44 protein-coding genes and 1 pseudogene (2 of these 45 only partly in view) are annotated in these 57671 nt (G+C 64.1%); 17 read left to right on the forward strand and 28 right to left on the reverse strand.

Annotated elements, in window-relative coordinates; all coding sequences use genetic code 11:
* A protein-coding gene (gene dnaE, locus NCR38_RS04320) for a DNA polymerase III subunit alpha (RefSeq protein WP_061119951.1) crosses the window boundary here: on the forward strand, positions 1-2518 show its 3' portion. 1016 nt of this gene lie to the left of the window's left edge; only the last 2518 of its 3534 coding nucleotides appear in the window; its start codon lies off the left edge, out of view; it ends in the stop codon at positions 2516-2518.
* Complete coding sequence (locus tag NCR38_RS04325; RefSeq protein WP_250476491.1) at positions 2518-3582, forward strand: glycosyltransferase family 4 protein; 1065 nt, start codon at positions 2518-2520, stop codon at positions 3580-3582. Before dnaE ends, NCR38_RS04325 begins: the two co-directional genes overlap by 1 nt.
* A gap of 5 nt (positions 3583-3587) precedes the next feature.
* Here the strand turns inward: NCR38_RS04325 and NCR38_RS04330 are convergent, their stop codons facing one another.
* Together NCR38_RS04330 and NCR38_RS04335 are read right to left on the reverse strand one after the other, a co-directional pair.
* Positions 3588-4349 carry a glycosyltransferase family 2 protein gene (locus NCR38_RS04330; protein ID WP_250476492.1) on the reverse strand — a complete coding sequence of 254 codons (762 nt, stop codon included), beginning with the start codon at positions 4347-4349 and terminating at the stop codon, positions 3588-3590.
* Positions 4346-5374, reverse strand: a complete 1029-nt coding sequence (locus tag NCR38_RS04335; RefSeq protein WP_250476493.1) for a glycosyltransferase — start codon at positions 5372-5374, stop codon at positions 4346-4348. Before NCR38_RS04335 ends, NCR38_RS04330 begins: the two co-directional genes overlap by 4 nt.
* Positions 5375-5532: 158 nt before the next feature.
* On the opposite strand from NCR38_RS04335, the gene NCR38_RS04340 reads away from it, so the two are divergent.
* Both NCR38_RS04340 and msbA read left to right on the forward strand, forming a co-directional pair.
* Positions 5533-6810 (forward strand): O-antigen ligase, encoded by a 1278-nt coding sequence (locus NCR38_RS04340; RefSeq protein ID WP_250476494.1) that lies wholly within the window; start codon positions 5533-5535, stop codon positions 6808-6810.
* Between the two features lie 153 nt (positions 6811-6963).
* The gene (msbA, locus tag NCR38_RS04345) at positions 6964-8682 is read left to right on the forward strand and encodes a lipid A export permease/ATP-binding protein MsbA (RefSeq protein ID WP_409219258.1); all 1719 of its coding nucleotides are present in this window, start codon (positions 6964-6966) and stop codon (positions 8680-8682) included.
* 72 nt (positions 8683-8754) lie between these two features.
* Here msbA and rng read toward each other — a convergent pair whose 3' ends face one another.
* From rng to upp, 9 genes are all read right to left on the reverse strand, one after another.
* Complete coding sequence (gene rng / locus NCR38_RS04350) at positions 8755-10224, reverse strand: ribonuclease G (RefSeq protein WP_061119938.1); 1470 nt, start codon at positions 10222-10224, stop codon at positions 8755-8757.
* A gap of 7 nt (positions 10225-10231) precedes the next feature.
* A complete protein-coding gene (locus NCR38_RS04355; protein ID WP_061119950.1) occupies positions 10232-10846 on the reverse strand; it encodes a nucleoside triphosphate pyrophosphatase in 615 nt (204 codons plus the stop codon).
* Between the two features lie 55 nt (positions 10847-10901).
* Positions 10902-11372 carry a 23S rRNA (pseudouridine(1915)-N(3))-methyltransferase RlmH gene (gene rlmH, locus NCR38_RS04360; RefSeq protein ID WP_061119937.1) on the reverse strand — a complete coding sequence of 157 codons (471 nt, stop codon included), beginning with the start codon at positions 11370-11372 and terminating at the stop codon, positions 10902-10904.
* Between the two features lie 14 nt (positions 11373-11386).
* Positions 11387-11839 (reverse strand): ribosome silencing factor, encoded by a 453-nt coding sequence (rsfS, locus tag NCR38_RS04365; RefSeq protein ID WP_061119936.1) that lies wholly within the window; start codon positions 11837-11839, stop codon positions 11387-11389.
* Positions 11840-11841: 2 nt separating this feature from the next.
* Positions 11842-12552 carry a nicotinate-nucleotide adenylyltransferase gene (locus NCR38_RS04370; protein WP_250476496.1) on the reverse strand — a complete coding sequence of 237 codons (711 nt, stop codon included), beginning with the start codon at positions 12550-12552 and terminating at the stop codon, positions 11842-11844.
* On the reverse strand, positions 12543-13502 hold the full coding sequence (gene hemF / locus NCR38_RS04375) for an oxygen-dependent coproporphyrinogen oxidase (RefSeq protein WP_250476497.1): 960 nt from the start codon (positions 13500-13502) through the stop codon (positions 12543-12545). The genes NCR38_RS04370 and hemF overlap by 10 nt, the downstream gene beginning before the upstream one ends.
* A gap of 137 nt (positions 13503-13639) precedes the next feature.
* The gene (gene purD / locus NCR38_RS04380) at positions 13640-14941 is read right to left on the reverse strand and encodes a phosphoribosylamine--glycine ligase (RefSeq protein ID WP_250476498.1); all 1302 of its coding nucleotides are present in this window, start codon (positions 14939-14941) and stop codon (positions 13640-13642) included.
* A gap of 257 nt (positions 14942-15198) precedes the next feature.
* Entirely contained in the window at positions 15199-15927 is a 729-nt protein-coding gene (locus NCR38_RS04385; protein WP_250476499.1) for a YebC/PmpR family DNA-binding transcriptional regulator, read from the reverse strand.
* Positions 15928-16267: 340 nt separating this feature from the next.
* Positions 16268-16921, reverse strand: a complete 654-nt coding sequence (upp, locus tag NCR38_RS04390) for a uracil phosphoribosyltransferase (RefSeq protein ID WP_250476500.1) — start codon at positions 16919-16921, stop codon at positions 16268-16270.
* 238 nt (positions 16922-17159) lie between these two features.
* Here upp and NCR38_RS04395 point away from each other — a divergent pair, with 238 nt between their 5' ends.
* From NCR38_RS04395 to kdpE, 4 genes are read left to right on the forward strand one after another with little or no spacing between them, the layout of a single operon-like run.
* Positions 17160-17939, forward strand: coding sequence for an SDR family oxidoreductase (locus NCR38_RS04395; protein WP_061119949.1), 780 nt, complete (start codon positions 17160-17162; stop codon positions 17937-17939).
* A gap of 15 nt (positions 17940-17954) precedes the next feature.
* On the forward strand, positions 17955-18341 hold the full coding sequence (locus NCR38_RS04400) for a methylglyoxal synthase (RefSeq protein WP_061119929.1): 387 nt from the start codon (positions 17955-17957) through the stop codon (positions 18339-18341).
* Positions 18342-18362: 21 nt separating this feature from the next.
* On the forward strand, positions 18363-19337 hold the full coding sequence (locus NCR38_RS04405) for a quinone oxidoreductase (RefSeq protein WP_061119928.1): 975 nt from the start codon (positions 18363-18365) through the stop codon (positions 19335-19337).
* Between the two features lie 45 nt (positions 19338-19382).
* Complete coding sequence (gene kdpE, locus NCR38_RS04410) at positions 19383-20081, forward strand: two-component system response regulator KdpE (RefSeq protein ID WP_061119927.1); 699 nt, start codon at positions 19383-19385, stop codon at positions 20079-20081.
* On the opposite strand, the gene NCR38_RS04415 is transcribed toward kdpE, so the two are convergent.
* The 7 genes and pseudogenes from NCR38_RS04415 to NCR38_RS04445 form a co-directional block, all read right to left on the reverse strand.
* On the reverse strand, positions 20057-20749 hold the full coding sequence (locus tag NCR38_RS04415) for an SDR family oxidoreductase (protein WP_061119926.1): 693 nt from the start codon (positions 20747-20749) through the stop codon (positions 20057-20059). The genes kdpE and NCR38_RS04415 overlap by 25 nt on opposite strands.
* Positions 20750-20911: 162 nt before the next feature.
* Positions 20912-24247, reverse strand: a complete 3336-nt coding sequence (locus NCR38_RS04420) for an efflux RND transporter permease subunit (RefSeq protein WP_061119925.1) — start codon at positions 24245-24247, stop codon at positions 20912-20914.
* A 3-nt stretch (positions 24248-24250) separates the two neighbouring features.
* Positions 24251-27373, reverse strand: a pseudogene (locus NCR38_RS04425) (MdtB/MuxB family multidrug efflux RND transporter permease subunit); the annotation flags it as partial.
* A 24-nt stretch (positions 27374-27397) separates the two neighbouring features.
* A complete protein-coding gene (locus NCR38_RS04430) occupies positions 27398-28744 on the reverse strand; it encodes an MdtA/MuxA family multidrug efflux RND transporter periplasmic adaptor subunit (protein WP_061119923.1) in 1347 nt (448 codons plus the stop codon).
* Between the two features lie 332 nt (positions 28745-29076).
* Positions 29077-29910: an IclR family transcriptional regulator gene (locus tag NCR38_RS04435; protein WP_061119922.1), complete on the reverse strand. Its 834-nt coding sequence runs from the start codon at positions 29908-29910 to the stop codon at positions 29077-29079.
* Between the two features lie 537 nt (positions 29911-30447).
* The gene (locus NCR38_RS04440; RefSeq protein ID WP_061119921.1) at positions 30448-30756 is read right to left on the reverse strand and encodes a hypothetical protein; all 309 of its coding nucleotides are present in this window, start codon (positions 30754-30756) and stop codon (positions 30448-30450) included.
* A 192-nt stretch (positions 30757-30948) separates the two neighbouring features.
* Positions 30949-31530, reverse strand: a complete 582-nt coding sequence (locus NCR38_RS04445) for a DJ-1/PfpI family protein (RefSeq protein ID WP_061119920.1) — start codon at positions 31528-31530, stop codon at positions 30949-30951.
* A gap of 191 nt (positions 31531-31721) precedes the next feature.
* Here NCR38_RS04445 and NCR38_RS04450 point away from each other — a divergent pair, with 191 nt between their 5' ends.
* Both NCR38_RS04450 and NCR38_RS04455 read left to right on the forward strand, forming a co-directional pair.
* Positions 31722-32192, forward strand: coding sequence for a hypothetical protein (locus NCR38_RS04450; RefSeq protein WP_061119919.1), 471 nt, complete (start codon positions 31722-31724; stop codon positions 32190-32192).
* 136 nt (positions 32193-32328) lie between these two features.
* On the forward strand, positions 32329-34998 hold the full coding sequence (locus NCR38_RS04455; RefSeq protein ID WP_061119918.1) for a mechanosensitive ion channel family protein: 2670 nt from the start codon (positions 32329-32331) through the stop codon (positions 34996-34998).
* Positions 34999-35005: 7 nt separating this feature from the next.
* Here NCR38_RS04455 and NCR38_RS04460 read toward each other — a convergent pair whose 3' ends face one another.
* Positions 35006-35605, reverse strand: a complete 600-nt coding sequence (locus NCR38_RS04460; protein WP_061119917.1) for a cysteine dioxygenase family protein — start codon at positions 35603-35605, stop codon at positions 35006-35008.
* Positions 35606-35738: 133 nt separating this feature from the next.
* On the opposite strand from NCR38_RS04460, the gene NCR38_RS04465 reads away from it, so the two are divergent.
* A complete protein-coding gene (locus NCR38_RS04465; protein WP_086961356.1) occupies positions 35739-36206 on the forward strand; it encodes an Lrp/AsnC family transcriptional regulator in 468 nt (155 codons plus the stop codon).
* Positions 36207-36583: 377 nt separating this feature from the next.
* On the forward strand, positions 36584-36802 hold the full coding sequence (locus tag NCR38_RS04470; RefSeq protein WP_061119916.1) for a hypothetical protein: 219 nt from the start codon (positions 36584-36586) through the stop codon (positions 36800-36802).
* A gap of 18 nt (positions 36803-36820) precedes the next feature.
* Here NCR38_RS04470 and NCR38_RS04475 read toward each other — a convergent pair whose 3' ends face one another.
* Positions 36821-39370, reverse strand: a complete 2550-nt coding sequence (locus NCR38_RS04475; RefSeq protein ID WP_061119915.1) for an FUSC family membrane protein — start codon at positions 39368-39370, stop codon at positions 36821-36823.
* A gap of 195 nt (positions 39371-39565) precedes the next feature.
* Between NCR38_RS04475 and recC the strand changes: the two genes are divergently transcribed.
* From recC to arfB, 4 genes are read left to right on the forward strand one after another with little or no spacing between them, the layout of a single operon-like run.
* Positions 39566-42964 carry an exodeoxyribonuclease V subunit gamma gene (gene recC / locus NCR38_RS04480; protein WP_061119914.1) on the forward strand — a complete coding sequence of 1133 codons (3399 nt, stop codon included), beginning with the start codon at positions 39566-39568 and terminating at the stop codon, positions 42962-42964.
* Complete coding sequence (recB, locus tag NCR38_RS04485; RefSeq protein ID WP_250476501.1) at positions 42961-46665, forward strand: exodeoxyribonuclease V subunit beta; 3705 nt, start codon at positions 42961-42963, stop codon at positions 46663-46665. Before recC ends, recB begins: the two co-directional genes overlap by 4 nt.
* The gene (locus tag NCR38_RS04490) at positions 46662-48671 is read left to right on the forward strand and encodes an AAA family ATPase (RefSeq protein ID WP_061119912.1); all 2010 of its coding nucleotides are present in this window, start codon (positions 46662-46664) and stop codon (positions 48669-48671) included. Before recB ends, NCR38_RS04490 begins: the two co-directional genes overlap by 4 nt.
* Before the next feature lie 25 nt (positions 48672-48696).
* Positions 48697-49110, forward strand: a complete 414-nt coding sequence (gene arfB, locus NCR38_RS04495) for an alternative ribosome rescue aminoacyl-tRNA hydrolase ArfB (RefSeq protein WP_409219257.1) — start codon at positions 48697-48699, stop codon at positions 49108-49110.
* Positions 49111-49380: 270 nt separating this feature from the next.
* On the opposite strand, the gene NCR38_RS04500 is transcribed toward arfB, so the two are convergent.
* The 6 genes from NCR38_RS04500 to NCR38_RS04525 all read right to left on the reverse strand — a co-directional run bounded on the left by NCR38_RS04500 (position 49381) and on the right by NCR38_RS04525 (position 55348).
* Positions 49381-50805: a hypothetical protein gene (locus NCR38_RS04500; RefSeq protein ID WP_061119911.1), complete on the reverse strand. Its 1425-nt coding sequence runs from the start codon at positions 50803-50805 to the stop codon at positions 49381-49383.
* Entirely contained in the window at positions 50802-51059 is a 258-nt protein-coding gene (locus tag NCR38_RS04505; RefSeq protein ID WP_086961353.1) for a PAAR domain-containing protein, read from the reverse strand. The genes NCR38_RS04500 and NCR38_RS04505 overlap by 4 nt, the downstream gene beginning before the upstream one ends.
* Positions 51060-51135: 76 nt before the next feature.
* A complete protein-coding gene (locus tag NCR38_RS04510) occupies positions 51136-51783 on the reverse strand; it encodes a hypothetical protein (protein WP_250476502.1) in 648 nt (215 codons plus the stop codon).
* Between the two features lie 65 nt (positions 51784-51848).
* A complete protein-coding gene (locus NCR38_RS04515) occupies positions 51849-52532 on the reverse strand; it encodes a hypothetical protein (protein ID WP_250476503.1) in 684 nt (227 codons plus the stop codon).
* 186 nt (positions 52533-52718) lie between these two features.
* The gene (locus NCR38_RS04520; RefSeq protein WP_250476504.1) at positions 52719-53702 is read right to left on the reverse strand and encodes a hypothetical protein; all 984 of its coding nucleotides are present in this window, start codon (positions 53700-53702) and stop codon (positions 52719-52721) included.
* Complete coding sequence (locus NCR38_RS04525) at positions 53699-55348, reverse strand: type VI secretion system tip protein TssI/VgrG (RefSeq protein WP_250476515.1); 1650 nt, start codon at positions 55346-55348, stop codon at positions 53699-53701. Before NCR38_RS04525 ends, NCR38_RS04520 begins: the two co-directional genes overlap by 4 nt.
* On the opposite strand from NCR38_RS04525, the gene NCR38_RS34315 reads away from it, so the two are divergent.
* Positions 55241-55504, forward strand: coding sequence for a hypothetical protein (locus tag NCR38_RS34315; RefSeq protein WP_143756379.1), 264 nt, complete (start codon positions 55241-55243; stop codon positions 55502-55504). The two genes, NCR38_RS04525 and NCR38_RS34315, sit on opposite strands and share 108 nt — an antisense overlap.
* 621 nt (positions 55505-56125) lie before the next feature.
* Here NCR38_RS34315 and NCR38_RS04535 read toward each other — a convergent pair.
* Positions 56126-57058, reverse strand: coding sequence for a DMT family transporter (locus tag NCR38_RS04535; RefSeq protein WP_061119903.1), 933 nt, complete (start codon positions 57056-57058; stop codon positions 56126-56128).
* A 115-nt stretch (positions 57059-57173) separates the two neighbouring features.
* Positions 57174-57671: the 3' end of an L-lactate permease gene (locus tag NCR38_RS04540; protein ID WP_250476505.1), read on the reverse strand. It continues 1113 nt past the right edge of the window; the window shows 498 of its 1611 coding nt (coding positions 1114-1611); the start codon falls outside the window, past its right edge; it ends in the stop codon at positions 57174-57176.

A 57671-nucleotide genomic window follows, 5' to 3' on the forward strand; every position in this document is an offset into this window, starting at 1 on the left:
CATCAAGATGGGCTTTCCGGGCTACTTCCTGATCGTCGCCGACTTCATCATGTGGGCGAAGAACAATGGCGTGCCGGTCGGCCCGGGGCGCGGTTCGGGCGCGGGCTCGCTGGTCGCGTATGCGCTCGGCATCACGGACCTCGATCCGCTGCGCTACAACCTGCTGTTCGAGCGCTTCCTGAATCCGGAACGCGTGTCGATGCCCGACTTCGATATCGACTTCTGTCAGGAAGGGCGCGACCGCGTCATCCAGTATGTGAAGGGAAAGTACGGCGCAGATGCGGTCTCGCAGATCGCGACCTTCGGGACGATGGCCGCGAAGGCCGCGGTACGCGACATCGGCCGCGTGCTCGATCTCGGCTACATGTTCACGGACGGCATCGCGAAGCTTATTCCGTTCAAGCCGGGCAAGCACGTGACCATCGCGGATGCGCTGAAGGAAGAGCCGACGCTGCAGGAACGCTTCGACAGCGAAGACGAAGTGCATCAGCTGCTCGAACTCGCGCAGCGCGTGGAAGGGCTCACGCGTAACGTCGGCATGCACGCTGGCGGCGTGCTGATCGCGCCGGGCAAGCTCACGGATTTCTGTCCGCTCTATACGCAAGGCGAGGACGGCGGCGTCGTCAGCCAGTACGACAAGGACGACGTGGAAGCCGTCGGCCTCGTGAAGTTCGACTTTCTGGGCCTGACCACGCTCACCATTCTCGACTGGGCCGAGCGCTATATTCGCCGGCTCGATCCGTCGAAAAAGGACTGGAATCTCTCGCAGGTGCCGCTCGACGATCCGGCGTCGTTCTCGATCCTCAAGAAAGCAAACACCGTCGCTGTGTTCCAGCTCGAAAGCCGCGGCATGCAAGGCATGCTGAAGGACGCGCAGCCGGATCGCTTCGAAGACATCATCGCGCTCGTGGCGTTGTATCGTCCGGGCCCGATGGACCTGATCCCGAGCTTCTGCGCGCGCAAGCACGGGCGGGAGATCGTCGAATATCCGGACCCGCGAGTCGAGCCTGTTCTGAAAGAGACCTACGGCATCATGGTCTATCAGGAGCAGGTGATGCAGATGGCGCAGATCATCGGCGGCTACTCGCTCGGCGGCGCGGACTTGCTGCGTCGCGCGATGGGCAAGAAGAAGCCGGAGGAGATGGCCAAGCATCGCGAGATTTTCGCGGAAGGCGCGGCGAAGAACGGCCTCACGCGCGAGAAGGCGGACGAGACCTTCGACTTGATGGAGAAGTTCGCCGGCTACGGCTTCAACAAGTCGCACGCGGCCGCCTATGCGTTGCTCGCGTATCACACGGCGTGGCTGAAGGCGCATCATCCGGCTGAATTCATGGCGGCCAACATGTCGCTCGCCATGGACGACACCGACAAGGTGAAGATCCTCTTCGAGGACTGCATCGCGAACGGCATGGCGGTGCTGCCGCCGGACATCAACCGCTCGGCGTATCGCTTCGAGCCGGTTGCGCAAGCCGACGGCAAGCGCTCGAAAACCATTCGGTATGGTCTCGGCGCGGTAAAGGGCAGCGGTCAGAACGCGATCGAGGAAATCCTGCGCGCGCGCGAGGACGGCCCGTTCGTCGATCTGTTCGACTTCTGCGAGCGCATAGACCGTCGTGTCGTGAATCGTCGCACGGTGGAAGCGCTGATCCGCTCGGGCGCGTTCGACACGGTGCATGCGAATCGTGCGCAACTGCTCGCATCGGTGCCGCTCGCGATGGAAGCCGCCGATCAGGCCGCCGCTAACGCGATGCAGGCCGGCCTTTTCGACATGGGCGACGCGCCGCTCGCGAAACACGAATATGTCGACGAACCCGAGTGGTCGGACAAGAAGCGCTTGCAGGAAGAGAAGACCGCGCTCGGCTTCTATCTGTCGGGGCATCTCTTCGATGCCTACAAAGGCGAAGTGCGACGCTTCGTGCGCCAGAAAATCGGCGAGTTGAAGGAAGGGCGCGACAAGCTGGTCGCGGGCGTCATTTCGGCGATGCGCACGCAGATGACGCAGCGGGGCAAGATGCTGATCGTCAATCTCGACGATGGCAGCGGGCAGTGCGAAGTCACCGTCTTCAACGAGCAGTTCGAAGCGAACAAGGCGCTCTTCAAGGAAGACGAGTTGCTCGTCGTGCAAGGTCAGGCGCGCAACGACGCCTTTACGGGCGGCATTCGCTTTACCGTCGATACGGCGATGGATCTCGAGCGCGCGCGCAGCCGCTATGCGCAGTCGGTGAAGGTCGAGATGAACGGCAACGCCGATGCGTTGCGCCTGCGCCGTGTGCTCGAAGCGCATGCGGCGGGCGCTGAAACGCCGGCGCCTGTTGCCGCGCCGCCCGCTCGCGATAACGGACGTTCGCGCCAAAGCGCGCCCATTCCTAACGGCCTGAACGTAAGCATCGTCTATCGCAGCGAGCACGCCGAAGGCGAAGTGCGCCTCGGTGACGCATGGCGCGTCAAGCCGACCGACGAACTCATCACGGCGTTGCGCGGTGAATTCGCGGGCAGCGCGATCGAAATCGTCTACTGATGCGCATCGGCATATCGGCGAATGCGCTGAAGCATTCCGGCGGTCTCGAGCGCTATGCGATGGATCTCGTGCGCGGTCTCGCCGCCGCGGGCTTCGACGGCAAGCGCAAGCCCGCGTTCTTCGCGCGCAAGATCGATATGTCGCTGGCCGAAAGCCGGCTGATCGAGGCGCATCGCATCAAGGTGTCGTTTCTGCCGGGCAAGCTGCGCGACGCCTACTTCTCGTGGGCGCTGAAGCGCGCGCGCAAACGTGCGAAGGTCGATGTGCTCATCGGTTGCAATCGCGTGGAAGGTTCCGAGATCGCCATTTGCGGCGGCACGCACATCGGCTTTCTGCGCGCGACCGGGCGGCGCGAAAAGCGCTCGGACACGCGGCAGATCGCGCTGGAACGCCGCCAGTACGCTCAGGCCGAGGTGATCGTCGCGCATTCGGACATGATGAGCGACGAACTGCGCGTGCTATACGGTGTCGACAGCCGGAAAATCCGCGTGCTTTATCCGCCCGTCGACGGCGCGCGATTCTCACCGGTCAATGCCGCTACGCGTGCACGCCTGCGCGAACGCTTCGGTTTCAAACCCGATGAGACCGTGCTGCTCTTTCCGTCTAGCAGTCACGAACGCAAGGGCTTGCCGCTGATCGAAAAGGCGCTCGCCGGCATGAACGTGGTGATCGCCGTCGCGGGTCGCGCGCCGGAGAAGGCCGCGGCGAACGTGCGCTACGTCGGTTATGCGAAGAACATCGAGGATGCGTACCGCGCAGCGGATTTCACGATCCTCGCGTCGAGCTACGAGCCGTTCGGGCTCGTCGGCATCGAATCGGTCATGTGTGGCACACCGGTGATCTTTCCGGCGTGCATCGGCTGCTGCGATGCGATCGCGGACCACGCGAAGCACGTCTTCAAATCCGGCGACGCCGACGATCTGCGCCGCACGGTGCTCGATGCCATCGAAACGCGGCGCGACGCCGCGCGCGTGCCGGATGACGCGGTGCGCTACGACACCCGTGTCGATTCGCACGTGCGAGTGCTGATCGACCTTGCGCGGGACATTGCCACGAAGCGCTGAGACGCTCAGCGCATCTGGTTCAGGTGCGCGAGTTTCAGAAACCGGTAGTAGACCGTCTGCGCGTTGAACACCGCGATCATGAAGCCGGCCTTGCCGTCCAGAAAGCCGCGCCGCAACACATAAGTCCGCACGAACGCCCACGCGCCGCGCGCGAGCGCGATGCCGAAGCCGCCACGTTTGCCGGCCGCATGACGTTGTTGCGCGCCCGCCGTCGAGTATGCATCCAGCTTGCGCAGCACCGCTTCGAAATCCTCGTAGGAGTAGTGCATCAGCTTGCCGGAGAGGCGGGCGACCGGCTTGCCCGTCGACAGCACGAGGCGCTCATGCACGAGATCGGGCGAAAAGCGCGCCGTGCCACGCCGGAAGAGCCGCGGAATCCAGTCGGGATACCAGCCGCTGTGCTTTACCCACACGCCGCAAAAGCTCGACAGGCGATCGACCGCGTAGACGTCTGCCTGCGGATCGGTGATCGCCGCCTGGATCGAAGCCGCCAGTTCCGGCGACACGATTTCGTCGGCGTCGATCGAGAGCACCCAGTCTGTCGAGAGCGCATCGAGCGCGCGGTTTTTCTGCGGGCCGAAGCCCGGCCAGTCGCGCGCCTCGATCACGCGCGCGCGATGCGCCTCGGCGATGCCCACGGTCGCGTCGGTGCTCCCGCCGTCGATGACGACGATTTCGTCGGCGAAGGAGACCGCCTGAAGGCATTGTGCGAGCCGCGCGGCGGCGTTATGGGTGATGATGGCGATGCCGAGCGTGGGGGACGTCATGGTGCCTTTCGAATGGCGTGAATGCGCGCTCGTCCGCGCAGATGCCGCTTCACGAAGAAGAACGGCGAGAGCAGCCACGGACAGGTCGCATAGATGAACATCCTGAATCGAAAGCCGAAGTCCACGTCTTTCGACATCCCGAAGAGCGTGAGCTTGCGGGCGAGCGAGCGCTCGCCGAATAACGCGCTGACGTATGTTTCGCGCGCGGATTTCGCAGCGAGCAGCGCGCGCATCGGGCCGCCGACACCCAGTTTCTCTGCATCTTTCACGAGCTGACCGGTTTCGCCCGCACCGTTGATATTGGCGAGCTTGATGCGCGCGACGAAATCCGCTGGCGTGCGCCAAATGCGTTTTCTGGACAGGCCGCCGCGCCGGTACTGTACGAGCGGTTCATGCAGCGTATGGGCGCCGTGACTCATGATCGCGCGAAACGTCATGATCTGATCTTCTCCGTAGATGCCCGGTGCGATCGGCCCGAATTCCTCGAAGAGCCGGCGCGCCCAGGCATGCGCCGCCCCGACGACATGCGGCCGGTTGCCTGACCAGTCCTCGAAGCTGTGGTAGTCGTCGAGGTCGGTCACGCGTAGCACGCCGTGCACATTGCCTTCGGCGTCGATGTCTTGCAGGTCCGTCGCAACGAGGTCGTAGCGCCTGCCGCTCGCGAGCCAGTCGCACATCACGCGCTCGACGCGTTCGGATCTGGAGATATCGTCGCCCGCTGCGATGAACAGCATTTCGCCCGATGCGCGCGCCGCGAGCGCACTCAGATGCGCGCTGATGCCGAGGTTCGTGTCGTTGCGACAAAGCCGAACGGTGTGCGGGCCGCGATAGTCGCCTACGCAACGCTCGGCGACCGCGAAGGTGTCGTCGGAGGAGGCATCGTCTGAAATGAGGATTTCAAGTGGCGCCCAGGTCTGGCTCAGCGCACCGCGGATCGCATCGGCGACGGTTTCTTGCTGATTGAACGTGATGAGCAGGAGGCTCGCGAGCGGTGCGTCCGGCTCTGTTTGAAGTGTCGCTGGCATGTCGGATTCACAACGCATGGAATGCCCGGCATGCCTTCACGGCCGCGTGTCAGGCGTTCCGTGAGCGAAGAGCGTGCCAGGCGGCAACGGCTATAATATCGCGGGTTTTCCGGGCGCGCGACCGGACCGTCCGGTCTAACTCACGTCAGGTTCTTGATTTGGAAAAAATTCTGCGTCTTTTCGTCGCCGGCATGGTCTTTCTGGGGCCCGCGACCACGTTAGTCGTCCGGGGTGGAACCGGTTACTGCTTTTTTGTGCTGCTCGCTATCGCGCTCTTCGCCGGATTCAGCAAGCCGTTTCGGCTGAAGGGGCGTCTGCTCATCAGCGCTTATCCGTGGTACACCGCGGGCATGCTCTGTTATATGGTGTACTTGCCGTTGCAGCAGGCGATCGAAGGCTATTATCTGCCGCGAGAGTTCGACGGCCTGTCGCGGCTAGCATTGAGTCTGCCGATCTTTCTGTTGCTGGCGAATTTTCCGATCTGCTATCTGAAGGCGCTTGGCTGGGGCTGCGCGCTCGGTGCGCTCGGCGCGGGCGCATGGGCTGTGGACAGCAACCTCCATATGACGATCAACGATCTCAATCGCCTCGGCAACGACTACACGAATCCAATTCCATACGGTAACACTGCGCTCTTGCTCGGCTTTCTTTCGGCGATGACGATCCGCTGGGATGACTTTACCAATGTCCTCGCCAAGCGCGTTGGCGTCGCGATCAAGCTCCTGGGCTTCGTGGGCGGCGTCTATGCGTCGTATCTTTCGGGCACGCGCGGCGGGTGGCTCGCGATTCCGCTGTTCCTTGTGCTGTGCTCGCTCAATTTCAACTGGATCAGGAAGCCGCGACACTGGTTCGCCGCATTGGTCGTCGCCGTAGTGGCCATGTCGACGTTGCTCGCATCGCCGCTCGGTCGTGAGCGCGTGATGGCGACGCGCTCGGACATCGTGCGCCTGTCGGAAGGCTCGGCCGAGTACAGTTCCATCGGCGCGCGCCTGCAACTCTGGCGCGCGTCGATTCATCTGTTCGAGGCGCATCCTCTCATCGGCGTCGGCAAGGGGCGTCTGGAGCCCTCCCTCAGGGAGATGGCGAGCAAGGGCGAGGTGCCGGCCTACATCGTCAATCAGCGCGCGCACAGCGAATTTTTTTCGACGATTTCTGAACTGGGCGCGGCGGGCGTCGTCTGTCTGGCACTGATTTATTTCGGGCCGCTCGTGTATTTCATGCGCTATCGGAAATCGCCGCAGCGCGATGTGTCGACGGCTGCGTATTGCGGGATCGCGGTGTCAGGGTCGGTTATCATCTTCGGCTTGAGCATCGACGTATTCACGGTGGTGATGAGCACCGCGCTCATCGCGCTCCTCTGGGCCGTGCTGCTTGCGGTCATCACCCACGACGCACGCCAGCCGCAGGGCAAGCCGGGCCGCGATCCAATCGGCTGAACGGTGGCCGGTCTCCCGGTTGACGACGCTACCAACAAACGCCGCGCGACAAGTGGGTCAGGCGCTGGGCGAAGTGGAGATACACCTTTGAACAATCAGGCAAGTTTGCGCAAACCGATCGGCGGCCTCGAAAGCAGCTCGCCCGCGGCGGTCATGAAACGCCTATGGCCGTACATCCGTCCGCTGATGGGCATGGTTCTTCTCGGCCTGTTGACGATGGGCATCGTCGCCGCGACCGAGGCGGGCATCCCGATGCTGCTGAAGCCTTTGCTCGACCACGGCTTCGGCGCCAAGAGCAGCGATCACGCGAAGTGGCTCGTGCCGGCCGCGGTCATCGGCCTCGCGCTCGTGCGCGGCGCGGCGCAATACGCATCCGGCTATTTTCTTTCCTACGTGACGAACAAGATCCTGCTGCAACTGCGGCTCGAAATGTTCCACCGCATGATCCACACGAGCGCCGGCTTCTTCCAGCGCGAGACCGCGAGCACGGTCATCAACGCGATCGTCTTCGAGGTCAATCAGATCCTGAGCGTGCTGTCGAGCGTGGTCGTCACCCTCGTGCGCGATTCGCTCACGGTCGTCTTCCTGCTCGGCTATCTGTTCATCCTCAACTGGCGCCTCACGCTGATCGTCGCGGTGATCCTCCCCGCGATCGGCTGGCTCGTCAGCAAGATCAACCGCCGGCTGCGGCGCCTGAACCGCGAGCATCAGACGCTGACCAACGAGCTGTCGTATATCGTCGAGGAGACGGTCGGCGGCTACAAGGTCGTGAAGGTGCACAACGGCGAGCCGTATGAGATTGGCCGCTTCTCGGAGATGAGCCATCGCCTGCGCGGCTATGCGATGCGCATGCAGGTATCGGGCGGGCTCGCACAGCCGCTCACGCAGTTTCTCGCGTCGATCGCGCTGGCGATCGTCATCACGATCGCGGTCGTGCAGTCGGCGAACGATCAAACCACGGTCGGCGGTTTCGTCGCGTTCGTCACGTCGATGCTGCTCGTGATCTCGCCGCTCAAGCATCTGATCGATATCAACCAGCCCCTGCAGCGCGGCATGACGGCGGCCGAGCTGATCTTCGGCCTGATCGACGAACCGGCCGAGCCCGAGGGCGGCGGGCGGCGTCTTCCGCGCGCACGCGGCGAGGTCGAATTCCGCGACGTGACGTTCAGCTACGGCTCCATCGACCGGCCGACGCTCGATCGCGTGTCGTTCAAGGTTGCGCCGGGCGAGATGGTCGCGCTTGCGGGTCCGTCGGGCAGCGGCAAGACGACGCTCGTGAATTTGCTGCCGCGCTTCTTCGATCCGCGCGCCGGTCAGGTGCTCGTCGATGGCGTGCCGATCACCGAGTACAACCTGCACGATTTGCGCGGTCAGCTTGCGATGGTCAGCCAGGACGTCGTGCTCTTCAACGATACGATCGCGGCGAACGTCGCGTATGGTCAGACGCCGGATCGCGAGCGCGTGATGTCGGCGCTCGCCGCGGCGAATCTGTCGGATGTGGTGTCGTCGCTGCCGGATGGGATCGACACGCTGGTCGGCGGTAACGGCATGCGGCTCTCGGGCGGGCAGCGCCAGCGTCTCGCGATCGCGCGGGCGATCTATAAAGACGCGCCGATCCTGATTCTCGACGAAGCGACCTCGGCGCTGGATTCGGAATCGGAGCGCCACGTGCAGTCGGCGCTCGAGACGCTCATGAAAGGACGCACCACGCTCGTCATCGCGCACCGGTTGTCGACGATCGAGCGCGCGGACCGCATTCTCGTAATGGAAGCAGGGAAGATCGCGGAGCAGGGAAGTCATGCCGAGCTGTTGCGCAAGGATGGGTTGTATGCCCATCTGCATCGGATTCAGTATCAGCAGCAGGCGGCGTGAGGCGCGAAGGCTGCTTTGTGTCCTGGTTCCGGACCTCGCTCGAATGCGCTTCGGGCGAGGTTGTCGCAGAACTTACATCAGCACGATGTCGTACTGCTCCTGACTGAGATTGCTCTCGACCTGCAATGAAACCGGCTTCCCGATGAAGTCCATCAGCATCGCCAGATGCTGTGACTCTTCTTCGAGAAAGAGATCGATGACCTGCTGCGACGCGACCACCCGGAACTCACGCGGATTGAACTGCCGCGACTCGCGCATGATTTCGCGCAGCACGTCGTAGCACACGGTGCGCGGCGTCTTCACCTGACCTTTCCCCTCGCACGTCGGGCACGGTTCGCACAATACGTGAGCCAGTGACTCACGCGTGCGCTTTCTCGTCATCTCCACGAGCCCGAGCTGCGAGAACCCGTTCACCGTCACGCGCGTGCGGTCCCGTGACAAAGCCTTCTTGAGTTCCCCCAGGACCTGATCGCGGTGCTCGACATTCTCCATGTCGATGAAGTCGATGATGATGATCCCGCCGAGATTCCTGAGGCGCAGTTGCCGCGCGATGGTATGCGCCGCTTCGAGATTCGTCTTGAAGATCGTGTCGTCGAAGTTGCGCGCGCCGACGTAGCCGCCCGTATTGACGTCGATGGTCGTCATCGCCTCGGTCTGGTCGATCATCAGGTAACCGCCCGACTTGAGATCGACGCGCCGCGACAGCGCGCGCTGAATCTCCGCTTCGATGTTGTACAGATCAAAGAGCGGCCGCTCGCCGGTGTAGTGATGCAGACGCGAAGCCACCGCCGGCGTGAACTCCGCCGCGAAGTCGGCGAGCATCTGATATGTTTCGCGCGAATCGACCTGAATGCGCGTGGTCTCGTCATTGACGAAGTCGCGCAATACGCGTTGCGCGAGGTTCAGATCCTGATAGAGCAGCGTCGTGGGCGGCACGCGCTGCGCTTGAGCGACGATCGTCGCCCAGGTCTTGCGCAGGTACGCGACATCGGCCGCGAGCTCTTCGCTCGTCGCGTCTTCGGCAATGGTCCGCACGATGTAGCCGCCTTTCTCGTCGGCGGGCAACACGGCCGTGAGGCGCGCGCGCACGGCCTCGCGCTCCGCCTCGCTCTCGATCTTCTGCGAGATGCCGATATGCGGCTCCTGCGGCAGATACACGAGCGTGCGTCCCGCAATGCTCACCTGCGTCGACAGCCGCGCGCCCTTCGTGCCGATCGGGTCCTTCACGACCTGCACCATCAGCGATTGCCCTTCGAAGACGATCTTCTCGATCGGCACATGCGGCGCCGACGAATGCGGCTCGCCCGCGATGCGCGGATGCCAGATGTCGGCGACATGAAGAAACGCGGCGCGCTCGAGACCGATATCGATGAACGCGGACTGCATGCCCGGCAGCACGCGCACGACACGGCCGAGATAGACATTGCCGACGCGTCCGCGCGAAAGCGTGCGCTCGACGTGAAGTTCCTGAACGGCGCCTTGCTGAACCAGTGCGACCCGGGATTCCTGCGGTGTGACGTTGATCAGGATTTCTTCGTTCATGGCCTGTTTAGAATGCGACGCGCGCCACGCGCAAGAGTGCTGCTGTTTCGAAAAGGGGCAAACCCATGATACCCGAATAGGACCCGTCGATTCGCTCGATGAACTCCGCCGCGCGTCCCTGTATGCCGTACGCGCCCGCCTTGCCGAGCGGCTCGCCGGACGCCGCGTAGCGCTGCAGCGCAGCACGATCGGCACGCGCGAAACGCACCGTCGAGCGCGAGAGCGCAGGTTCGAGAAGCGCGCCATCCGCATCGACGACGGCGAGCGCCGTCAGCACTTCGTGCTCGCGTCCCGCAAGGCGTTCGAGCATCGCAACCGCGTCTTCTTCGTGCCGCGGCTTGCCGAGGATCAGGCCGTCGATGGTCACGGTCGTATCGGCGACCAGCACCGGCGCGCTTGCATGGCCGCCCGCAAGCAGCCGCGCGCGCGCCGCGTGCGCCTTCAGCGCGCATACGCGCACGACATACGCATCGGCGGACTCGCCTGGCAGCTCGGTTTCGAGCGCTTCGGCGTCTTCGTCGGGACGGGGAAGCAGGAGTTCGTACTGCACGCCGAGCTGACGCAGCAGCTCCTGACGGCGCGGGCTTTGAGACGCGAGATAAACGAAGCGATGAGTCGGCATCTTGAAGTCGGGTTCGAATGGCGCGCACGGCATTCGATCCAACGTCGAAAAAGCCTCACGCGCGATGATAGGGATGATTCTGCGTGATGCTCCACGCGCGGTAAAGCTGTTCGGCGAGCAGCACGCGCACCATGCCATGCGGCAGCGTGAGACTCGACACGCGCAGCATCAGTTCGGCGCGCGCTTTCACTGCCGGATCGAGCCCGTCCGCACCGCCGATCACGAACGCGACATCGCGCCCGTCCTGTTGCCAGCCGGGCAGGGCGTTCGCGAGTTGCATCGTGGTCCAGTCGCGGCCGCGTTCGTCGAGTGCGACGACGCGCGCGTTCTTCGGCAAGGCGGCTTCGATGCGCTGCTTCTCGGCCGCCATCACGCTTTCGGCATTGCGTCCCGCCGAGCGCTGTTCGGGCTTGATTTCCTTCAGCTCGATGCGCAGTTCGGGCGGCATGCGCTTCGCGTATTCGTCGAAGCCATTCGTGATCCAGTCGGGCATCTTGTGTCCGACGGCGAGGATGACCAGCTTCATCGGATGAAGCGGCTTCAGTGCTTGCGCGTGGTCTTGCGCGCGGGACGTTTGACCGCGGGTGCGGCGTCTTCCTCGTCCTCGTCTTCGTCGGCGGTCACGTTCGCGCCGCCGAACATGTTCGGCGTTTGAAGCTTCACGCGCACGGGCTTGTCGCCCCAGACTTCCTCGAGGTTGTAGTACTGGCGCAGCGCGGGTTGCAGGATGTGGACGACCGCGTCGCCGCAATCGACCAGCACCCATTCGCCGATCTCTTCGCCTTCCGTGCTGATGATGTCGCCGCCGGCTTCCTTGACCTTCTCGCGCACGCTATTGGCGAGCGCCTTGGTCTGCCGGTTGGACGTGCCGCTCGCCACGACCACGCGGTCGAACAGCGACGTCAGATGGGTCGTGTTGAACACCTTGATGTCTTGCGCCTTGACGTCTTCGAGACCGTCGATGATCGCGCGTTGAAGCTTCTGAAGTTCCATAGTTACCGTGTCTGGTACAGGTGATGTTGAACAATATAGTCCCATACAGCGGGCGGGACCTGATTGCGTGCATGTGCGCGGGCGCCGTGTTCGTCTGTCATCGTGCGCGCTTCCTCGCGGATCGCCGTGGCGGATACGTCGAGTAGAAGCGTCTCGTCGACGAGCACGTGCCCGTGCGAGCTCGCTTGCAGTGTTTCGGGCGATGCGGCGCGCTGTCCGACTTGCGCGGCGACCACCGCCGGCAGCGTCGAGACATCGAATCCCGGGCGCGTTTCCACGCAGATATGCGCGTAGTCGAAGAGCCGCATCCATTGATGCCACGAGTCGAGCTTGACGAGTTGATCCGCGCCCATCAGCAACGAAAGCGACGCATCCGCGCCTTCGCGCTCGCGCCAGCGGGCGAGCGTGTCGACGGTATAGGTGTCGCCCTGGCGGTCAATTTCATCGGTGGCGACGATGACTTGCACGCCGTCGAGCACGAGCGATGCCGCCGCGGCGCGCGTCATCGCCAGCCGATGTTCCGGCGCCGATACGCCCGCCTTCTGCCACGGCTGGCCGGCGGGCAGCAGCACGAGCTCGGTCAGTCGCAGCAACTCGACGAAGCGCCGCGCGAGCGCGAGATGCCCGTTGTGGATCGGATCGAAGGTGCCGCCGAATATGCCGACGCGTTTGGCACAAGACGCGCGCGCCGGTGCGGTCCGGGTCACAGCCATTCCCGCCGCACCAGAAAATCTTCGTACAGCCGCGCTTCTTGCGTGCCGGGCTCGGGTTTCCAGTCGTAGCGCCAGTTCGCGACGGGCGGCATCGACATCAGAATCGACTCGGTGCGTCCGCCGCTTTGCAGGCCGAAGTGCGTGCCGCGGTCGAACACAAGATTGAATTCGACGTAGCGCCCGCGCCGGTACGCCTGGAACTCGCGCTCGCGCTCGGAATACGGCGTGTCGCGGCGGCGCTCGATGACAGGCAGATACGCTTTGAGAAACGCATCGCCGACGCTTTGCATCATCGCGAACGAGCGCTCGAAGCCGGGCTCCGAAAAATCGTCGAAGAAAATCCCGCCGATGCCGCGCTGCTCGTTGCGGTGCTTCAGATAGAAGTACTCGTCGCACCACGTCTTGAAGCGCGGATACAGGTCCACGCCGAACGGATCGAGCGCGTCGCGGCAGATCCGATGGAAATGCCGCGCGTCTTCCTCGTAGCCGTAAATCGGCGTGAGATCCATGCCGCCGCCGAACCAGAAGATCGGCGCTTCGCCTGCCTTTGTCGCGGTGAGCATGCGCACATTCATGTGCACAGTGGGGCAGTGCGGATTGCGCGGATGCATCACGAGCGACACGCCGAGCGCCTCGAAGCCGCGTCCCGCAAGCTGCGGACGCGCCGCGCTCGCGGAGGGCGGCAGCGCGTCGCCCTGCACGTCCGAAAAGCCGATGCCGCCGCGCTCGAAAAAGCCGCCGCCTTCCAGGATGCGCGTGACGCCGCCTCCGCGCAGATGCGCGCCGGGCTCGCGCGTCCAGGCATCGGTGGCGAAGGCGGTGCCGTCGAAGGCGCCGAGGGCATCGGCGATGCGCGTCTGCAGGCCCGTCAGATAATCGCGGACGGCCCCGATATCGTGGGCTGCGTCGTGTTCTTTACGTTGTTCCGCGCTGCGGTTCGGTTCACTCATCGATGCTGCGTGCGCCCTGCGGGCGGCCATGAATGGGCGGGGGTAAACCCTTCGCCTCAAAACTCTCAAAAGCACGCTGCCGGACACGAGGTCCGGCAGCGCGTTGATTCGTGCGGCAAAAGCCGCGCGGTTACGTGTCAGTGCTTGTCGCCGGGCTTGTCCGCCGACTGCTTGCGGTTCACCGCCCGATAACCGATATCCCGGCGGTACTGCATGCCGTCGAACGAGATCTGGTTGACTGTATCGTAGACCACGGATTGCGCGCCGCGCACGGAATCCGCCAGACCGACGACGCACAGCACGCGTCCGCCCGAGGTCGTGAGCTTGCCGTCAGTGAGCGTCGTGCCGGCATGGAAAGTGACGGAACTGTCGGTTTCCGCCGGAATCCCGCTGATACGGTCGCCCTTGCGCGGCGTCTCCGGATAGTTGTGCGCCGCGAGGACGACGCCGAGCGCCGTGCGGCGGTCCCAGTCGAGATCGACGCTGTCGAGCTTGCCGTCGATGGCCATTTCCACGACCTTCGAGAAGTCACCCTTCAGGCGCGCCATGATCGGCTGCGTCTCCGGATCGCCCATGCGGCAATTGAATTCGAGCGTTTTCGGATTGCCGTTCGCGTCGATCATGAGACCGGCGTACAGGAAGCCCGTGAAGCGGATGCCTTCGTTTTCCATGCCGCGCACCGTCGGCTGGATGATTTCGCGCATCACCCGCGCGTGCAACTGCGGCGTGACGACCGGCGCGGGCGAGTACGCACCCATGCCGCCCGTGTTCGGGCCCTTGTCGCCGTCGAGCAGGCGCTTGTGGTCCTGACTGGACGCGAGCGCGAGCACGTGCTTGCCGTCCACCATTACGATGAAGCTCGCTTCCTCGCCCGTGAGAAACTCCTCGATTACGACGCGTGCGCCCGCATCGCCGAGCTTGTTGTCGGCGAGCATCGAATCGACGGCGGCGTGCGCTTCTTCCGGCGTCATCGCCACGACGACGCCCTTGCCGGCGGCCAGTCCGTCCGCCTTGACGACGATCGGCGCGCCCTTCGCGTCTATGTACGCGTGCGCGGCGGCGGCGTCGGAGAAGGTTTCGTATTCGGCCGTCGGGATGTTGTGGCGCTTCATGAACGCCTTGGCGAAGTCCTTCGAGCTTTCGAGCTGCGCGGCTTCCTTGCTCGGTCCGAAGATTTTCAGGCCGCGCGAACGGAACACATTGACGATGCCCGCGGCAAGCGGCTGCTCCGGCCCGACGAGCGTGAATGCGACATGCTCTTTCTCGACGAAATCGGCGAGTTCCGCCGGGTCCGTGATGTCGACGTTGCGCAGACGCTCGTCCTGCGCGGTGCCGCCGTTGCCCGGCGCGACATAGACGATCTGCACGCGCGGCGATTGCGCGAGCTTCCAGGCCAGCGCATGTTCGCGGCCGCCGGAACCGACGACGAGTAACTTCATTTGAATCCCCGAAATCCTGACAAAAAGCGGCTTGAGAAAAAGCGGCGGGCGCATGGCCCCTGGCTTGCGCGCATGACGACCGTCAAAGCGTCGCGAAGGCGGCTCGCGCTGACATCGGCTGCGTCACGCGCCTTCCAGTGGCGATGCCGCGCCGCAAAGATCACGCGGCGCTGCTCCGGCATGCGAGCCGAAGCGAAAGATGTTCCATGCGAGGGCGGGGCGCTTTCGTTTGCGCCACGCCCCGTGCGATACGAAGTTCAGTCTTCGTTGATCGCCGCGTTTGTATAGACTTCCTGCACGTCGTCGAGATTTTCGAGCGCGTCGAGCAGTTTTTGCATCTTCACTGCGTCGTCGCCGCTGAATTCGACTTCCGTCTGCGGTTTCATTGTCACTTCGGCGAGTTCTGCCTTGAAGCCCGCGGCTTCGAGCGCGTCTTTCACCTTCTGAAAGTCGTTCGGCGGGCAGATCACCTCGATGCTGCCGTCCTCATTCGTTACCACGTCGTCCGCGCCGGCTTCGAGCGCTGCATCCATCAGCTTGTCTTCCGGCGTGCCGGGTGCGAAAAGGAACTGGCCGACGTGATCGAACATGAACGACACGGAGCCGTCCGTGCCCATGTTGCCGCCGAACTTCGAAAATGCGTGGCGCACTTCCGCGACGGTGCGCGTGCGGTTGTCCGTCATCGTGTCGACGATGATCGCCGCGCCGCCGATGCCGTAGCCTTCGTAACGGATTTCTTCGTAGTTCGCGCCATCGACGCCGCCTACGCCGCGCTGGATCGCGCGGTTGATGTTGTCCTTCGGCATGTTGGCGTCGTAGGCCTTGTCGACGGCGAGACGCAGGCGCGGGTTCGAATCGACCTCGCCGCTGCCCATGCGCGCCGCGACCTGGATTTCCTTGATGAGGCGCGTCCAGACCTTGCCCTTCTTCGCGTCGGCCGCGGCTTTCTTATGCTTGATGTTGGCCCATTTCGAATGACCCGCCATTACCTTTCTCCATCGCGCGCGGGCGTCTAGCCGTGCGCCTAGTGTGCTCTCGTGCTTTGTGATGCCGAATGTGTCTGTCCGCGCCGCGCTTGGGCGCCGGTCGCGAGTCCGCTCGCGGATCGCCGAATCCGGCGGAGCCCGGATAGGATCAGACCGAAATTTTAGCATGGCGGCGCCCGCTCTCAGAACCGCTGCGCGCGGACAGACACACGAAAAGTGATGCAAACGACGTGAAATTCCGGCGAATCGCGGCGAAAACTCGAAAAGGCGGCAGTAAACGCAAACCGCCGCGCGGACGGCGCGGCGGGATGAACAGGAATCGCGAAAATGTTGCGGGCGCTCAGTTCTTCGTGCCGAACAGGCGGTCTCCCGCGTCGCCGAGCCCCGGGACGATATACGCATGCTCGTTCAGATGCGAATCGAGGGACGCAACGTAGAGCTTTACTTCCGGATGCGCGTCCTGGAATACCTTGACGCCTTCCGGCGCCGCCACCAGCGCGACGAACACGATGTTCTCGCTCTGCACCTTGCGGCGCTTCATCACGTCGACGGCGTGCACCGCCGAGTAGCCGGTCGCGACCATCGGATCGCAGAGAATAAAGACGCGCTCCTCGAGATCGGGCGGGAGCCGCACGAGATACTCGACCGGGCGATGATCCTCGGCCCGATACACGCCGATATGCCCGACGCGCGCCGACGGCACCAGATCCAGCAGACCGTCCGACATGCCGATCCCCGCGCGCAGCACCGGCACGATCGCGAGCTTCTTGCCGGCGATCACCGGCGCGTCGATCTCGACGAGCGGCGTTTCCACGCGCTTGGTCGTGAGCGGCAGGTTGCGCGTGATTTCGTAGCCCATCAGCAGCGTGATTTCCCGCAGCAGCTCGCGGAACGTGCGCGTCGACGTGTCCTTGTCGCGCATGTGAGTGAGCTTGTGCTGGATCAACGGGTGATCGAGGATGAAGAGATTGGGGAAGCGGCTGTCTTGTTTCATGGGTCTCGCGCGCGCTGCGCGTCCTGCTCGTGTGATGTTCTGCCTTCGACGCTCGGGGAGCGGACAGTGGCGACAGTTTACCCAAAAGGCCGCCCGCACCTAAGAAGAATCGCGTGGTGCCGAGGGACCGCCGACGTTGCCGCCCCGATTCTTCTAGAATGCGCGAGAGACATGGCACCCTCGCATGCGCCGCGACGCGCGTGCGAGGCAACTCTACAACGAAGACGGAGGATGGACGATGGACATGGGAATCGCGGGCCGCACCGCGCTGGTGTGCGCGGCGAGCAAGGGCCTCGGACGAGGCTGTGCCGAGGCGCTCGCCGCCGAGGGCGTGAATCTGGTCATCACCGCGCGCACGGCGCAAACGCTGGAAGCGACGGCCGCGCACATCCGCGCGCAGTACGGCGTCACCGTGACGACGGTCGCGGGCGACATCACGACGCCCGAAGGCCACGCCGCCGCGCTCGCCGCGTGCCCCGCGCCGGACATTCTGGTCAACAACGCGGGCGGCCCGCCGCCGGGCGACTTCCGCACCTTCACGCACGACATGTGGATCAAGGCGCTGGAAGGCAACATGCTGACGCCGATCGAGCTGATCAAGGCGACCATCGACGGCATGATCGAGCGCGGCTTCGGTCGCATCGTGAATATCACGAGTTCGTCGGTGAAGGCGCCGATCGACGTGCTCGGCCTGTCCAACGGCGCGCGTTCCGGGCTCACGGGCTTCGTCGCGGGCGTTGCACGCAAGGTCGCATCGACCGGCGTCACGATCAACAATCTGTTGCCCGGCACCTTCGACACCGACCGCATCGCCGTGACGATGGAAGCGCAGGCGAAGGCGCAGAACATCCCGATCGAGGAGATGCGCGCGCGTCGAGCGCAGAGTCTGCCTGCGGGACGCTTCGGCACGTCGGAAGAATTCGGCAAGGCGTGCGCGTTTCTATGCAGCGTGCACGCGGGCTACATCACCGGTCAGAACCTGCTGATCGACGGCGGCGCTTACCCCGGCACGTACTGATCGAGGATCACGCATATGACCACACGCGTCGCGCTGATCGCGCACGACATGAAGAAGGACGACATCGTCACGCTCGCGGGCGAGTTCGTCGACACGCTTGCGCAATGCGATCTCGTTGCGACGGGCACGACTGGCGGACGCATCGCGGCGGCGCACGGGCTGGAGGTCGAGCGCAAGCTCTCCGGCCCCCACGGCGGCGACCTGCAGATCGGGGCGGAACTGGCCGAGGGCCGCGTCGACCTCGTGATTTTCCTGCGCGATCCGATGACACCGCAGCCGCACGAGCCGGACATCAACGCGCTCGTGCGCGCCTGTGACGTGCACAACGTGCCGTGCGCGACCAACATCGCGACGGCGCGCATGATTCTCGACGACTTGCGCCAGCGCTTTGCGCGGGCTTGACGAACCGATGGAGAACAAGCGATGACCAAGGCAATCCGATTCGACAAGGCAGGCGGCCCGGAAGTCATGAAATGGGTCGACGTGGACGTGGGCGCGCCGGGCAAGGGCGAGATCCGCGTGAAGCATCATGCGGTGGGCCTGAATTTCATCGACGTGTACTTCCGCACCGGTCTTTATCCGATGCCGCTGCCCGGCGGCCTCGGCATGGAGGCCGCCGGCGAGGTGACGGCGGTGGGCGAGGGCGTCACGCAATTCAAGCCGGGCGATCGCGTGGCGTACGCGTCGCGTCCGCCGGGCGCGTATGCGCAAGAGCGCGTGATGTCGGCGGATTACGTCGTCAGGCTGCCCGATTCGATCAGTTATGAGGACGCCGCGTCGATCATGCTGCAAGGCCTGACCGCGCAATATCTTCTGCGGCGGACGTATCGCGTGAAGGCCGGCGATACCGTGCTGATCCACGCGGCGGCGGGCGGCGTCGGCATGCTTGCGTGCCAGTGGGCGAAGGCGCTGGGCGCGACGGTTATCGGCACTGTCGGTTCCGACGAGAAAGCCGAGCTCGCGAAGGCGCACGGCTGCGATTACCCGATCGTCTACACGCGCGAGAACTTCACGCAGCGCGTGCGCGAGATCACCAACGGCGCGGGCGTGCCGGTGGTCTACGATTCGATCGGCAAGGACACGTACATCGCGTCGCTCGATTGCCTCGCGCCGCTCGGCCTTTTCGTGAGCTTCGGCAATTCGTCGGGGCCGCTGCCGCCGATCGATTCGTCGGAGCTCGCAGGACGCGGCTCGCTCTACTTCACGCGGCCGACGCTCTTCAGCTACATCGCCAAACGCAGCGATCTCGATGCGATGGCGGCGGAGTTGTTCGACGTCGTCTCCTCGGGCAAGGTGAAGACGAACGTGCGCCAGCGTTATCCCTTGTCCGATGCGGCTCGCGCACATGAAGAGCTCGAAGCGCGCAAGACGACCGGCTCGACGATCCTTCTGCCCTGACGTGAAGCGCGAGGGCGGTTCGTCACCATCAACACCAATAGAACCATGAGCGAGCCGTCCTTCACCGTCGTCCTGATCGAGGACGAAAAGCAGATTCGCCGCTTCGTGCGCGTGTCGCTCGAAGCGCAGGGCATGACGGTCCATGAGGCGGAAACGGGGCAGAAGGGCCTCGTCGAAGCCGCGACGCGCAAGCCCGATCTCGTGATCGTCGATCTCGGTTTGCCCGATACCGATGGCATCGACGTGATCCGCGAGTTGCGCGGCTGGACGGGGTTGCCGATCATCGTGCTGTCGGCGCGCACGCAGGAAGAAGAGAAAGTGGCCGCGCTCGATGCCGGCGCCGACGACTACCTCACGAAGCCCTTCGGCGTCTCCGAACTGATGGCGCGGATTCGCGCGCATTTGCGGCGGCGTAATCAGGCGCAGGCGAGCGAGACGCCGGTGGTCGCGTTCGGCGACGTGAGCGTCGATCTGGCGCTGCGCCGCGTCGTGAAGAACGGCGAGAACGTGCATCTGACGCCGATCGAATATCGCCTGCTATCGACGCTCGTGCGGCACGCGGGGCGCGTGTTGACGCATCGGCAATTGCTGGTGGAAGTGTGGGGGCCGTCGCATGTCGAAAGCCCGCATTACTTGCGCATCTACATGGCGCATCTGCGCCAGAAGCTCGAGCGCGATCCGGCGCAGCCCGAGCATATCGTGACGGAAACGGGCGTCGGCTACAGGCTCGTCGGCGCGGCGTGACGGAAGGTGTGCGCGGATTCGAGCCGGAGCGAATCCAGCACGATGTCGATCGGCTCGTCGCCGCCGACGAACGCGATCATCCGGTTGTTGATGCCGGATGTCACGCATTGCAGCGCGACGCGCGCGACGTCGGCGCGCGACACCTCGGGCTTGTGCTTCGTGAGTTCGCCGGCAAGCGCGATCGCGCCGTGCGCCGGTTCATCCGATAGCGGCCCGGGCCGAAGAATCGCGTAAGGCACGCCGCGGTGCGCGACGTATTGGTCGGCTTCGCGCTTCATCCGCGAATAGTGGCGCAGCGCAAATCCGCTGCGCTCGGGATAAAACGCCGACAGCGCGCTAATGACGACGATCTGCTGCACGCGCCGGCGCTTTGCGTAGTCGGCGGCGTGCATGACGGCGTCGCGGTCGATCGCGCGTTGCTCGTGCACGCTTTCCGTTTCCGCCGATCCGGCCGCGTAGATCACGTGCGTGATGTCGTCGAAGGCGTGGGAGAAGTCGTTGGTGAGATCGCCGAGGACGATTTCGGCGCCCATCGCCGCGAACTCGCTCCTGTGGGCGGATTTGCGCAGCATGGCGCGAAACGGTATGGCTTCGTCATGCAGCCGCTGCGCGATCAGTCGGCCCGTGCGACCGTGTGCGCCGATCAGCAAAACCTTTAGCGGTTTCATGCGGGACGCTCCTTCGCTGTGGTCGCAGTGAGCCTTTACCCGACAAAGTAGGCGATTTTTGCGTGGCGCGCTGTGGGATGCATTTGCGTTTGCAGCATTTTCGGCTGGCGTGGGCGGGGTACGAACGGCCGGGGCGAAAGCCAAGAACGCCATTCACTCCATTCACTCCGCCGCGCTCGCCGGCCGTGCACGCCGCTGTCGCCGCGCACGCCGCTCCTCCCCACGAATGCGGAATCGGTCCATATAGAGATACACGACCGGTGTCGTATAGAGCGTGAGCATCTGGCTCACGATCAACCCGCCGACGATCGCAATACCGAGCGGCGCGCGCATCTCCGAGCCTTCGCCGGTGCCGAACGCGAGCGGCAGCGCGCCGAGCAGGGCGGCCGCGGTCGTCATCATGATCGGGCGGAACCGCAACAGACACGCTTCGCGAATCGCGTCCTGCGGCGTCTGCGCGCCGTGCCGCGTCGCCTCGATCGCGAAATCGACCATCATGATCGCGTTCTTCTTCACGATGCCGATAAGCAATATCACCGCGATCAACGCGATGATGCTGAACTCCGTCTTGAACAAAAGCAGCGCGAGCAGCGCGCCAATGCCCGCGGACGGCAGCGTCGAAAGAATCGTGATCGGATGGATGTAGCTTTCGTACAGGATGCCGAGCACGATATACACCGCCGCCAGCGCCGCGAGAATCAGGAGCGGCTGGTCGTTGAGCGATTGCTGAAACGCCTGCGCCGTGCCCTGAAAGCTGCCGTGGATGGTCTGCGGCACGCCGATCTCGGCCATGGTTTCGTAGATGGCCGCGGTCGCGTCGGACAGGGATTTGCCCGGCGGCAGGTTGAACGAAATCGTCGAGGCGACGAACTGGCTCTGGTGATTCACCGAAAGCGGCGTATTGCCCGGCCCGAACTTCGCGATGGCCGAAAGCGGGACCATGGTTTCCTTCGACGTCGATACCGCCGCGCCCGACGACGAACCGTTCTTGCCCGTCGCCGCGATCGCGTTGGTGGCGGAGTTCTTCACCGCGGCAAGCGCGAGGGCGGCCGTGGTGTCGCTCGTGCTCGTCGATGACCCGCCCGCGCCGGTCGATCCGGTCGCAGAAGTGGACGCGGTCGACGTCGCCCCGGACGTCGTGGTCGATTGTGTCGATGCCGAGCCGCTCGCCGTGCCGCCCGACGTGCTGATGTAGATCTGCTTGAGCGTCTCCGGGTTCTGCCAGTATTTCGGCGCGAGTTCCATCACCACGTGATACTGCGACAGCGGGTTGTAGATGGTCGAGACCTGGCGCTGGCCGAACGCGTCGTAGAGTGTGTTGTCGATCTGCGCGGGCTTGATGCCGAGGCGCGCGGCGGTCGAGCGGTCGAACGTGACCATCGCTTCGAGGCCGCCTTGTTGCTGGTCGGAATTGACGTCGGTGAGCTCGGGCCGCTTTTGCAGCGCGTCGGTAAGCAGCGGCCCCCATTTGTAGAGATCGGATGTCGTGTCGGACAACAGCGTGAACTGATATTGCGCATTCGACTGCCGTCCGCCCACACGGATGTCCTGCACCGCCTGCAGGAATGTGCGCGCGCCCGCGACGTCCGCGAGCGGACGTCGCAACCGGTTGATCACCTGATCGGCGGACACCTTGCGCTCGCTCTTGGGTTTAAGCGAAATGAACATGAAGCCCGAATTGGTCGAACGGCCGCCGGTGAAGCCCGCGACGCTATCCACGGCCGGATCCGCCTCGACGATCTTCATCATCTCCGCGAACTTGATCTTCATTGCCTGGAACGACGTGCTCTGGTCCGCCTGAATGCCGCCGATGATGCGCCCCGTGTCCTGCTGCGGGAAAAATCCCTTCGGCACGATGACGTACAGATAGATGTTCAGCCCGATGGTCGCGAGCAGAATCAGCAGAATCGTGCGCGGATGCGCGAGCGCCCAGCCCAGCGTGCGCGCGTAGGCGCGCTGCATGCGGTCGAACTGGCGCTCGAGCCAGCGTGCGACGCGGCCCTCTTCCTTGCGGTCGTGCGGTTCCTGGAGGAGGCGCGAGCACATCATCGGCGTGACGGTCAGCGACACGACGAGCGACACCGCGATCGCGAGCGAGAGCGTCAGCGCGAACTCGCGGAACAGCCGCCCGACGATGCCGCCCATCAGCAGAATAGGCAGGAACACCGCGACGAGCGACACGCTGATCGACAGCACCGTGAAGCCGACTTCTCGCGCGCCCAAAATCGCGGCCTGCATGCGCGGCACGCCTTTCTCCACATGCCGCGTGATGTTCTCGAGCACGACGATGGCGTCGTCGACGACGAAGCCCGTCGCGATGGTCAGCGCCATCAGCGACAGGTTGTCGAGCGAAAAGCCGAGCAGATACATCGCGGCGAAGGTGCCGATGATCGAAATCGGCACGGCGACGCTCGGTATCAGTGTCGCGCGCCAGTTGCGCAGAAACAGGAATACGACCATCACGACCAGCGCCACCGCGATCACGAGCGTCAGCTCGGTATCGTGCAGCGACGAGCGGATCGTCACGGAGCGGTCGGCGGTCGGCGTGATCTGCACGTCGGCGGGCAGCGCCGCCTGAAGTTGCGGCAGCATCGACTTCACCCGGTCGATGGTCTCGATGATGTTCGCGCCCGGCTGGCGATACAGAATGACGAGCACCGCGCGCTTGTTGTTGATGAGGCCGAGGTTGCGCAGGTCTTCGACCGAATCGACCACTTCACCCACATCCGAGAGCTTCACCGCCGAGCCGTTGCGGTACGCGACGACGAGATCCCTGTATTGCGAAGCCTTGCTCGCCTGATCGTTGGTGTAGAGCTGAACGCGGTTGCCCTTGAACTCGATCGCGCCCTTCGGACTGTTCGCGTTCGCCGATGCGAGCGCGGCGCGCACGTCCTCCAGCCCGATGCCGTAGTGAAAGAGGGCGCCCGGCTCCAGCTCGACGCGCACCGCCGGATTCGCCGAGCCGCTCACGTCGACTTCGCCGACGCCCGGCACGGTCGAAAGCGTCTGCTGCAGCACGGTCGCGGCGGAATCGTAAAGCGAGCCCGCCGTGCGCGTGGGCGACGAGAGCGCGAGCACCAGAATCGGTGCGTCGGCGGGGTTGACCTTGTGATACGTCGGGTTCTGGCGCAGCGAGGTCGGCAGATCGGCGCGCGCGGCGTTGATCGCGGCCTGCACGTCGCGCGCGGCGCCGTCGATATCGCGATTGAGGCCGAATTGCAGCGTGATGCGCGTCGAGCCCACCGAACTCATCGACGTCATCTCGCTCACGTCGGCGATGGTGCCGAGATGCCGCTCCAGCGGGCTCGCCACGCTTGTCGCGACCGTCTCCGGGCTCGCGCCGGGCAGCGTCGCCTGCACGGAGATCGTCGGAAAATCGACCTGCGGCAGCGGCGCCACGGGCAGCCGCACGAACGCGAACATGCCCGCGAGCGCGATGCCGATCGCGAGGAGCGTCGTCGCGACCGGCCGGGCGATGAAGATGCGCGACAGATTCATGGCTCAGCGTCCCTCACTGGCCGGCGCCGGCGGCGCGCCTCGATGAAACCGCGCGCGCAGCTTGCGGGCGAGCGAATCGAAGCCGAGATAGATCACCGGCGTCGTAAAAAGCGTGAGCAATTGCGACACGATGAGACCGCCGACGATCGCAATGCCCAGCGGATGCCGCAGCTCCGAACCCGCGCCCCAGCCGAGCATCAGTGGCAGCGCGCCGAGCAACGCGGCCATCGTCGTCATGAGAATCGGGCGAAAGCGCAACAGCGACGCCTGGAAAATCGCCTCGCGCGGCGACTTGCCTTGATCGCGTTCGGCTTCGAGTGCGAAGTCGATCATCATGATCGCGTTCTTCTTCACGATGCCGATCAACAGCACGATGCCGATGATGCCGATGATGTCGAGATCGTGCCCGGTGATCATCAGCGAGAGCAGCGCGCCGACGCCCGCGGACGGCAGCGTCGAGAGAATGGTGATCGGGTGGATGAAACTCTCGTACAGCACGCCGAGCACGATGTACATCGTCACGATGGCCGCGAGAATCAGGAACAGTTCGTTCGACAGCGACGCCTGAAACGCGAGCGCCGCGCCCTGGAAGCGGATCTGGAACGATGCGGGCAGGCCGATCTCCTCTTTCGCCTGCTCGATCGCCTTCACCGCTTCGCCGAGCGACGCGCCCTTGGCGAGATTGAAGGAGACGGTCGTCGCCGGGAACTGGCCGAGGTGCGTGACGAGCAAGGGCGCCGCGCGCTCGTGGAACTTCGCGATGGCCGACAGCGGCACCTGTCCGTTGCTCGCGGTGGAGGAGGGCAGATAGATGCCGTTGAGCGTGTCGCTGTAGTGCGCGTCGCTCGGTTCGGCTTCGAGAATCACGCGGTACTGGTTCGACTGCGTGAAGATCGTCGAGATGATGCGCTGGCCGAACGCGTCGTAGAGCGCGTTGTCGACGGTCGCCGGCGTAATGCCGAAGCGCGCGGCGGTCGCGCGGTCGATCTCGATGTACACCGACTGGCCGTTCTGCTGCAGGTCGGTGGCGACATCGGTGAGGATCGACGTGTGCTGCAGGCGCTCGACGAGCTTCGGCACCCATTCGGCGAATTCGGACGGATTCGGGTCCGTCAGCATGAACTGGTACTGCGTCGGGCTGACGGTCGAATCGATCGTCAGATCCTGCACCGGCTGCATGTAGAGCTTGATGCCGGGAATGTCCGCGACTTCGCTCTGGATTGTGCGGATGATGTCGCTCGACGTATTGCTGCGGTCGTCGCGCGGCTTCAGGTTGATGAGCATGCGCCCGCTGTTGAGCGTGATGTTCGTGCCATCGACGCCGACGAACGAAGTCAGGCTTTCCACGTCCGCGTTCTGCAGGATTTTCTGCGCGAGCGCCTGCTGCTGCTCCGCGACGGCCTGATACGACGCCGCCTGCGGCGCCTGGGTGATCGCCTGGATCACGCCGGTGTCCTGCGTGGGGAAGAAGCCCTTCGGGATGTACACGTACAGCACCGCGGTGCAGATGAGCGTGAGCACGAAAACGAGCAGTGTCGCGCGTTGACGCTCGAGCACCCAGTTCAGCGCGACCGCATATCGCCCGATGACGTAGTCGATGAACTGGTGTGCGCGCGCTTCGAAGCGCTTGCTTTCTTTCGGCGGCGTGTGGCGCAGGAGCTTGGCGCACATCATCGGCACGAGCGTGAGCGAGACGATCGCCGAAATGACGATGGTCACCGCGAGTGTGATTGCGAATTCGTGGAAGAGGCGGCCGACCACGTCGCCCATGAAGAGCAGCGGAATCAGCACGGCGATGAGCGAAACCGTCAGCGAGATGATGGTGAAGCCGATCTGCTTCGACCCCTTCAACGCGGCTTCGAGCGGCGATTCGCCTTCCTCCACGTAGCGCGCGATGTTCTCGATCATCACGATGGCGTCGTCGACGACGAAGCCAGTCGCGATGGTCAGCGCCATCAGCGAGAGGTTGTCGAGCGAGAAGCCGCACAGATACATGATTGCAAGCGTGCCGACAAGCGAGAGCGGCACGGACAAGCTGGGGATGATGGTCGCGTAGACGTTCGCGAGGAAGAGATAGATCACCAGCACGACGAGCACGACGGAAAGCGCGAGCTCGAACTGCACGTCGCGAACCGATGCGCGGATGGTCGTGGTGCGGTCCGTGACGACGCGCACGTCGAGCGCCGCCGGCAGCGCTTGTTGCAACTGCGGCAGAATTTTCTTGATACCGTCGACGACCGCGATCACATTCGCGCCCGGCTGGCGCTGCACGTTCAGGATGATCGCGGGTGTCGCGTCGACCCACGCGCCGAGCTTCGTGTTCTCCGGTCCCTGGACGATGCTCGCGACGTCCGTCAGCATGACCGGGCGGCCGTTGCGATAGGCGACCACCGCGCTCTTGTAGGCGTCGGCGTCGGTGAGCTGGTCGTTCGCGTTGATCGTGTAGGCGCGCGTGGGGCCGTCGAAGTTGCCCTTCGGCGTGTTGACGTTGAGGTTCGAAATCGTCGTGCGCAGATCGTCGATGTTGAGGCCGTAGGAGGCGAGCGCGCGCGTGTTCGCCCGGATGCGCACGGCCGGACGATTGCCCCCGCTCACCGACACGAGGCCCACGCCCGCGACCTGCGAGATCTTTTGCGCGAGACGCGTGTCGGCGAGATCCTGCACCTGCGTGAGCGGCAGTGTCTTCGAGCTCACCGCGAGCGTCATGATCGGCGCGTCGGCGGGGTTCACCTTCGCGTAGATCGGCGGCGCGGGCAGATCGGACGGCAGCAGGTTGCCCGCCGCGTTGATGGCCGCCTGCACTTCCTGCTCGGCGATATCGAGCGGCAGGTCGAGGCTGAATTGCAGCGTGATGACCGATGCGCCCGCGGAGCTCTGCGACGACATCTGGTTCAGGCTCGCCATCTGCCCGAACTGCTTTTCGAGCGGCGCGGTGACACTCGATGTCATCACATCCGGCGACGCGCCCGGATAGAAGGTCTGGACCTGGATCGTCGGATAGTCGACGGCGGGCAGCGCCGAGAGCGGCAGGAAGCGCAGCGCGACGAGGCCGACCAGCATGATCGCCGCCATCAGGAGCGCCGTGCCGACCGGACGCAGGATAAAAATGCGAGATGGGTTCATGCCGGATTCGTTACGTAATGCTTGCGGTTACTGCTGCTGCGACTGCTGACGTCGATGCCCGCCGTGCCGCGCCCCCGATGCCGCCGAAGCCGGCGCCGCCGCCGATGCGCCGGAAGCACCCGATGCCGCCTGCGCCTTTTCAGCCGGAATCGTGATCTTCGCGCCTTCCTTCAGGCGGTCGGAGCCGTCGATCACCACGCGCTCGCCCACTTGCAGCCCGGACTTGATGCTGGTGCGCTCGCCGTCGACCGGGCCCGCCTTCACGTTGCGCACCGTGACGGTGTTATCCGGCTTCACGACATAGACGAACGAGCCGGACGAGCCGTTCAGCACCGCCGAAGTGGGCACGATGGTCGCGTTCTTGATGACATCGACGAGCAGCTTCGTGTTCACGAACTGATTCGGGAAGAGCATGCTTTCCTTGTTGTCGAAGGTGGCGCGCAGCTTCACGGTGCCGGTGGTCGTGTCGATCTGGTTGTCGACGGTTTCGAGGTAGCCCGCTTCGAGCGGCGTCGTGTTCGAGCGGTCGTATGCGGTCACCGACATCTTCGTGCCCGCGTGCAGCGGCTTGAGAATCGCGGCGAGGTTGTCCTCGGAGGTCGTGAAAATCACGCTGATCGGCTGCAACTGCGTGATGACGACGACGCCGTTGGTGTCGCCCGTCGTCACGTAGTTGCCCGGATCGACCTGGCGCAGACCCACGCGCCCCGACACCGGCGCGGTGATGCGCGCGTAAGTCAGATCGAGCTTGTAGGTATCGACGTTGGCCTGATCGGACTTCACCGCGCCTTCGTACTGCTTCACGAGCGACGCCTGCGTGTCGACCTGTTGCTTCGCGATGGAGTCCTGCGAAAGCAGCGTCTGGTAGCGCTGCAAGTCGAGACGCGCGGTCTGCAGCAACGCCTGGTCTTTCGCGAGCGCGCCTTGCGCGTTGCGCAGCGAGATTTCGTAGGGACGCGGATCGATCTGCGCGAGCACGTCGCCTTTCCTGACCATCTGGCCTTCCTTGAACGCGACGTCGACCAGCGTGCCGTTCAACTGCGTCTTGACCGTGACGTTTGCAAGCGGCGTGACGGTGCCAAGCGAATTGATGACGACGGGCATTTCGCCTTGCGTGACGGTCGCCACATGCACCGGCTGCGGCTGGTTTGCTGCTTGCGCGCCGCGCCGTCCGCCTTGACGCGCGTCCTGCGAGGCGCCCGTGCCGCCGCCGCTGCCGCGATTCCACGGATGCCACCACGCGAGCGCGCCGGCGACGACCAGGAGCGCGACGATGAGCGGAACCATCCGGCGCCGCCGTCGTGCGGGTTCGATGACGGCGGGCGTTGGAGGCGTCGGGCGCGGCTGCGCGGGAGGATTCTTTTGGTCGTCCATCGGTTCGGTGGCTGGGTCTTTCAAATCTGTACGGAGCGCGGACGGGCGGCGATCACGGTTCGGTCGCGCAAAGCGATGCGCCGCGCGCATGAACCGTGACTCAAGCGGGGACCGTGAAAATGGCGGGGCCGTCGAAAGCGTCTGGAAAGCCTGCCTGTCAATTCAGGCGGGGAGCCCGGCGCGGCCCGGGTGCGCGCGAAGCATGATGCTACGTCCCGCACCGGGGGCCGTCTACCGGCCATTCTTTCTGTTGATTACGACTGTTACATGCGCGCTGACGCGAGCTTTCGACGGGCTTCGTCGCGCGCCGCGCAGAGGCGTGGTCGCTTAGTCTAACCGGCGGCGTGTGCGCCGTTGGTCGCGCGCGTGCCGCCGATCTCGCGCGTGATCTGCTCGACGCAATCGAGCAGCGCCGGCGCGACTTCTTCGATCAGTACGTCGTGCGGGCACTGATGCGCGGCGCCGCCGCAGTTGACCGAATACCGTTCGCCGGACGGTCCCACGAAGCCCGCTGCGACCGCGTTCAGCCCCTGATGCCATTCCCCGACGGAGAGGGCGAAGCCGAGGCGCAAGGCATCGTCGAGGCCGTGCTGCAAGCCACCCGCGATGGCCGGCCAGTCGTCGCCCGATGCGGTCTGCAAACTGCCGATGAGCGCGCGCCGGTCCGGTTCCGACAGCACCGCAAGGTATGCGCGGCCGACCGCCGTGCGGCTCAGATCCATCCTGCCACCGACTTCCAGTCGCGAGACGAGCACGGCGGAGCGAGGCCGGATGGCATCGATTACAACCATTTCCAGACGATCGCGCACGGCGAGGTGAACGGACAACCCGGTTTGATCCGCGAGCCGGATGAGGAACGGGCGCGCCCGTGCACGAATATCGAAGTTGCGTAAGAATCCGTTGCTCAGCTCGAGAACCGATGCGGTGAGCACGAAACGCTCACTATCGGGCAACCGGAGCAGCAGACCGGCACCGACGAGCGTCGCGGTGATACGCGAAACCGTCGGCTTGGGGATGCCGGTCCAGTCGGTCAGTTCGCGATTGCTCACAGGCGCGTCGGCGGCGGCGATCCGGCGCAACACATCGAGCCCGCGCGCGAGCGCCGTCACTTCCTCGCCGTCTTTCTCACGGACGCGCTCTCTGGATGAGGACTGCTCATTGGGCATAGGCATTCGTTTTGTGAAACATTGTTTTATTTGATGGCGGGCGCAATTCTACCGGGCGACACGGCCAAACTTGCAAACGATGCAAGGCTTCACGATAAGCTGCATACACGATGAAACTTTTACGCCGACTGCCGTGCCTTGAACGAAACTTGGGCAGTTGCCCGAACGGCGAAATTTTGCTTGACTTAGGCAGCGATCCCGGAAAAAATGGAACCGAATTTCGAAACCGAAGGTGGCGTGCGCGTCGGCGCTTTCCGCTCAGGGCTCGAAAGACAGGCTCTCAGGTTCTAGCACGGCCCTCGGAATGGCTAGAACTTTTAAGGCGCTACGGCAACGTAGCGCCTTTTTTTTCGTCCGTGCGTTCGCTAAAACGCTTTGACGCAAATATACCCGAAGGGCAATAGAACTGAATCGATCGTGCGCAATCCTCTAGATCGGGATGCCGCGAGCGAAGGGGAATGCGAGGAGGGAAACCGGCGGCGTAGATCTTCGCCGGTCGACGGCAAACGCGGCGCATAGTGCGCCGCGTCGAGGGAATCAGTACATGTTGTTGAACACGCGCGGCTGCCTGAGGAGGCGCTTGCCGCGCACGATCCAGTAGACGCTCGCGCATACGAGCAGCAGGGCGACGGCCAGTACCACAAGCGGCGAAATACGTTCCGGCGCGGGCGGGTTCGTTGCGATGAACAATGCCGTGAGAAATGCCGCGCCTGCCTGATAGAACGATCGGCTGGCGAGATTGCGGCGCATGCGGGGCGTGGCGAAGCGGGAGACGGGCGCGCGAGTGAACGGCTCGAACAACATCAACCCTGCGACCAGGGCGACAGCGACATTCATGAGAAGCATGGTGCGAGACTTCGTGGAGGCTGGAACGTCGGCGAATATATGCCACTGAAGTAGGCACCAAAAGCAGAAGTCTCTTAAATATAGAGGGAAAATTCTATTTCCCGTTTGCTACTTCAGTTCCGCGTCGCGCTGGTTGCCGAAAGGCCAGCGCAATCTTCGCGCGCCAGCCAGGTTCCCCTGCGATGCAAGGTTTCAGAGTTCGATGCGTGTGCCGAGCAGCGCGAGAAATTGCCTGATCCACGCGGGATGAGCAGGCCATGCGGGCGCGGTGACGAAATTCGCATCGGTCACGGCGTCGTCCACTGCGATATCTGCGAAGGTCGCGCCGGCGAGCCGCACTTCGGGCGCGCAGGCCGGATAAGCGGAAATGCGTCGTCCCTCGATCACGCCTGCGGCCGCGAGCACCTGCGCGCCGTGGCAGACAGCGGCGATCGGCTTGTTCGACCGCGCGAAATGGCGCACCAGTTCAAGCACGCGATCATCGAGTCGCAAATACTCCGGCGCGCGCCCGCCTGCGATCGCGAGGGCGTCGTAACCGCCCGGATCGACATCGTCGAAGCTCGCGTTGAGCGTGAAGCGGTGGCCGGGCTTCTCCGTGTAAGTCTGATCGCCCTCGAAATCATGGATCGCCGTTTTCACGTAATCGCCGCGCTCTTTGCCGGGGCACACCGCATCGACCGTATGGCCGACGGCCTGCAGCGCCTGGAACGGGACCATCGTTTCATAGTCTTCGGCGAAATCGCCGGTGAGGAAAAGAATCTTCTTCGCAGCCATCGCTAGCCTCGTCAGTGAATGGGTTGTCGGATGCACCGTGCGGCGTGCAAGGCGCACAACGCGGACCAGTCTACTATTCAGTTGCGCGTCGCATGCGACACGGCGGAGCAGCATTCCGGAGAGACTGCGCCCCGGCAGCGTATGATGTGCGCGAGTTTTTTGAGATCACGAAACAGGCAGAAGGTAACACCATGCAAATGACTCCCATGAGCCGCATCGCCGTGGCGCTCGCGGCGCTCGGCGTGCTGGCGGCGTGCGAGAAACACGACGCCACCGCGGGGCAAGCCGCGGGCGCATTCAACAACCTCGCGAGCCAGACCAGCCAGAAGTTCGACCAGGCGGCGAGCTATGTCGGCCAGAAGGTCGATGCGGCCAGGCAGTCGGCGCAACAGAATGTCGATGGCGCCGGATCGATGCCCGATGTGTCGGCGAGCAGCGTCGCCGCGACGGCGCGATCGAACTTCGACAGCGCGGCGAGCGCCACGAATGCCGCCATCAACAATGCCGCGAGCGCGACGGGCGCCGGCCTGCAATCGGCGGGTCGCAAGCTGCAGGAATGGTCCGCGAACGGCGGCGCATCGAATCCGCAGGCGAGCGCGCAGGGCTCGGTCGCAAGCCCGGCCGCCGATGGCAGCGGCGCCCGCACCGAGATGGACAAATAGCGCGAGCCGATGCCGGCATCAGCGCTCATTCGTCTGAAAAAATCACGCGAATCGGCTTAACATTCCGTTACGTCCCCGTTGGGCGGTGTTCCTGTCACAGCCGCTAAACTGGCGGTCTTTCAGAATCGAGACCGTTATGAAGTCACGCAAGCTCGCGCCTGCACGCGCGGCGGCGTCTGTCGCGATCTCCTGGATGGCGGCGCGCGTGCGTTGCAGCGCCGCGCTCATGCACCATGCGTCGCGCGCTCTTTCGCTCGTCATGTCGTCGGTGCTTGCCGTGCTCGTCGCGTCGATCGCGTTCGCGGCGCCCGCCGCACAGGCGGCTCCCGCGCTCACGCTGCCCACTTTTCAGGAACTGATCACGCCGGCCGCGCCCGCGTCCGCGCCGGATGCCGCGTCTGCGCCCGCCATGTCCGATGCCGAGATGCTGCGCTCGCTCGACAACATCATCTCCACGCTCGACAGCGACAAGCAGCGCGCCGCGCTCGTCTCCCAGTTGAAGCACTTGCGCGATGCGAAGCGCGCTGCCGATGCCGCGGTTCCGGCGTCCGGCCCGGCCGCGGCTCCCGCGACGGCGGACGCCGCGGCAAGCAGCACGGCCGCCTCGGGCGCGACGCCGACGTCCGGCTCGACGGCCTCCTCGGTCGTGGCGACCATCGCGCAGAACGCGGGCCTGCTCGGAGCGATCGCGTCGGCGCTCACCAATATCGAAGCCGACGTGAAGCGCGGCAAGACGCCCTTCGCCTATTGGATCGGGCGCTTCAACGCGGCCGGCAACGAGCTTTTCACGATCGTCACGAGCCAGAGCCGCGAGCCGTTCGGCCGCACGCTCTTCAACTTCTTCGCGACGCTGGCGGGATGGGCCGCGTGCGCGATGACGCTGGTCTATCTGCAGCGGCGCGTGCAGGCGCGTTATGGCATCGGCGCCGGCCTGCACTCGAATCCGACGACGCGCGAGTTGCTGCTCTTCGCGCTGCGCCGTGTGGCGCCGTATCTCTTCGCGTTCTTCGCCGCGCTGACCTTCACGCACTACATGCCGCTTTCGCTCGGCCGCACGCTCGCGATGGTCACCGCGTACGCAATCGTCGCGGGCGCGGTGTTTTCCGCGATCTGCCTCATCATGTTCTCGCTGTTCGGCTCGGCGCACCGGCGCGTCGCGGTGAACCTGCTGATCCTTCGCGCGCGCCGGCTGCTCTTTCTGATCGGCACGCTCGGCGCGCTCGGCGACGCCGCCGCCAACTACGACGTCGCTCAGCAACTCGGCACCAATCTGGCCGGGCTCATCTCGACCTGCGCGAACATGGGCGCCGCGGGCCTCACCGCGTATTTCGCGCTCGCGTTCCAGCGCCCCGTCGCGCATCTGATCCGAAGCCGAAGCTACGAGCAGCGCAACACGCGCAAGGCCGCGACAGAAACCTTCGAAGTCGTCGCGTCGCTGTGGCAACTGCCGCTGCTGTTGCTCGCGTCGGCGTCGGTGGTGGCGACGCTGATGGGCATTGGCACGTCGGAGAATGTGTTGCAGATGGCGATCGCGACCGCGGGCCTGCTCGTCGTCGCGTTCTTTCTCTCCGCGATCATCGTGCGCATCACGCGGCCCAGGTCGCGCAAACCGCGCCGGCAATCGGCCTATGTGCGCAGGCTCGTCAAGTTCGTCGGCACGATGATCGTGGTCGGCGTGTGGCTCGTGTTCCTTGAACTCTCGTCGCGTTTCTGGGGCTTCTCGCTCGCCCACATGGCCGAGGAGAGCGTTGCCGCGCGCGGCATCACGCACGCGGTCGCGATGATCGTGCTGACGTTCTTCGTCGTATGGCTGATCTGGATTCTCATCGACACCGGCATTCAGGAGGCGCTCAGGCCGGACGCGGCACGGCGCGGCGGGCGCGGTCCGAGCATGCGCGCCCGCACGATGCTGCCGCTCGTGCGCAACGTCGTGTTCGTGTTCCTGCTGACGGTCGCGGCGATCGTCACGGCCGCCAACCTCGGCCTGAACGTGACGCCGCTGCTCGCGGGCGCGGGCGTGATCGGTCTTGCGGTCGGTTTCGGCGCGCAGTCGCTCGTCGCGGATCTGATCACGGGGCTTTTCATCATCATCGAGGACACGATTTCGGTTGGCGATTCGATCGAGGTCGAGGGCGGCCACGCGGGCATCGTCGAAAGCCTGACGATTCGCACCGTGCGCCTGCGCGACGGTCAGGGCGCGATCCACGCGATCCCGTTCTCGCAGATCAAGACGGTCAAGAATCTGTCGCGCGATTTCGCATATGCGGTGTTCGAGGTGCGCGTGCCGTTTACCGCCGACGTCGAGGAAGTGACGCAAATGATTCGCGAAGTCGGCGCCGATCTGATGGCCGATTTCCGCTATCGGCTCGAGATGCTGGGACCGGTCGAGGTGTGGGGGCTGGACCGCTTCGATCCCAACTGGATGGTCGTGAAGGGGCAGATCAAGACGCGGCCGCTGCAGCAATGGAGCGTCGCGCGGGCGTTCAATCTGCGCATCAAGCGCAAGATGGACGAGGCGGGCATGGAGATTCCCGTCCCGCAGATGCACGTGCAGATGACGCGCGATGCCATGCTCGGCGCCGACGCCGCCGAAGGGCGCGGGCGGCGCATCTGGACGGGCGAAGCGCCGCCGGCCGCACACGAAGAGGAACAGGCGGTCGGCCCGGGACTTTCGCGTGAGGCGAAGGTCGCGGCGGCCGCGGCGCGCGACGTTTCCCACGAGCCGCAGCCGGCGCCTCCGCCGACCGATCAGTCCGTGCCGATTCCGCCGCAGATTCCGACGGCCTCCGAGCCGGGGAAAGGCTGAGCTTTCTTCAGGCCGCCAGCAGATCGTTGACGTGCGTCGAGATCTGCTCGCCCGCGACGCCGTAGACATGCAGCGAGACGGCGCGCGCGGCGGCATCGGCGGGAAGGCCGAGCTGATGAATCGCGCCACGTCCCGCGTCCACATACGACACCGCGCCCGGCGGGCGTGGATGACGCCGCGTTTTAATCGCGCAGTGCTCGAGCGCGTCCCAGCGATAAAGCGTTTCTTCGAGCGTGCCTTCCATCACCGCATAGCCGCACCACGTTCGATGACCGTGCACCGGGCTCGCCTGGCCCGGCGCCCAGACGAGCGCGGCGATCGCATAGCGGTCGAGCGGATCGGCGGCGAGCAGATGGCGGCAATAACTCTGCGGATTGCTTGCGCGCTGATCCGGACGCAACAGGCCCGGATCGGCGATCGCCCGTTGCAGCGCCAGGCGCACGCGCTGTCCGAACGAAGCGCGCGGCCCCCTTTCGGCGGCAGAGAAAGCGGCATCCAGCTCGCGGCATAGTTGCTCGAGCGCCGCGCTCTGGCGGGAAGCCGGACCGGAAGCCGGCGCAGCCGGAGAAAAGGGCCGCGCCGGGCGGCTGACATGTTCGAGTTGCATAGTGGAAGGGCCGTCTCTTCGTTGTTGCCTGTTGCACTCATTTATACCGGCTTGCCTCCAGAATAAGTTTCCATATAATTTCGCTCGACCATCGAGAAATAGAATAATTTCCTATAAGGGGTGCAGCATGGGAATGGACCTCATCGACCGCAAACTGCTCGAGTTGCTGCAGAACGACGTGACGATGCCCATCGCGGAACTCGCGCAACGCGTGAATCTGTCGCAGACGCCGTGCTGGAAGCGCGTTCAGCGCCTGAAGGAAACGGGCGTGATCCGGGCGCAGGTGGCGCTATGCGATCCGAAGAAACTGGGCGTCGGTACGACGGTGTTCGTCGCGGTGCGCACGAATCAGCACACGCAGACGTGGGCGGAGGATTTCACGCGCGCGGTCCGCGACATTCCGGAAGTGGTCGAGGTGTATCGGATGAGCGGAGAAACCGACTATCTGCTGCGCGTCGTGGTGTCGGATATCGACGACTACGACCGCGTGTACAAGCAGCTCATTCGCGCGGTGCCTCTGTATGACGTGAGTTCCAGTTTCGCGATGGAGCAGATCAAGTATTCGACGGCGCTGCCGGTGAGGCCGACGCTCGCGCCGTGAGCGTTCGCGAGCGCATCAGCTCAAGATGATCAAGCGATGCGGGGCGCGTTCGCCGCGCATGCATGAAACAAAAAGCCGCCCGGGAGGGCGGCTCAACACGTCCGGTCACAAGGTTATCCCGACACCTGCCCTTGCCGCCCTCGCCGGGATCGGACGCGCATGGAATCGAAATCAGTATCGTCGTCCGGACGGGAGCCTTTCAAGCGGCGCGGTGCAGCACAGAATTTCGCCGTCGGCGTGCGCGTATCGAAACGACATGAGCCGAAGTGCGGCGAACCGCATCAGCGGGTGCTGGACCGATATGCCTCGCAACCCAACTGAAACCCAACGCGAGTACCATGTCGGGTCTTTCCCGAAACGTCGCCACGAACCTTTTCATGAACCACGATTCCCGCGATCCTCGCCGCCCGGACGGTAAGCCGAAGAACCCGACCCGCGCCGTCAGCGTGTTCATCGTCGTCGTGGTGCTGCTCGTGATCGGCACGATTCTCTTCAACGCGATTCGCGAAAAGCGCGAGTTCGATCAGCAAAACGCGCAACCGTCCGCGGCAAGCGACGTGCGCCCCGCGGTGCCCGCGATCGGCGCATCGCAGTGACGCAATAGCACGTCGCGTTCAGACCGGCAGGCGAATCTGCGCCGCGTCCTTGCCGATGAGCGATGACGCGGTCAGCATCTGTTTGCATTGATGCGCGAGCAGCTTGAGATCGTGAAGCGCATCGGCGGGCAGCGCTTGCGCGCGCTCGGCATCGACGACCATCTTGTCCAGATCGCGCCGCAGTTCCTTGAGCGCGTCCGTCTGTGCGGGCGGCGCATCGGGCCCGGGCGCGGCAGGCAGTTCGCCGACGGCGCCGGCGAGATTGTCGCGCACGATGCCGAACGTGCGCTGCACCGGTTCGAACGGCTGGCCGCCCGCTTCGTTGAGCGACTGCAGGAGCGGCGCCACAGCGGTGATCTGCGAGGCGAGGACATGGCTTTGCACGAGCAGATCGTTCAATTCGGCGACATACCGTTGCTGCGCCTTCGGCTCGAGCATCATGCGCTGGAACGCTTGCGCGAGATTGGCGAAAGCGATGTGCACGTTCTTGCGCGCGAGCCGATAACGGAAGTCACGATCGAGCGCGGTGGCCGCGACCGTTGCCGCGGCGGACGCGCCCTTGCTCGCCGTGGCCGCCGTGCTTTCCCCGATACTCACCGACGACAACCGCTGCGCCGTGGCACTCGCGGCTTTCATCTGCGAATCGACGACCAGCGCCGGATCGAGCGGCGGCGTGACGGTGCCCGGCTCGCTGGCCGCGACCGCCGTGATGGTCACCGTTTGCGCGGGCGCCTCGACAGGCAACGCCGCCGCCACCGCGCCGGCGTTGGCATCGGCGAACACGGCGCGTTCGACGGGCGTTTCCACCGCCGATGACGAAGCCGCGCGCGCCTTCTCGGCCTGCGTGGCCGGCTTCGCTTTCCACCACCAGCTGGCTTCCAGATAATTGCGCGTCGCGGCGAGCAGATCCTTCACGAGCTTGCCCATCAACCGGTATTCCCAATAAGGGAAGAGATGGCTCGCCGCGATGGCGATCGCGCAGCCGACCACGGTGTCGATCGCCCGCTCGCCGATCAGCCGCAAGCTGCCGGGCGCGAGCAGATGGAACATCAGAAGCACATACGACGACGTGAACACGACGCTCGCCGCATAGTTGAAGAGCAGGAGGCTATAGCTCATCACCATCGACGCGAACATGACGACGAGCAGGATATGCGGCTCTTTCACGAAGAGAATTAGCGCGATGGTCACCGCGCAGCCGATCGCCGTACCGATGATCCGCTGCGTATTGCGCTGCTTCGTGAGCGAATAGCCGGGCTTCAGAATGATGACCGTCGTCATCACGATCCAGTACGCGTTCGTGAGCGGCAGCAGACGTCCGAGCCAGTAACCGATGCCAACCGCGATCGTTACGCGCAGCGCGTGGCGAAAGCTCGGCGAGGCCATCGTGAGATTCGAAAAGATCTGCATGAACGGCACGCGCCGGCTCGAAATGAACCGCGACAATGCGTGATCGATCTGCACTTCGGTCTCGATCGGGCTCGCGTCGTCGCGTGTGCGGCGACGCATCTTGTCGATGAGTCGCGTCGCGCTCCAGAGCCGCCTGAACACCGCCGCTGCCGCCGTGTACGCTTCGGGATTCTTCTCCGGCAGGCCGTGCTTGCGCATCAGTTCGAGTTCGTATTCGATCGCGCGCAATTCGGCCTTCATGCTGATCTGCCGCCCGGCCGGCTTGTTCTGCAGCACGGCGAGGCCGATTTCCTCGAGATCCGCGCTCGCCTTTCGCATCAGATCGCGATAGAAGATGAGCACGTCCGAGCCCGCGAAGGTCTTTCTGACGAGCGGATAGTCCGTGTGCGCGCCGACGAAGAACTCGTGCAGATCCACCACGTTGATGAAAAGATTGAAGAGCCGCGCGCGCCGCGCGTCGAGCTTGCCGCTTTTCACTTTCGGCAGGTTGCGCAGCACGATGTCGCGCGCCGCGTCCTGCCGCTCGACGGCCGCAATCTGCTTTTCGATGAGCACGCGATAACACTCGTCGAGATCGGCGTCGCCGTCATAGAACTCGGCCCGCGCGAGCAGGTACTCCGCGCAACTGAAAATGCTTTCGGCGAGCGCCTGCTGCTCGATGCGATACACGAGCAGGCGGCTCACGAGCGTCGCCCAGTAGGTGTACCAGAGGCCGCCCACGAGAATCCACGACGCGTTGATGAGCGCCTGCAAGGGCGTGAAATGCTCTTCGAGCGTGACGACCATCATGAAGAGCGTCGCGAAGCTGATTTGCGGCCAGCGATTGCCATAGACGACGATCAGCGACAGCACGAAGGTCAATGGCACGATGGTCAGCCAGAGCGTGAGCGGATGCGCCGTCGCGATTCCTGTTGCGAGCGCCGCAAGAAAGCCGATCAGCGTGCAGGCGAGCATCTCGTTGTGCTTGTGCCTGAGCGGCCCGGGCATGTCGACGACGCACGCGCCGAGCGCGCCGGTTGCGATCGTGAAGCCGAGCTCGCGATTGTCGAAGACGATGAGCATGAGGACGGCGGGCAGTGACACGCCCAAAGCGATGCGCAAGCCGCCGAAGAAATACTGGCTGTAGATGAACTTCCTGATTTCGAACGAATAACGCATCGACTTCCTGTCTTGACGCTCGTTGATGTTCTAAGGGGACGAGGCGAGAAACGAGTCTAACCCAACTCACCCGGGCTTCGACCCTCGGCCATTCGGCCAGGTTCTCGCCGCCGCGCCCGCTTTGCTATGCTGGCGCCTGAACGTTGCAAAGCTTTTCAAATCCCCCCATTTCAAGCCGCAAAGCACGCCGCTTCCATGCTCGAACTCTTTTATTCGAATCGTCACGAGACGCTCGCCGCGGCGCTCTTCGAGGACCTCGACGCGTTCGCGATGCGCGAGAGCGATCCCTTCGCGCGCGAAGCCGTCATCGTGCCGAGCGCGGCCGTGCGGCGGCGGCTCGAACTCGACATGGCCGAGCGCTTCGGCATCTGCGCGAACGTCGATTTTTGCTATCTCGCGCAATGGCTTTGGGCGCAGATCGGACGCGTGCTGCCCGTGCCCGCATATTCGCCGTTCGCGCCGGACCGGCTTGCGTGGCGCTGCTACCGGCTCTTCGAGGATCCGTCGATCGGCGATTCGGCGCGGCTGTCCACGTATCTCAACGCCGCCGACGACTCGATGCGCTACGAGCTAGCGCGCCGCATCGCGACGGTTTTCGATCACTATCTGACGTATCGGCCCGAGTGGCTCACGCACTGGCAGGCGGGCGGCTCGATTCTCGCGGGCAGCGGCGCCAGGACCGATGCGCGCGGCCCGCGTCTTTCCGGCGCGAACGATATTCAACGCGAGGACGAGCGCTGGCAGGCGGCCCTCTGGCGCGCGTTGCTCGCGGATCTCGCACGCGATGCGAACGGCGACGAGAAAGATCCGACGCCGCCCGCGTACCGCTTTCTCGCCGACGCGCCCGGCCTCGACCTCGATGCCGTGATGCGCGCGCAATGGCCGCGCCGCATCAGCGTGTTTGCCTTGCCGACAATGCCGCCGCTGCATATCGCGCTGTTGCGCGAGCTGTCTCGCTGGATCGACGTGCGCGTCTATGCGCAGAATCCCTGCCGCGAGTTCTGGTACGACATCGTGAGCGCGGCGCGCGTCGAGCAGCTCGAGCTGAAGGGCGAAGCCGATTATCAGGAAGTCGGCCATCCGCTGCTTGCCGAATGGGGCCGCCAGACGCAGGCGCAACTGCACATGCTGCACGAGCTGACCGAAAGCGCGGCCTCGAGCGAGCGGCAACTCTTCGAGGACAATCCCGCGCCCACGTGGCTCGCGCGCGTGCAGAACGGCATCCTGGCGCTCGATGAAGAGAACGCGCAGCCGCAGCCTGAAACGATCGTGGAGAACGGCATCGAAGTGCATGTCTGTCATAGCCTGTCGCGCCAGCTGGAAGTGCTGCACGATCGTCTGCTCGACTGGTTCGACGACATCGAAGGCCTGGAGCCGTCTGATGTGCTCGTCGCGTTTCCGGACCTCGCGGTGGCGGGGCCGCTCATCGACGGCATCTTCGGCACCGCGCCCGCGAGCGCGAGCAACGAGCGGCGGCGCATTCCGTATCGCATCACGGGCCTGCCGCCGTCGCAGGCGAATCCCGTCGCGCGCGCGCTCATCGACTGGCTCGCGCTTACCGAGCGCGGCGTCGGCGCGCCCGAACTCGTGGAATGGCTGCGTGTGGATGCGATCGCGGCGCGTTACGGCATCGACGCGATCGCGCTCGAAACGGCGCAGGCATGGCTCGCCGCCGCGGGCGCGCGTCGTGGGTTACGGCCGGACGAAGTCACCGCCGCGGACGTGCCCGCCGCGCGCCACACATTCGCCGATGCGCTCACGCGTCTTTATCTCGGCTACGCGTTGCCCGAGGGCGGGTCACCGGTAGGCGAGTGGCTGCCCATACAAGGCGCGAACGGCTCCGATGCCGAATTGCTCGGCCGTCTGACGCGCTTCGTCGACGATATCGACGCGTTCGCCGAGCGCATCGCGACGCCGCGCACCGCGCGCGCGTGGGGCGCTTTGCTGCTCGATGCGCTCGAGCGTTTCTTCGACGCGGGCATCGCATTCACCGACGCCATCGGCGACGTGCGCCGCGCGGTCGATTCGCTCGTCGCCGCGATGGACGAAGGCGCGGGCGATACCGACGTATCGGCCGCCGTGATCCGCACCGCGCTCACCGATACGCTCGACGATCCCGCGCGCGGCGGCGTGCCGTGGGGCGGTGTCACGTTCTCGTCGTTGACGAGCCTGCGTGGCCTGCCTTATCGCGTGGTGTGCCTGCTCGGCATGGACGACGGCATGCTTCCGAGCCTCACGCGCGCCGACGAGTTCGATCTGATGGCGTGTTTCGGCAAGCTCGGCGACCGCCAGCGCCGCGATGACGAGCGCAACCTGTTCCTCGATCTCATGCTCGCCGCGCGCGATCGGTTAATGATCGCGTACACGGGGCGCAGTATCCGCGACAACGCGGTGCTGCCGCCCGCCGCGCTCATCGACGAGCTGCTCGACTATCTCGCGCAGTCCGTCGCGGGCAGGCATGCCGGACCCAGTGAACTCGCAGAGGCCCGCGCACGTTTCGTGTTCGAGCACCCGTTGCAGCCCTATGCGCCGGACTATTTTCACGCGCACGGCAGGCTCTTCACCTACGAGCCCGAGCGCGCCGAACTCGCTCGCGCACTGGAGTCGGGCAAATCGCAGCCCGTCGCGCGGTTTTTCTCCGCGCCCTTGCCGCAGGAGGACGACGTCGCAATTGTCGCGTTCGACGACTTCGTGCGCTTCTGGCGTCATCCCGCGCGCGCGCTGTTGCGTGACCGTCTCGGCATCGCGCTCGTCGATGCCGAAGCCGAGCTCGACGAGACCGAGCCGTTCGAACTGGGCTTCGCGGGCCGCGATGCGCTCGCCGCGCGCGTGCTGCCCGCGCTGCTCGAAGCCGCCGACGAGGGCGACCGTGCCGCACGCGAACGCGCGAGACGCGTCGCGCGCGCGAGTCCTGAAATGCCCGGCGGCGCGACGGGCGGCGTGTGGCAGGCGCGCGAGCTTCACGCGCTCGGTCAACTGGCCGAACGCGTGCGCGCTTCGACGTCCGCGGGTGTCGAGCGTCTGCCGTTCTCGCTCGATCTCGCGCCGCGCTGGCCCGACACCGCCGGCATCGCGCTCTTCGGCGCACACGACGACGCACTCATCGACATTCGTCCGATGACGCTCGTCGGCACGCTCAATGCGCTCACGCCGCAAGGCCAGGTGATCTATCGCTACGACACGCCGCGCGCGCGGGATTACTTGTCCGCGTGGCTCGCGCATCTCGCGTATTGCGCGGCGCTCCCCGATGGCCCGCGCCGCACGATCTGGCACGGTCGCGGGGCGCAATCGGCGGATTTCGCGCTGATGCCCGTCGCCGATCCGCTCGCGCATCTCGCCGCGCTGGCGGCGCTCTATCGCGCGGGACGACGCATGCCGCTCAGGTTCTTTCCGAAAAGCGCGTGGCTCAAGGTGAAAGAGGGCGATTCGAAAGCGCAGGCCGCGTGGGAGTCCGAACGCACACACGCCGAATCCGACGACCCGGTGTTTCGCATCGCGTTTCGCGGCGCGGATCTCACGCTCGACGATGCCTTCGCCGCGCTCGCGCGCATCGTGTTCGAGCCGCTCGTACAACATCTGGAAAGCGCCGCATGACGAATCTCACGGCATCCGTCGATGACATCGGCGTGCAGGAACTCGATGTCTTCGCTTGCGCGCTCGATGGCGTGAACCAGATCGAGGCTTCCGCCGGCACGGGAAAGACCTGGAACATCTGCGCGCTATACGTGCGGCTGCTGCTCGAAAAGCGCCTGTCGGTCGAGCAGATTCTCGTCGTGACTTTCACGAAGGCCGCGACCGCCGAGTTGCACGAACGCATCCGCTCGCGGCTCGCGGGCGTCGCGCATGCGATCGAAAACGGCGATGCGGCCGGCGATCCGTTCATCGAGCAACTCTTCGAAACGACGCTCGCCGCAATCGACGCAAACGAGGCCGCGAAGCGCTTGCGCATCGCCGTGTCGACGTTCGATCAGGCCGCGATCCACACGATTCACGCGTTCTGCCAGCGCGCGCTGCAGGAAGCGCCGTTCGCCGCCGCGATGCCGTTCGCGTTCGACATGGAAGCCGACGACAGCGCGCTGCGTTTCGAGCTCGCGGCGGATTTCTGGCGCGAGCGCGTGGAGCCGGTCGCGGCGCGCACGCCGTCGTTCGCGTCGTGGCTCGTCGCGAAGGGCGCGGGACCGGCATCGCTCGATGCGCAGCTCGCCCGGCGTCTGAAAAAGCCGCTCGCTGCGCTGCGCTTCGGTGATACGGACGCCGCCGAATCGGCGGACATGCAGGCGCTGTTCGATGAGGCCTGCGCGTTGTGGCACGCCGAGCGCGACACGATCGCGAAGCTGCTCTTCGACGCCGAGGCCATCCTCAACAAGACGACGCACAAGCGCACGATCATCGATGCGGCGATCGACGCGTGGGCCGACTATTTCGCCAGCGCCGACTGTCATGCGCCGCCGCCGAAGGAAGCGCTCAAGCTCACCGCCACCGCGCTCGCGAAGGGCACCAAGGGCAAGCACCCGCCGCCGGTGCACGCGTTCTTCGATCAAGCCGATGCGCTCGCCGTGACCGCCGCCGCTGCCGAGGCGTCGCAGCGCGCGATGTGGCTCGGCATCGTGCGCGAATGGCTCGATCACGCGCCCGCAGAACTCGCCGCACGAAAGCGCGCGCGCCGCGTCGTATCGTTCGACGATCTGCTGTCGAACCTGCATCACGCGCTCGTCAGGCACGCGTGGCTCGCCGAGGCGTTGCGCGCGCGCTATCCGGCGGCGCTCATCGACGAATTCCAGGATACCGATCCGCTGCAATACGCCATCTTCAACCGCGTGTTCGCGCCGCACGGGCCGCTTTTTCTCGTCGGCGATCCGAAGCAGGCGATCTACAGCTTCCGCGCCGCCGACCTGCACACCTATCTCGCCGCGCGCGAAGGCGCGAGCGCGCGTTATACGCTCGCGGTCAACCAGCGCTCGACGCCGCAGATCATCGAGGCGTGCAATCGCGTGTTCGAAGCGAATCCGGCGGCGTTCATTCTCGACGGGCTCGACTATCAGCCGGTGCGTGCCGGCACCCGCAAACGCGGGCCGTTCGTCGACGCCACGCCGGCCGCAGCTTATTCCGACATCGCCGATTTCTGTGTGTGGATGCTGCCGGACGGCGAATCGGCGCTATTGAAAACCAGCGCGCAGCGCGACGCTGCCGAAGCCTGCGCCGCCGAGATCGCGCGGCTGCTGCGCGGCGCGCAGCGCGGCGAGGTGACGATCGGCCGCGCGCCGCTTTCGGCGGGCGATATCGCGGTGCTCGTCCAGACGCATCGGCAGGGGAGCCTCGTGAAGCGCGTGCTTGCCGCATGGGGCATCGGCAGCGTCGAGCTCGCGCAGGCGTCGGTGTTCGGCTCGCCCGATGCAGAGCAGATCGAGCGCGTGCTCGCCGCCATCGACACGCCGGGCGACTTGCGCCGTCTGCGCGCGGCGCTCGCAACCGACTGGTTCGGGCTCGACGCCGCCGCGCTCTGGCGGCTGGAGCACGCGGACGCGGCCGATCCGCACGGCGCGCCGATCGATTCCACGAGCTGGGTCGAGCGCTTCTCGCGTTATCGCACGATCTGGCACGAGCGCGGCTTCGCGGTGATGTGGCGCACGCTCGCGCGCGAGTTGTCGATCGCGACGCGTCTCGTCGCGCGGCCCGACGGCGAGCGCAGGCTCACGAACGTGAATCATCTGGCGGAGTTGCTGCAGGCGCGTTCGGCCGAACAGCCCGGGATCGCGCCGACGCTGCGCTGGCTTGCCGCGCAACGCGAGCAGCAGGGCGGCGGCGAGGAAGCGCAGTTGCGTCTCGAATCCGATCGCAATCTCGTGCAGATCGTGACCGTTCACAAGTCGAAAGGACTGGAATATGCGGTCGTGTTCTGCCCGTTTTTGAACGACGGCGCGTCACGAGATTCGTCGAAATCGGGCTTGCCCGACGCGCGCGAGTATCACGACGACACGGGCGAAGCCGTGCTCCATTACGGCATCGAAGGCGAGCATGACGATCGCGTGAGCGCGCTGATCGCGCGCGAGCAGGCGGCCGAGCGCGCGCGTCTCGTCTACGTCGCGTTGACGCGCGCGGTGTTCCGCTGTTACGTCGTCGCGGGTTTCTATGTGTCGAACCGTTCGACGAAGGAATCGCGCCGCAGCGTGCTCAACTGGCTCGTCGCGGGCAACGGGAAAGACTTCGATGCGTTCTGCGAGGCGCCGCCCGAGGAAGCGGACATCGTCGCGGCCTGGCATGCGGTCGCCGCGCGCTCGGGCGGCGCGATCGGCGTCGCGCCTCTGCCCGTGATCGACATGCGCGAGCCGCTCGTCGCGGATGCCGCCCATCGCCACGAAATCGCCGCGCGCGTGAATCAGCGCATCCTGCGCGATCGCTGGCGGATGGCGAGTTTCAGCGCGCTGATCGCGGCCGGCGCACGCGACGAGGCGAATCAGGCGCAGCCCGTCGAAGCGCGTCCCGATCACGACGAACTCGCCGCGCTCGATGACGCCGCGCGAATAGCGGCGTCCCCACGCGACGATTCGCAACTCGCCCCCGACGACATTCTCGCGTTCCCGCGCGGCGCGGCGGCGGGCGAGTGCCTGCATCGCATGTTCGAGCTTGCGGATTTCACCGAGCCATCCGGCTGGCCCGCTGCCGTCGAGCGCGCGCTGCACGAGCATCCGACCCCTGCGCCGGAAGCGCTCGCTTCGCGCCTGCGTCCGATGATGCTGCGCCTGCTCGCCGATACGGTCGCCGCCGAGATCGCGCCCGCCATGCGGCTGCAAACCATCGCGATGACGCGCCGCATGAACGAGCTGGAGTTTCTGTTTCCGGCGCAAGCACTCGATTTCACCGCGTTGCGGCGTTTGCTGGCCGCGCACGGCTTTCCCGACGTCGCGCTCGAAAACGGCGCGCTGCGCGGGTTCATCAAGGGATTCATCGACATGATCGTCGAGCATGAAGGCCGCTACTGGATCATCGACTGGAAGTCGAATCATCTGGGCGATGCCGCATCCGACTACGCCGCCGCGCCGCTCGCCGCGGCGATGGCGGACCATGCGTATCACCTTCAGGCGCTCATCTACGTGGTGGCGCTGCATCGCTACTTGCGCGCGCGTCTGGCGGACTATGCATACGACACGCATATCGGCGGGTACCTGTATCTCTTCGTGCGCGGCGTTCGTCCCGGCTGGCGTGACGGCGAATCGGCAAGCGGCGTGCATCGCGGACGCCCGTCGCTGGAACTCGTCGAAGCGCTCGATCGCCTGATGTCGGGAGGCGCGGCATGAGCACGCTCGATGAAATTGAAGCGGCGCGCCCCGTGCCCGCGCTTGCGGACGAAAGCGCGGCCCTCGCCGAAGGCTTCGCGCGACGCCTGAGCGCGCTCGCGGCGCGGCTGGGCGCAAACGAGCGCGGCGTGCTGTGGGCCGAGCGCGCCGCGCTCGCGATGAGCCGCGCGACCGCGCAAGGCCACGTGTGCCTGTCGCTCGCCGCGCTCGCCCGGCGTCACGACGCACGCTTCGCCGAAGCCCGCGACGCGCTGCTCGCGAGCGGCGTCGCGTGCCTCGCGCGCAGTGACGCACGCGCGGACGCCGCCGATCTGCTGCCGCTCGTCATCGACGAGGATGGGCGGCTTTACCTCGCGCGCTATTTCGATTACGAGCGGCGGCTGGCCCGGGCGCTCGTCGAACGCTCGCGCGATGCGCGCGCGCCCGTCTCGCGGGAGGACATCGCGCAACAAGCCGGGCGCATTGCGCGTTATTTTGGTCCGGGCAAGGACGACGACATCGACTGGCAGCGCGTCGCCGCGCTCTCGGCGCTGGCCGGACGGCTCACGATCGTGAGCGGCGGGCCGGGCACCGGCAAGACGACGACGGTGGTCGGCGTGCTCGCGTGCCTGCTCGATGCCGATCCGGAACTGCGCATCGCGCTCGCCGCGCCGACCGGCAAAGCCGCGCAGCGCATGCAGGAGGCGCTCATCGAACGCGCGGACAAACTCCCGCCGGAACTCGCGGAGCGCCTGCCGCGGACGTCGTTCACCTTGCAGCGGCTGCTCGGCGTGCAGTCGGACGGGCGCTTCCGGCATCATCGCGACAATCCTTTGCCGTATGACGTCATCGTCGTCGACGAAGCCTCGATGATCGACGTCGCGCTCGCGGCGCATCTGCTCGAAGCGGTCGCGCCGGCGAGCCGTCTCGTGATGCTCGGCGACAAGGATCAGTTGTCGGCCGTGGAAGCCGGCGCGGTGTTCGCCGAGCTGAGCGCGCAGCCGTCGTTCAGCGTCGCGGGTGTGGCGCGCATCGCCTCGGCACTCTCGATCGATGCGAAGCGGCTCGAAGCCGCGTTGCCGCATGCGGAAATGCCGAAGCGCCAGCCGCAACTGGGACTTTTCGACGCCGCGCCCGTCGACGATTCCGAAGGCTACGGCGCGCTCTTCGATACGCTGCCCGGTGACTGGGGCGACGCCGGCAAGGAAGGGGAAGCCACGCTCACCGATTGCGTCGTCTGGCTGCAGAAGAATTATCGCTTCGGGCTGGACTCGGACATCGGGCGTCTTTCGATCGCGATTCGCAACGGCGACGAACAGGCCGCGCTGGATGCGCTCGATCCATCCGGCGCGCGCGCGGCCGTGCTTTTCGACGACGGCGACGCTGCGCTGTCCGAGCGCACGCTCACCCGTCTCGCCAACGGCTTCGCGCCGTATGCCGATGCGCTCTGCGCCGTGCTCGACGGCACACAAGCGGATCACACGCGGCTCTTCGACGCGCTCAATCGCTTCCGCGTGCTGTGCGCGACACGCAAGGGGCCGCGCGGCGTCGATGAAGTGAACGCGCGCATCGCGGCGAAAGTGCGCGAGCAGGCCGGCATTGCGCTTGCGCTCGGTGCACAGTGGTTCGCCGGACGGCCGGTGATCGTCACGCGCAACGACTATGCGCTCGGACTTTTCAACGGCGATATCGGCATCGCTTTGCCGGGCGCGGACGGCTCGTTGCGGGTCGCGTTCCGCATGGCCGATGGCGCGCTGCGCTACGTGTCGCCCGCCGCGCTGCCGCCGCACGACACCGCGTTCGCGCTCACGGTGCACAAATCGCAAGGCTCGGAATTCGAGCACGCGGCGCTGGTGCTGCCCGGCACGTTCGTGCGCGTGCTGTCGCGCGAGCTGGTGTACACGGCGATCACGCGTGCGAAGCGCAGGGTCGAAGTGATCGGCTCCGCGGCGATCTTCGCGCAGGCCGTCCGGGAGCCGACGCGGCGCGATTCCGGGCTCGCCGCGAGAATGCGGCGTCTCACATGAACGCAGGACGACAAGGAGCCGACCGATGACGATGACCGACAGCTTCGCCGTGCCGCCGAACGAAATCGAGCTGACGGCCGTGCGCGCGCAAGGCGCGGGCGGTCAGAACGTCAACAAGGTGTCGAGCGCGATCCATCTGCGCTTCGACATTCGCGCGTCGTCGCTGCCGGAGCACATCAAGGATCGCCTGCTCGCGCTCACCGACAGCCGCGTCACGCGCGAGGGCGTGATCGTCATCAAGGCGCAGGAGCATCGCACGCAGGACATGAATCGCGCGGCGGCGCTCGCGCGGCTGGATGAGCTCATTCGGAGTGTCGCCGTCACGCGGCGCAAGCGGATCGCGACGAAGCCGACGCGCGCATCGCAACGGCGTCGCGTGGAGAGCAAGGTGAAGCGCGGTGCGATCAAGGCGGGAAGGGGGCCGGTGCGGGGGGATTGAGTTGGACTTGATCGGAAGCAGAAGGACAAGCGGCGAGCGTCTTTCTAGTAACGATCAACGATCGTAAGTTCGTCGTTATTTTTTAGCGATGCCAGGCGGCGGTCCGGGTTTTCACTGGCGTATCGGTTGACTGCGCAAACATGTTGCCGCATTGCATTCGGGGTCGTGCTGATTGCAGCGGCTGTAATGCTGTCCGCTTGTACCATCGTTAATATCAACGTATGCGACAGAGGCGGGCATGGCCTTCCAACGCTCAACCGCCCGCCGCGCTTATCCCCGCGCACGCTCGTAGAACTCTCGCGACACGCCCCGAAGCCTGAATACCCTCCCTGCTGGAATCCCTACAAGAAAAAGCAGAAGGCCCACGCCTAAAACGCTACATGTCCAGACGGCGCCGGCATCCGATGCGATCATCGCGACTTCTATCAGGGGCAGTAGAGACCCGAACACCGCTGCATACGAAACCGGCCAAAATTCGGGTTCGGGCCTTTTGGCCTCTGCAATCTCGGCGTAGCCGTTCCCCACGAGATTCAAGCGTAAGCCTTCAGCGTCCGGCATCGCGACCAGTTGCGGCCCCTGTCCGAATTGAACCGTCTGTGCGGCCAGCGCTTGCAACAGCAGCGGACTAGCCGGTCCCGGCACGCCTAGCGCCTCATCGAGGTCAATCAAGGTCAGAGCCGGTTCGCTATCCTTCGCAATGGCCCGCACGATATGACCGTCCCGTTTCGCCAGGTTGCTGACCCATAGATTGCGCAGCCGTTTAAGGGGCGTCGGCTCGGCCGTCTGCAATGTCTTGAGGGCAGCGGCGATTTCGTCGGTCGTCGTGGGAATTGAGCGGAACAGCCGCGCCTTGACTTTAAGCTTCGTATCTTCAAGCATCTGCCACGAGCCGAACAGAAGCCCGAGCGCCGCCTCGGATACCGTGGGGGCGCCGTCCTCGTTGAACTGACACGCTAGCATCAGGCATAGGTCCGGCATGATCTTTCGCTCTCGATAGCCGTAGTCATAGCGCACCTTCTGGTTTTCCATCCATTCGTCAAGAATGCTCGGCACGTCCTTCATCGTGTAGCGAGACAGGGCGATGTGCTCATGCGCGATTTCCAGCCTTTGAAGCACGGTGCGCAAGACTGCCAAATGGGCATCCTGCGTTGACTGAAGGGCAATATGCACCGTTCGCTTTCCGGTGAAGCGCTGAAGCGTTCCGACAAAGGGCGTAACGAGTTGCGTCAGAACGTCCTCAAGCTTCGTATCAACGATGACATCCCCTTCGGCTTGCAAGCTCAGCACCTTGCCTTTGTTCGTCGGTGCGCTTCCCTCCAGCCCGAGGACGCGCTCGGCAAGCTCAACCTCGGGCGTAAGCGTCACGGTATCGAGAATGCACAGGTTCCACTGTGACCACGCGCGCCAATTGTTGAAGTTGTCTGTACAAAGAAAATTCCACAGGTCTGCGCGGTCGTTCCAGTCTTCGGATGGCAGATAGAGCAAGCCGCAGAGCGCGCCCCAGACCAGAAGCGGCAGGCCCAGCGCAAAGCCAAAAAACTTCGCCGATACGATCGAGGCGCCTTGTTTCCAGTTCAGAATCGTGATGATGAAGCCCGCTATGAGCAGCACGACAAAGGCAAACACCGCTATCCAGATGGACGGCGGTTCGATGTGCTTTTCCTCGGGAACGTTTGGAACGCGCCATGTCCTCATGCGATGTCCATTCCCTTGGTAGTAGCGTGGACAACGCTGCCGCATCGGGTCAGACATCCATCGGCGACCCACTTGCGACCGTCTTCCTCATAACCTTCGCCGCTTTCAATGATGGGGTTGTCTCCGTGTTGAGGGCACGTAACGATGTCATGCAGCAGCGCGACCATGCGCCCATCAATGTCGAAGCTGGAAGAGGCGGTTTTGACGACGCCGCCATGTGAGGTCGGATCGCCTTTGCATACTGGGTTTTTCATGTTCAATCTTTAGGAACAGATAGGACGCCGGGGCGCAATGCCCCGGCTTGGACAGGATCGGCGGCGCGTTACGCGCTCAACCATTCCCAGAAGAGTCTCGACCCATCGACGTTGGCACATCAATGGAGCGACTCTGCTCGCCCATCCGGAAAAGTTGCTGATGCTGTGGGTAAGTGAGATCGCCCTTGCTGCCGTAGGAGTAGTCTTTCGCGCGCAGTATCCAGCGACCCTCGCGCGGGCACGTCTCGCCGGGTTTGCAGACGGTCGCGCGAGCTAGATCCGCCTCCCATTCCCAACGGTCCCAGCGTTGGAAATCAAGGTCGGGCGCAGCGGTGCCTTGCTCGAACTTCCTCACGAACTGATCGCGGGTTCCGGCAATCGACGCAGCGCGGTAGTAGCCGGATTCGGCCACCGTCGCGCCGGGCATTAGGAAAGACACTTCCTTAGCCTTACGCGCTTCGAAATCCTTCCACTCTTGCGGGGTTGAGGGGTAGTCGCGGTCGAAAGTTACGCGGGTGGGCTTGGTGCGGTCTGAGTGGAAATCGACTTTGCCCATGCTGGCAACGGGGCCGTCTTCTGCGCCGACGCTCATAAAAACTTGGGCTTCGAAGCTGTATATTCCAGCAATTAGCTTTTCATCGGGAAGGGTCAAGAATTTGTACGTTACAGAACTCCTCGGTGGAATGGTCACGGTGTCTCCGGGGAAGTCGGCCTTGTTGATCAAGGGCAACGCCGATAGATCGACATTCCACTTATGCTTGCCGTCCGCGCTTTGTCCGTGGATCCAGATTAAATCTTCTCCCCATACACCGCTCCAGTGGTCGGGGGGAGAGTAATCATAGGGTAATCTCCGCTATTGATGAATTTGACCGATATCTGGAATCCATCTCTTTGCCGGACAATGCTCTCTACGGAAACATCAAGCTTGGCAATAGCGCGGCCGTCACGTGCATAAGAATCCCGAGTTCTTAAATAGAAGCTATCCATAAGAAAGCAAAGTTCTCTAGGTAGCTCGTCTATCCTTCCTTGATAAACGGTTTTCTTGCCATTTTGTACACAGCTGGCGGAATATACAGTCGGCGGATCAATCCGTTTCATGTCTGTTGCGGGCTTGGAATCAGCAATTTCACATAGCTGACGATGAATGTCTCTAGCCTGCTTAACGTCTTCCGATGTAAGCTGATTCTCTATAATTCCAGCGCCATTAAACTCTGTTTGAATTGTGTCTGATAGACCAACACGAACCCTCCCTGAAGTCCATACTCCGATTCCATTAGTGCCGTACTGATGACCGCCCATCCTACTCATGGAGAAACCTTCATCGGCGACGCTCGGCACTGTCGCGGCGGCAGAGAGAATCGGCACAGCAAAACCTCCTAAATAAATCACTAGTAATTTCGTGAGAGTCTTCTTTTCGACTGCGATGTTTCTAATTAATTTGCGAATTTTCGTCGCACACCAATTCTTCTTCATAACCAATATTCCAAGTCTTATTTGTCATTTTCGAAAAGTGCTGCCTGACGTATCGAAGATAGTAGGAGCGCGTTTTCGCGCTTTGTCGTCGGGCGCCCGACCCCATGAGATTAGGTGTAGACATCATTTTCCACGTTTGCTTGAGTTTCAATTCATCGGCTTTCTTAAAATCAAGCTCACCATTGTTTATATAGTCACTGTGAACAAAACCGCCGAACGCCCAGTATTCATCGGGATAATTAAACAGATGACCGCATTCGTGTGCACAATGTTCATTTCAGAGAGCGATACATACCGATTCGGATCTTTAGGTATGGGGTCGAAATTTGACTCGCCCCATGATGCAGCGTCGGCGCGGTCTGTTTTCGGAAATAACCATATTTCTTTGTGATATTCTCCGACGTGGCAATTCTTAACGCTCAATAAGAACGTCACATTGAATCTAACCTTGACCCGGCAGCCACACGAAGCGGCCTTTGAATATCCGGCAAGAATCAATTGGCTCTTATGCCCATTCAGCGTTGCTTCTACCTGCCGTTTCAACGCAACAAGATCGACATTTGATCCTGCCGCATCGCGATATTCCATGACGAGTCCGGCAAACGGCGATCCGACACCATTCGCAACATTTCGCCAGTGCGCGCTGTTTTCGTATGGCACAGACTGCTTACGCCCGTCGCAATCGAGGATCGCTTGACCGGTGCTGTCGGCCTTAATTAGGTCAACCGGTATTATTTTTACACGGACGGAAGCTGTCAGTGTTTTTGTGTCCGGCTCATAAAGCAGTTCGAACGTAGTAGGGAATGATCCCCCGCCGATGCGTTGGCTGTTGTCTAGATTAAGCCAAGGAGTCTTCGTATTAGTCAGTGCCTTATATTCTCCCGTTTCGGTTGCGCCGTCGCATTCGGTTTCAACCTTCTTCAGGTTCCAGTCACACCAAACCGGCTCGGCGAGTTTGATCGGTTCCGGCTCAGGATCGGTCTCCTTTGACGCTGGCGATTTCTTCATTTCATGCTTGGAATCATGATCCGCCTCGGGCGCATCGGGGGACGGCTGATCGTACGCGGCAGCATTGGCCGACGGCGCACTCGACGCGCTCGCGTCGGACGTTGACGGCGAAGGGGGCGCAGCAGGCACCGCGCCTGCACTCTGCGGCTGCTCCCAGTTCACTTGCTTCGATCCGGGCGGCGTCGTCTTCTCCGCGAAACTCTCGGAGTACAGCCACGCGTCGCAACCCGTTTTAAACGGCACGACCACGGGCGCGAACGCAGGCCCTGCCAAATGCATGATTTCCGGCGCAGACGCAGTTCGAAGCCGAATCCGCGAGCTTTGTCATCACGGCCGACCGCGTGACCGAGGTTCAGTTGCGACTTGCCCGGCTCCGTCGCGATCTTGATATGTTCCTGGTTCTCGCGGTCCTCGACCTGAATCGTGTTGTTGCGAACCGTGTGAATGACGACGTTGCGCGTGCGCCACTTGTGTTCCTGATGAACCGGGTCGGTATCCTGCGAGTTATGCAGCGCATGGAGTATGTACGGGAGGTCCGGATTGCCCGCGAAGAATGCGATGGCAACCTCAGAACCCGGCAGATAGGGCATGTGAAATCCGGTCTGCCACTTGCCCGCGAAAGGCTTGGCCAACCGCAGCAAGCAGCTATTCAGACCCGCTACACGCTGCTCCCGGTCATCGTGGAACTGGACGATGTACTCACCATGTCCATCGATATACGGACCGCTAAATCCCGGCGTCGACGCGATCGTTCCGGTAATCGTGCCTTCGATGCGTGGCCATTCCGACTCGCGCAAAGGCATCCGATACAGCCGGTCGGACGGAATCGCGGTGAACTCGACCTTGTATCCTTGTTTGCGTGAAGCGCTGCATTTCATGCCCACGATCAGCAGCCCATACTTCGCATCGGCGAGCGTGTGATTGGTGAACGCGATGACGGTGCCGGGCGTCACATCCAACGCATCGCTAGTGCCCCGGTATTCGATTTGCGCGGCCTCTGCCGCCTCACGGCGCAACAGTGCTTCGCGCTGCGCGTCCTCCTTGGTTTCGATCGCCAGACTGGCCTTCGACGCTTCGCCGTAAGTGCTGGTGTCGTTATCCTTGGCGAAAATCTGTTCGGTCGCCTCAATCGGATACGGCGCCTGTCGGTAGTTGTAGCTGCGCACGTGGTAGGACGTCGGAATGCTTACCGCGTGCATTTCCAGCGACTTGACCGACTCGGTACCCTGCGTGTCCATGCCGGCCTCGGGGCGGAACGGCAGTTCGAACGGACGATTCTCGTGTTCGGCGTCGCGCCGATAATGCGTGAGGTCATCGCCGAAGCGAACGAGTTCGCAATCTTCGCCTTCCTCGCAGACAAACCAGATACCGGTGCGTTCGCAGAGTCGCTTCAGAAACGCCAGATCGGACTCGTGCCATTGCGTGATGATCCGACGCTTTCGATACGTTCGGTACAACTCCATTTCCACGCGCGCCCAAATCTTGTTGAAGCCATGCTCCTTCAGGAGTTGTTGCATGACCTCCGGCTCGCTCTTGTCGAAGAAGAAGCGCACTTTCGGCGTGTTGCGAAGCAGCGCGAGGCGCGATTCCAGTACGACTTCGTAGACGCTCTGGTTCTTTGAAGTCGAGAGTTTGGAGAAGCCTGTGATTACGCCAAATTTGTGACGTGCCGGATCGGGCTTGAGTTGGCGAGTCGGGTCATGCGGCGGCTGCACGAGAAGCGAACCCCGCTTGCCCAGATACTCGCGCTGGGACAAGTCGTGCGATGTGTGCGTGAACTGAATCTTGAAGCGGCTCTCCTGCCCGATGGCTTCCTCGCCCTCAATGCTGAAGACATCCGCCGTGGCCGAACTCGGCGCGCTTCTTATCTCAAGAAAGTAGGGCTGATGCTGTCCTTGAAAAGCGCGCTCACGTCTTTCAAAGTATTCGTCTCTGCGATTCAACTAATCCTCCTTTTTGGCTAAAAGCGCGTAGCCAAAACAAAAAAGACCCGCCGCAGCGTGTCCAAAGCAGTGCTCAACTTCAGGAACCTGCCGATCATTTTGAATGGGTTTGTGCACCAGCTCGGTATTCCGGAATCCGAAGTGGCCGACGTCTCGGAGCGCGAGCCGTTAGCGATACGGAGGCTAACGCGCAGCCGAGAGAATTTGTGTATCAATTCGTGGTGAAAGATGCCTGACTTCGCGCAACCGAAAATAGGAACTGCCCAAATCGAATGGCCGGCGGAGCTAGCAATCGGGGGCCGCTGCGCGCCGCTCCACCTGTTCCAGGTCGAAGCCGAAGCACCCGCGCAGGGAAGCGAGCGTCTCGCCGGTCAAGTCCTTATTCATCAGCACGCACGCGGGGATATCGAACCGACGCGCCGGTCGAACTACAAGAACGGACCGCCGCTGTTTGCGGTACTCGACGCTATTCACGAGCGCATGGAGCGCTTTCGTTCCTTGGCGATCCGATTACCGGGATGGAAGTCGGCAGCGCGCCGCCGGTGCCTTTGACCATCAGAGCGCGAACGATGTCGACGGTATGCAGAAGCAAGAAAACGAAGAAATCGCCGCGGCGTCCAGCGTTCCTGGCAGAAGCCTGGCTCACGGCGCAAGCTTACGCCGCCCAATGAACGGCACACGCTTCACAACGCCGGTAGCAAGCGAAGTCCCCGCAAGCACGATCCCACACCCCGCGATCATCGCAATCGACACATGTTCGCCGAGAAACACCGCGCCCCACAGAATGCCGAAGAGCGGAATGACGAAGGTGACGGTCATCGCGCGGGCCGGACCCGCGACCGCGACCAGATGGAAATAGATGAAGTACGCGATGCCCGTGCAGCCGATGCCGAGCGCGAGCACCGCGCCCCACGCGTGGGCGGAAACCGGCGCGGCGGGCCACGTGAGGAACGCAATGGGCGCAAGCGTGAGCGTTGCGCCGATCATGCTGCCGGCGGCGTTGGTCATCGCGTCGACGTCCATCAGATACTTCTTCGCGAAGTTGCCCGCGACGCCGTAGAGCGCGGATGCCGCGAGCGCCGCGGCCGCCGCGAGGATGCCCTGCACCGGCAGCGCCGCGTCATGCCCCGCGTGCCCGGGCGCGATCTGGTTCCACACCAGCACGAGCACGCCCGCGAAGCCGATTGCCATGCCGATCGTGCGTGCCGTCGTCAGGCGATCGCGCAGCCACAGGAAGGCGACGAGCGCGCCGAAGAGCGGCGTCGTCGCGTTGATGACGGACGTCGCGCCCGCCGACAGCGTCAGTTCGGCGTAGGCGAAGAGACAGAAGGGCGCGGCGGAGTTGAGAATGCCGACGGCCAGCAACTGAAGCCAGCGCGCGCGCAGTGTCGCCACAGAGGCGGCGAACGGGCGGCGCGCCAGCAGCATCGCGATCAGAAACACGGCGCCGATTCCGACGCGCAGGGCCATCAGCGGCGCTACGCCGAATTCGACGACGCCGACGCGGATAAAGAGAAACGATGCGCCCCACAAGGCGGCGAGCACGATCAGTTGCAACAGATTGGCGGGTGACATAACAGGGCGGACTTCGGGATGCTCATCAAAAGTCCGCGCATGTTAGCACCGCGCTCATACCGATAAAACGCCCGCCGAACGAAAGCGCAAGAAGCGGGAGAAAGGCGCCGCGATTTCAATGCGGCGGAATCATCGACGTCAGCACGTTCTGCTGCAGCCACACGAGCACGCCGAGCACGATCGTGAGCAGGATCGAATGCTTGAATGTGCGCGCGAAGACGAGACCTTCCTTGCCTTTGAGTTCGGTCGTCGCCACGCCGGTCGAGATGTTTTGCGGCGAGATCATCTTGCCCATCACGCCGCCCGACGAGTTGGTCGCCGCCATCAGCACCGGGTTCAGATTCAGCTGGTTCGCCGCGACCACCTGCAGATTGCCGAAGAGCGCATTGCCCGACGTGTCGCTGCCCGAGAGGAACACCGCCACCCAGCCGAGGAACGCGGACACGAGCGGGAAGAACGGCCCGACAGACGCCACGCCCAGACCCAGCGTGTAGTTCATGCCCGAGTAGTTCATCAGATAAGCGAGGCCGACGATCGTCGCGACCGTCAGAATGGCGATGCGCGTCTGCACCCACGTATCCACGATCGCCGCGCCGTACTCGCGCGCGGGCAA

The sequence above is a fragment of the Caballeronia sp. INML1 genome (genome assembly GCF_023631085.1).
Lineage (GTDB): Bacteria > Pseudomonadota > Gammaproteobacteria > Burkholderiales > Burkholderiaceae > Caballeronia > Caballeronia turbans.

Coding starts and splice junctions, on each gene's coding strand:
- NCR38_RS04505 (WP_086961353.1), bottom strand. CDS start 51,059: ATGAAAAACCCAGTATGCAAAGGCGATCCGACCTCACATGGCGGCGTC.
- rng (WP_061119938.1), bottom strand. CDS start 10,224: ATGAACGAAGAAATCCTGATCAACGTCACACCGCAGGAATCCCGGGTC.
- NCR38_RS04400 (WP_061119929.1), top strand. CDS start 17,955: ATGACCACACGCGTCGCGCTGATCGCGCACGACATGAAGAAGGACGAC.
- purD (WP_250476498.1), bottom strand. CDS start 14,941: ATGAAGTTACTCGTCGTCGGTTCCGGCGGCCGCGAACATGCGCTGGCC.
- NCR38_RS04330 (WP_250476492.1), bottom strand. CDS start 4,349: ATGACGTCCCCCACGCTCGGCATCGCCATCATCACCCATAACGCCGCC.
- NCR38_RS04460 (WP_061119917.1), bottom strand. CDS start 35,605: ATGCAACTCGAACATGTCAGCCGCCCGGCGCGGCCCTTTTCTCCGGCT.
- NCR38_RS04405 (WP_061119928.1), top strand. CDS start 18,363: ATGACCAAGGCAATCCGATTCGACAAGGCAGGCGGCCCGGAAGTCATG.
- NCR38_RS04445 (WP_061119920.1), bottom strand. CDS start 31,530: ATGGCTGCGAAGAAGATTCTTTTCCTCACCGGCGATTTCGCCGAAGAC.
- recB (WP_250476501.1), top strand. CDS start 42,961: ATGACGAATCTCACGGCATCCGTCGATGACATCGGCGTGCAGGAACTC.
- NCR38_RS04515 (WP_250476503.1), bottom strand. CDS start 52,532: ATGAAGAAGAATTGGTGTGCGACGAAAATTCGCAAATTAATTAGAAAC.
- rsfS (WP_061119936.1), bottom strand. CDS start 11,839: ATGGAACTTCAGAAGCTTCAACGCGCGATCATCGACGGTCTCGAAGAC.
- arfB (WP_409219257.1), top strand. CDS start 48,697: ATGACGATGACCGACAGCTTCGCCGTGCCGCCGAACGAAATCGAGCTG.
- NCR38_RS04385 (WP_250476499.1), bottom strand. CDS start 15,927: ATGGCGGGTCATTCGAAATGGGCCAACATCAAGCATAAGAAAGCCGCG.
- NCR38_RS04370 (WP_250476496.1), bottom strand. CDS start 12,552: ATGGCTGTGACCCGGACCGCACCGGCGCGCGCGTCTTGTGCCAAACGC.
- NCR38_RS04535 (WP_061119903.1), bottom strand. CDS start 57,058: ATGTCACCCGCCAATCTGTTGCAACTGATCGTGCTCGCCGCCTTGTGG.
- msbA (WP_409219258.1), top strand. CDS start 6,964: ATGAAACGCCTATGGCCGTACATCCGTCCGCTGATGGGCATGGTTCTT.
- kdpE (WP_061119927.1), top strand. CDS start 19,383: ATGAGCGAGCCGTCCTTCACCGTCGTCCTGATCGAGGACGAAAAGCAG.
- NCR38_RS04325 (WP_250476491.1), top strand. CDS start 2,518: ATGCGCATCGGCATATCGGCGAATGCGCTGAAGCATTCCGGCGGTCTC.
- NCR38_RS04430 (WP_061119923.1), bottom strand. CDS start 28,744: ATGGACGACCAAAAGAATCCTCCCGCGCAGCCGCGCCCGACGCCTCCA.
- NCR38_RS34315 (WP_143756379.1), top strand. CDS start 55,241: ATGCGGCGGCTGCACGAGAAGCGAACCCCGCTTGCCCAGATACTCGCG.
- NCR38_RS04475 (WP_061119915.1), bottom strand. CDS start 39,370: ATGCGTTATTCGTTCGAAATCAGGAAGTTCATCTACAGCCAGTATTTC.
- NCR38_RS04450 (WP_061119919.1), top strand. CDS start 31,722: ATGCAAATGACTCCCATGAGCCGCATCGCCGTGGCGCTCGCGGCGCTC.
- NCR38_RS04490 (WP_061119912.1), top strand. CDS start 46,662: ATGAGCACGCTCGATGAAATTGAAGCGGCGCGCCCCGTGCCCGCGCTT.
- NCR38_RS04335 (WP_250476493.1), bottom strand. CDS start 5,374: ATGCCAGCGACACTTCAAACAGAGCCGGACGCACCGCTCGCGAGCCTC.
- upp (WP_250476500.1), bottom strand. CDS start 16,921: ATGAAACAAGACAGCCGCTTCCCCAATCTCTTCATCCTCGATCACCCG.
- NCR38_RS04435 (WP_061119922.1), bottom strand. CDS start 29,910: ATGCCCAATGAGCAGTCCTCATCCAGAGAGCGCGTCCGTGAGAAAGAC.
- NCR38_RS04440 (WP_061119921.1), bottom strand. CDS start 30,756: ATGCTTCTCATGAATGTCGCTGTCGCCCTGGTCGCAGGGTTGATGTTG.
- NCR38_RS04465 (WP_086961356.1), top strand. CDS start 35,739: ATGGACCTCATCGACCGCAAACTGCTCGAGTTGCTGCAGAACGACGTG.
- NCR38_RS04395 (WP_061119949.1), top strand. CDS start 17,160: ATGGACATGGGAATCGCGGGCCGCACCGCGCTGGTGTGCGCGGCGAGC.
- NCR38_RS04420 (WP_061119925.1), bottom strand. CDS start 24,247: ATGAATCTGTCGCGCATCTTCATCGCCCGGCCGGTCGCGACGACGCTC.
- hemF (WP_250476497.1), bottom strand. CDS start 13,502: ATGAGTGAACCGAACCGCAGCGCGGAACAACGTAAAGAACACGACGCA.
- NCR38_RS04415 (WP_061119926.1), bottom strand. CDS start 20,749: ATGAAACCGCTAAAGGTTTTGCTGATCGGCGCACACGGTCGCACGGGC.
- NCR38_RS04500 (WP_061119911.1), bottom strand. CDS start 50,805: ATGAGGACATGGCGCGTTCCAAACGTTCCCGAGGAAAAGCACATCGAA.
- recC (WP_061119914.1), top strand. CDS start 39,566: ATGCTCGAACTCTTTTATTCGAATCGTCACGAGACGCTCGCCGCGGCG.
- NCR38_RS04355 (WP_061119950.1), bottom strand. CDS start 10,846: ATGCCGACTCATCGCTTCGTTTATCTCGCGTCTCAAAGCCCGCGCCGT.
- NCR38_RS04455 (WP_061119918.1), top strand. CDS start 32,329: ATGAAGTCACGCAAGCTCGCGCCTGCACGCGCGGCGGCGTCTGTCGCG.
- NCR38_RS04470 (WP_061119916.1), top strand. CDS start 36,584: ATGAACCACGATTCCCGCGATCCTCGCCGCCCGGACGGTAAGCCGAAG.
- rlmH (WP_061119937.1), bottom strand. CDS start 11,372: ATGAAGCTGGTCATCCTCGCCGTCGGACACAAGATGCCCGACTGGATC.